58 protein-coding genes and 4 pseudogenes (1 of these 62 cut by a window edge) are annotated in these 55,786 nt (G+C 52.2%); 30 read left to right on the forward strand and 32 right to left on the reverse strand.

Annotation, left to right across the window (positions count from 1 at the left end):
- Nucleotides 1-339: 339 nt before the first annotated feature.
- The 3 genes from ACVLVH_RS22985 to ACVLVH_RS22995 form a co-directional block, all read right to left on the reverse strand.
- Nucleotides 340-1,514, reverse strand: a protein-coding gene (locus ACVLVH_RS22985; RefSeq protein ID WP_494583092.1) for an IS3 family transposase whose coding sequence is annotated in 2 segments (ribosomal slippage) — nt 340-1,256 and nt 1,256-1,514 — 1,176 coding nt in all. Because the reading frame shifts where the segments join, the coding sequence is not laid out codon by codon here.
- Nucleotides 1,515-1,653: 139 nt separating this feature from the next.
- Entirely contained in the window at nt 1,654-5,259 is a 3,606-nt protein-coding gene (locus ACVLVH_RS22990; RefSeq protein ID WP_498950181.1) for a hypothetical protein, read from the reverse strand.
- 56 nt (nt 5,260-5,315) lie between these two features.
- Nucleotides 5,316-5,699 (reverse strand): hypothetical protein, encoded by a 384-nt coding sequence (locus ACVLVH_RS22995; protein WP_498950182.1) that lies wholly within the window; start codon nt 5,697-5,699, stop codon nt 5,316-5,318.
- 66 nt (nt 5,700-5,765) lie between these two features.
- On the opposite strand from ACVLVH_RS22995, the gene ACVLVH_RS23000 reads away from it, so the two are divergent.
- Nucleotides 5,766-5,924 (forward strand): hypothetical protein, encoded by a 159-nt coding sequence (locus ACVLVH_RS23000; protein ID WP_498950184.1) that lies wholly within the window; start codon nt 5,766-5,768, stop codon nt 5,922-5,924.
- Here ACVLVH_RS23000 and sctC read toward each other — a convergent pair.
- Genes sctC through ACVLVH_RS23040 form a run of 8 tightly spaced genes read right to left on the reverse strand, consistent with a single transcriptional unit; the run spans nt 5,917 to nt 10,903 of the window.
- Complete coding sequence (gene sctC / locus ACVLVH_RS23005; RefSeq protein ID WP_498950186.1) at nt 5,917-7,905, reverse strand: type III secretion system outer membrane ring subunit SctC; 1,989 nt, start codon at nt 7,903-7,905, stop codon at nt 5,917-5,919. The two genes, ACVLVH_RS23000 and sctC, sit on opposite strands and share 8 nt — an antisense overlap.
- A 20-nt stretch (nt 7,906-7,925) precedes the next feature.
- Entirely contained in the window at nt 7,926-8,153 is a 228-nt protein-coding gene (locus ACVLVH_RS23010; RefSeq protein ID WP_498950187.1) for a hypothetical protein, read from the reverse strand.
- Nucleotides 8,154-8,192: 39 nt separating this feature from the next.
- Nucleotides 8,193-8,780: an HrpE/YscL family type III secretion apparatus protein gene (locus ACVLVH_RS23015; RefSeq protein WP_498950189.1), complete on the reverse strand. Its 588-nt coding sequence runs from the start codon at nt 8,778-8,780 to the stop codon at nt 8,193-8,195.
- Entirely contained in the window at nt 8,761-9,333 is a 573-nt protein-coding gene (locus ACVLVH_RS23020) for a hypothetical protein (protein ID WP_498950191.1), read from the reverse strand. The genes ACVLVH_RS23015 and ACVLVH_RS23020 overlap by 20 nt, the downstream gene beginning before the upstream one ends.
- Complete coding sequence (gene sctJ / locus ACVLVH_RS23025; protein ID WP_498950193.1) at nt 9,326-10,084, reverse strand: type III secretion system inner membrane ring lipoprotein SctJ; 759 nt, start codon at nt 10,082-10,084, stop codon at nt 9,326-9,328. Before sctJ ends, ACVLVH_RS23020 begins: the two co-directional genes overlap by 8 nt.
- Entirely contained in the window at nt 10,081-10,425 is a 345-nt protein-coding gene (locus tag ACVLVH_RS23030; RefSeq protein ID WP_498950195.1) for a hypothetical protein, read from the reverse strand. The genes sctJ and ACVLVH_RS23030 overlap by 4 nt, the downstream gene beginning before the upstream one ends.
- A 48-nt stretch (nt 10,426-10,473) precedes the next feature.
- A complete protein-coding gene (locus ACVLVH_RS23035) occupies nt 10,474-10,680 on the reverse strand; it encodes a hypothetical protein (protein WP_498950197.1) in 207 nt (68 codons plus the stop codon).
- A 19-nt stretch (nt 10,681-10,699) separates the two neighbouring features.
- A complete protein-coding gene (locus tag ACVLVH_RS23040; RefSeq protein WP_498950198.1) occupies nt 10,700-10,903 on the reverse strand; it encodes a hypothetical protein in 204 nt (67 codons plus the stop codon).
- Nucleotides 10,904-12,162: 1,259 nt separating this feature from the next.
- Between ACVLVH_RS23040 and ACVLVH_RS23045 the strand changes: the two genes are divergently transcribed.
- Nucleotides 12,163-13,035, forward strand: coding sequence for a tyrosine-type recombinase/integrase (locus ACVLVH_RS23045; RefSeq protein WP_498950199.1), 873 nt, complete (start codon nt 12,163-12,165; stop codon nt 13,033-13,035).
- Nucleotides 13,036-13,063: 28 nt separating this feature from the next.
- On the opposite strand, the gene ACVLVH_RS23050 is transcribed toward ACVLVH_RS23045, so the two are convergent.
- The 4 genes from ACVLVH_RS23050 to ACVLVH_RS23065 all read right to left on the reverse strand — a co-directional run bounded on the left by ACVLVH_RS23050 (nt 13,064) and on the right by ACVLVH_RS23065 (nt 16,744).
- Nucleotides 13,064-13,924 carry a DUF4435 domain-containing protein gene (locus tag ACVLVH_RS23050; RefSeq protein ID WP_498950201.1) on the reverse strand — a complete coding sequence of 287 codons (861 nt, stop codon included), beginning with the start codon at nt 13,922-13,924 and terminating at the stop codon, nt 13,064-13,066.
- Nucleotides 13,921-15,162, reverse strand: a complete 1,242-nt coding sequence (locus tag ACVLVH_RS23055) for an AAA family ATPase (RefSeq protein ID WP_498950203.1) — start codon at nt 15,160-15,162, stop codon at nt 13,921-13,923. Before ACVLVH_RS23055 ends, ACVLVH_RS23050 begins: the two co-directional genes overlap by 4 nt.
- Nucleotides 15,163-15,443: 281 nt before the next feature.
- Nucleotides 15,444-16,040, reverse strand: a complete 597-nt coding sequence (locus ACVLVH_RS23060) for a hypothetical protein (RefSeq protein WP_498950204.1) — start codon at nt 16,038-16,040, stop codon at nt 15,444-15,446.
- Nucleotides 16,037-16,744 (reverse strand): hypothetical protein, encoded by a 708-nt coding sequence (locus ACVLVH_RS23065; protein ID WP_498950206.1) that lies wholly within the window; start codon nt 16,742-16,744, stop codon nt 16,037-16,039. The genes ACVLVH_RS23060 and ACVLVH_RS23065 overlap by 4 nt, the downstream gene beginning before the upstream one ends.
- Nucleotides 16,745-17,175: 431 nt before the next feature.
- On the opposite strand from ACVLVH_RS23065, the gene ACVLVH_RS23070 reads away from it, so the two are divergent.
- From ACVLVH_RS23070 to ACVLVH_RS23085, 4 genes and pseudogenes are all read left to right on the forward strand, one after another.
- Nucleotides 17,176-18,069, forward strand: coding sequence for a type IV toxin-antitoxin system AbiEi family antitoxin domain-containing protein (locus ACVLVH_RS23070; RefSeq protein WP_498950207.1), 894 nt, complete (start codon nt 17,176-17,178; stop codon nt 18,067-18,069).
- A gap of 13 nt (nt 18,070-18,082) precedes the next feature.
- Nucleotides 18,083-18,970: pseudogene (locus ACVLVH_RS23075) on the forward strand (nucleotidyl transferase AbiEii/AbiGii toxin family protein).
- Complete coding sequence (locus ACVLVH_RS23080) at nt 18,957-19,631, forward strand: PP2C family protein-serine/threonine phosphatase (protein ID WP_498950209.1); 675 nt, start codon at nt 18,957-18,959, stop codon at nt 19,629-19,631. The pseudogene ACVLVH_RS23075 and the gene ACVLVH_RS23080 overlap by 14 nt, the downstream one beginning before the upstream one ends.
- A 386-nt stretch (nt 19,632-20,017) precedes the next feature.
- Nucleotides 20,018-22,155: pseudogene (locus tag ACVLVH_RS23085) on the forward strand (AAA family ATPase).
- A gap of 1,127 nt (nt 22,156-23,282) precedes the next feature.
- On the opposite strand, the gene ACVLVH_RS23090 reads toward ACVLVH_RS23085, so the two are convergent.
- A complete protein-coding gene (locus ACVLVH_RS23090; protein ID WP_285088965.1) occupies nt 23,283-24,005 on the reverse strand; it encodes a replication initiation protein in 723 nt (240 codons plus the stop codon).
- A gap of 573 nt (nt 24,006-24,578) precedes the next feature.
- Nucleotides 24,579-24,827: pseudogene (locus ACVLVH_RS23095) on the reverse strand (transposase); the annotation flags it as partial.
- A 70-nt stretch (nt 24,828-24,897) separates the two neighbouring features.
- Between ACVLVH_RS23095 and ACVLVH_RS23100 the strand changes: the two are divergent.
- A complete protein-coding gene (locus ACVLVH_RS23100; RefSeq protein WP_498950277.1) occupies nt 24,898-25,143 on the forward strand; it encodes a DNA polymerase III subunit theta in 246 nt (81 codons plus the stop codon).
- A gap of 55 nt (nt 25,144-25,198) precedes the next feature.
- On the opposite strand, the gene ACVLVH_RS23105 is transcribed toward ACVLVH_RS23100, so the two are convergent.
- Nucleotides 25,199-25,432: a hypothetical protein gene (locus ACVLVH_RS23105; protein ID WP_498950211.1), complete on the reverse strand. Its 234-nt coding sequence runs from the start codon at nt 25,430-25,432 to the stop codon at nt 25,199-25,201.
- A 22-nt stretch (nt 25,433-25,454) separates the two neighbouring features.
- Nucleotides 25,455-26,179, reverse strand: a pseudogene (locus tag ACVLVH_RS23110) (Rpn family recombination-promoting nuclease/putative transposase); the annotation flags it as partial.
- Nucleotides 26,180-26,569: 390 nt separating this feature from the next.
- Between ACVLVH_RS23110 and ACVLVH_RS23115 the strand changes: the two are divergent.
- Entirely contained in the window at nt 26,570-26,815 is a 246-nt protein-coding gene (locus ACVLVH_RS23115; protein WP_498950213.1) for a hypothetical protein, read from the forward strand.
- A 40-nt stretch (nt 26,816-26,855) separates the two neighbouring features.
- On the opposite strand, the gene ACVLVH_RS23120 is transcribed toward ACVLVH_RS23115, so the two are convergent.
- A complete protein-coding gene (locus ACVLVH_RS23120; RefSeq protein WP_498950214.1) occupies nt 26,856-27,536 on the reverse strand; it encodes an SOS response-associated peptidase family protein in 681 nt (226 codons plus the stop codon).
- 54 nt (nt 27,537-27,590) lie between these two features.
- Here ACVLVH_RS23120 and ACVLVH_RS23125 point away from each other — a divergent pair, with 54 nt between their 5' ends.
- Nucleotides 27,591-27,836: a DNA polymerase III subunit theta gene (locus ACVLVH_RS23125; protein WP_498950216.1), complete on the forward strand. Its 246-nt coding sequence runs from the start codon at nt 27,591-27,593 to the stop codon at nt 27,834-27,836.
- A gap of 44 nt (nt 27,837-27,880) precedes the next feature.
- On the opposite strand, the gene ACVLVH_RS23130 is transcribed toward ACVLVH_RS23125, so the two are convergent.
- Genes ACVLVH_RS23130 through ACVLVH_RS23140 form a run of 3 tightly spaced genes read right to left on the reverse strand, consistent with a single transcriptional unit; the run spans nt 27,881 to nt 30,009 of the window.
- Entirely contained in the window at nt 27,881-28,114 is a 234-nt protein-coding gene (locus ACVLVH_RS23130; RefSeq protein ID WP_498950218.1) for a hypothetical protein, read from the reverse strand.
- A gap of 22 nt (nt 28,115-28,136) precedes the next feature.
- Nucleotides 28,137-29,036, reverse strand: coding sequence for an Rpn family recombination-promoting nuclease/putative transposase (locus tag ACVLVH_RS23135; protein WP_498950219.1), 900 nt, complete (start codon nt 29,034-29,036; stop codon nt 28,137-28,139).
- 10 nt (nt 29,037-29,046) lie between these two features.
- The gene (locus tag ACVLVH_RS23140; RefSeq protein WP_498950220.1) at nt 29,047-30,009 is read right to left on the reverse strand and encodes a FitA-like ribbon-helix-helix domain-containing protein; all 963 of its coding nucleotides are present in this window, start codon (nt 30,007-30,009) and stop codon (nt 29,047-29,049) included.
- A gap of 286 nt (nt 30,010-30,295) precedes the next feature.
- Here ACVLVH_RS23140 and ACVLVH_RS23145 point away from each other — a divergent pair, with 286 nt between their 5' ends.
- From ACVLVH_RS23145 to ACVLVH_RS23170, 6 genes are all read left to right on the forward strand, one after another.
- Nucleotides 30,296-31,012 (forward strand): IclR family transcriptional regulator, encoded by a 717-nt coding sequence (locus ACVLVH_RS23145; protein WP_498950222.1) that lies wholly within the window; start codon nt 30,296-30,298, stop codon nt 31,010-31,012.
- A gap of 82 nt (nt 31,013-31,094) precedes the next feature.
- A complete protein-coding gene (locus tag ACVLVH_RS23150; RefSeq protein ID WP_498950224.1) occupies nt 31,095-31,505 on the forward strand; it encodes a GlcG/HbpS family heme-binding protein in 411 nt (136 codons plus the stop codon).
- Between the two features lie 4 nt (nt 31,506-31,509).
- Nucleotides 31,510-32,688: an MFS transporter gene (locus ACVLVH_RS23155; RefSeq protein ID WP_498950226.1), complete on the forward strand. Its 1,179-nt coding sequence runs from the start codon at nt 31,510-31,512 to the stop codon at nt 32,686-32,688.
- Between the two features lie 663 nt (nt 32,689-33,351).
- The gene (locus ACVLVH_RS23160) at nt 33,352-33,618 is read left to right on the forward strand and encodes a hypothetical protein (protein WP_498950227.1); all 267 of its coding nucleotides are present in this window, start codon (nt 33,352-33,354) and stop codon (nt 33,616-33,618) included.
- A gap of 237 nt (nt 33,619-33,855) precedes the next feature.
- Complete coding sequence (locus tag ACVLVH_RS23165) at nt 33,856-34,383, forward strand: hypothetical protein (RefSeq protein WP_498950228.1); 528 nt, start codon at nt 33,856-33,858, stop codon at nt 34,381-34,383.
- Nucleotides 34,384-34,479: 96 nt separating this feature from the next.
- Nucleotides 34,480-35,250, forward strand: a complete 771-nt coding sequence (locus ACVLVH_RS23170; RefSeq protein ID WP_498950230.1) for a site-specific integrase — start codon at nt 34,480-34,482, stop codon at nt 35,248-35,250.
- A 116-nt stretch (nt 35,251-35,366) separates the two neighbouring features.
- Here ACVLVH_RS23170 and ACVLVH_RS23175 read toward each other — a convergent pair whose 3' ends face one another.
- The 4 genes from ACVLVH_RS23175 to umuD all read right to left on the reverse strand — a co-directional run bounded on the left by ACVLVH_RS23175 (nt 35,367) and on the right by umuD (nt 38,312).
- Nucleotides 35,367-35,663 carry a hypothetical protein gene (locus tag ACVLVH_RS23175; RefSeq protein WP_498950232.1) on the reverse strand — a complete coding sequence of 99 codons (297 nt, stop codon included), beginning with the start codon at nt 35,661-35,663 and terminating at the stop codon, nt 35,367-35,369.
- A complete protein-coding gene (locus ACVLVH_RS23180) occupies nt 35,660-36,286 on the reverse strand; it encodes a division plane positioning ATPase MipZ (RefSeq protein ID WP_498950233.1) in 627 nt (208 codons plus the stop codon). The genes ACVLVH_RS23175 and ACVLVH_RS23180 overlap by 4 nt, the downstream gene beginning before the upstream one ends.
- A gap of 293 nt (nt 36,287-36,579) precedes the next feature.
- The gene (umuC, locus tag ACVLVH_RS23185) at nt 36,580-37,854 is read right to left on the reverse strand and encodes a translesion error-prone DNA polymerase V subunit UmuC (RefSeq protein WP_498950234.1); all 1,275 of its coding nucleotides are present in this window, start codon (nt 37,852-37,854) and stop codon (nt 36,580-36,582) included.
- An 8-nt stretch (nt 37,855-37,862) separates the two neighbouring features.
- Nucleotides 37,863-38,312, reverse strand: a complete 450-nt coding sequence (umuD, locus tag ACVLVH_RS23190; protein ID WP_498950236.1) for a translesion error-prone DNA polymerase V autoproteolytic subunit — start codon at nt 38,310-38,312, stop codon at nt 37,863-37,865.
- Nucleotides 38,313-38,832: 520 nt separating this feature from the next.
- Here umuD and ACVLVH_RS23195 point away from each other — a divergent pair.
- From ACVLVH_RS23195 to ACVLVH_RS23205, 3 genes are all read left to right on the forward strand, one after another.
- On the forward strand, nt 38,833-39,051 hold the full coding sequence (locus ACVLVH_RS23195) for an XRE family transcriptional regulator (RefSeq protein WP_498950237.1): 219 nt from the start codon (nt 38,833-38,835) through the stop codon (nt 39,049-39,051).
- Nucleotides 39,052-39,248: 197 nt separating this feature from the next.
- Complete coding sequence (locus ACVLVH_RS23200) at nt 39,249-39,521, forward strand: hypothetical protein (protein ID WP_498950239.1); 273 nt, start codon at nt 39,249-39,251, stop codon at nt 39,519-39,521.
- Between the two features lie 1,457 nt (nt 39,522-40,978).
- Nucleotides 40,979-41,467: a DinB family protein gene (locus ACVLVH_RS23205; RefSeq protein WP_271460964.1), complete on the forward strand. Its 489-nt coding sequence runs from the start codon at nt 40,979-40,981 to the stop codon at nt 41,465-41,467.
- A 118-nt stretch (nt 41,468-41,585) separates the two neighbouring features.
- Here ACVLVH_RS23205 and ACVLVH_RS23210 read toward each other — a convergent pair whose 3' ends face one another.
- The 5 genes from ACVLVH_RS23210 to ACVLVH_RS23230 all read right to left on the reverse strand — a co-directional run bounded on the left by ACVLVH_RS23210 (nt 41,586) and on the right by ACVLVH_RS23230 (nt 46,691).
- Nucleotides 41,586-42,038 carry an acyltransferase gene (locus tag ACVLVH_RS23210; RefSeq protein WP_271460965.1) on the reverse strand — a complete coding sequence of 151 codons (453 nt, stop codon included), beginning with the start codon at nt 42,036-42,038 and terminating at the stop codon, nt 41,586-41,588.
- A gap of 255 nt (nt 42,039-42,293) precedes the next feature.
- Complete coding sequence (locus ACVLVH_RS23215) at nt 42,294-42,671, reverse strand: RidA family protein (protein ID WP_061719065.1); 378 nt, start codon at nt 42,669-42,671, stop codon at nt 42,294-42,296.
- A gap of 341 nt (nt 42,672-43,012) precedes the next feature.
- Entirely contained in the window at nt 43,013-44,272 is a 1,260-nt protein-coding gene (locus ACVLVH_RS23220; RefSeq protein WP_498950241.1) for a glycerate kinase type-2 family protein, read from the reverse strand.
- A 2-nt stretch (nt 44,273-44,274) separates the two neighbouring features.
- The gene (locus tag ACVLVH_RS23225) at nt 44,275-45,363 is read right to left on the reverse strand and encodes a tartrate dehydrogenase (RefSeq protein ID WP_498950243.1); all 1,089 of its coding nucleotides are present in this window, start codon (nt 45,361-45,363) and stop codon (nt 44,275-44,277) included.
- 14 nt (nt 45,364-45,377) lie between these two features.
- Complete coding sequence (locus tag ACVLVH_RS23230) at nt 45,378-46,691, reverse strand: MFS transporter (RefSeq protein WP_061719068.1); 1,314 nt, start codon at nt 46,689-46,691, stop codon at nt 45,378-45,380.
- A 128-nt stretch (nt 46,692-46,819) separates the two neighbouring features.
- On the opposite strand from ACVLVH_RS23230, the gene ACVLVH_RS23235 reads away from it, so the two are divergent.
- The 12 genes from ACVLVH_RS23235 to ACVLVH_RS23290 form a co-directional block, all read left to right on the forward strand.
- Nucleotides 46,820-47,728, forward strand: a complete 909-nt coding sequence (locus tag ACVLVH_RS23235; RefSeq protein ID WP_498950245.1) for a LysR family transcriptional regulator — start codon at nt 46,820-46,822, stop codon at nt 47,726-47,728.
- Between the two features lie 731 nt (nt 47,729-48,459).
- On the forward strand, nt 48,460-48,708 hold the full coding sequence (locus ACVLVH_RS23240) for a hypothetical protein (protein WP_498950246.1): 249 nt from the start codon (nt 48,460-48,462) through the stop codon (nt 48,706-48,708).
- A gap of 323 nt (nt 48,709-49,031) precedes the next feature.
- A complete protein-coding gene (locus tag ACVLVH_RS23245; RefSeq protein ID WP_280173346.1) occupies nt 49,032-49,676 on the forward strand; it encodes a DNA methyltransferase in 645 nt (214 codons plus the stop codon).
- 13 nt (nt 49,677-49,689) lie between these two features.
- Nucleotides 49,690-49,923 carry a hypothetical protein gene (locus tag ACVLVH_RS23250; RefSeq protein WP_222235264.1) on the forward strand — a complete coding sequence of 78 codons (234 nt, stop codon included), beginning with the start codon at nt 49,690-49,692 and terminating at the stop codon, nt 49,921-49,923.
- 456 nt (nt 49,924-50,379) lie between these two features.
- The gene (locus ACVLVH_RS23255; protein WP_498950248.1) at nt 50,380-50,814 is read left to right on the forward strand and encodes an antirestriction protein; all 435 of its coding nucleotides are present in this window, start codon (nt 50,380-50,382) and stop codon (nt 50,812-50,814) included.
- A gap of 43 nt (nt 50,815-50,857) precedes the next feature.
- Nucleotides 50,858-51,235: a DUF1380 family protein gene (locus ACVLVH_RS23260; protein ID WP_498950250.1), complete on the forward strand. Its 378-nt coding sequence runs from the start codon at nt 50,858-50,860 to the stop codon at nt 51,233-51,235.
- A 212-nt stretch (nt 51,236-51,447) separates the two neighbouring features.
- The gene (locus ACVLVH_RS23265; protein ID WP_498950251.1) at nt 51,448-51,639 is read left to right on the forward strand and encodes a hypothetical protein; all 192 of its coding nucleotides are present in this window, start codon (nt 51,448-51,450) and stop codon (nt 51,637-51,639) included.
- Nucleotides 51,640-52,492: 853 nt separating this feature from the next.
- Nucleotides 52,493-53,041 (forward strand): JAB domain-containing protein, encoded by a 549-nt coding sequence (locus ACVLVH_RS23270; RefSeq protein ID WP_498950253.1) that lies wholly within the window; start codon nt 52,493-52,495, stop codon nt 53,039-53,041.
- A 51-nt stretch (nt 53,042-53,092) separates the two neighbouring features.
- Nucleotides 53,093-54,466: an IS4 family transposase gene (locus ACVLVH_RS23275; protein WP_498950254.1), complete on the forward strand. Its 1,374-nt coding sequence runs from the start codon at nt 53,093-53,095 to the stop codon at nt 54,464-54,466.
- Complete coding sequence (locus tag ACVLVH_RS23280) at nt 54,396-54,629, forward strand: JAB domain-containing protein (protein WP_498950255.1); 234 nt, start codon at nt 54,396-54,398, stop codon at nt 54,627-54,629. The genes ACVLVH_RS23275 and ACVLVH_RS23280 overlap by 71 nt, the downstream gene beginning before the upstream one ends.
- 96 nt (nt 54,630-54,725) lie before the next feature.
- The gene (locus ACVLVH_RS23285) at nt 54,726-55,172 is read left to right on the forward strand and encodes a conjugation system SOS inhibitor PsiB family protein (RefSeq protein WP_498950257.1); all 447 of its coding nucleotides are present in this window, start codon (nt 54,726-54,728) and stop codon (nt 55,170-55,172) included.
- Nucleotides 55,169-55,786, forward strand: partial view of a plasmid SOS inhibition protein A gene (locus ACVLVH_RS23290; protein WP_498950259.1) — the 5' portion only. 135 nt of this gene lie beyond the right edge of the window; 618 of the gene's 753 nt are visible here — the first part of the coding sequence; its start codon is at nt 55,169-55,171; its stop codon lies beyond the right edge, outside the window. The genes ACVLVH_RS23285 and ACVLVH_RS23290 overlap by 4 nt, the downstream gene beginning before the upstream one ends.

Here is a 55,786-nt window from a genome sequence, read left to right on the forward strand (position 1 = left end):
CGAGAGGAAGAGTGGAAATATTCATCTCACTTTTTTTATCCGGGACGCGCGACGGAGGGAGGGGAGGTAGCTTCATAATATGTATCCTGATAGTTGAAATAATAAAACTCTGTAACAAGATGAATCACTGACTCGTCACCTCAATATTCTGGAGTAAGCATTCATTTATCACGTTTTTGTGGAGTCAGCTTTTGATTGAATACGTCTTCAACAAAAATAAAGGTGACTCTATCGAGTACCCAAGAGTGCAAAAAAAGAAGAGCAATAATTATGTTGTTTAAAAGATGTGTTTTTAATGAGTGCTGCAACACATAAAAATTAAAAGATATAATGTAGCGGTCAACAAAAACTGGCCACAGCTTTAGAGTTTTTCCAGAACAATCGTTCTGATTCATTCGGCGTCAAACCACCATTATATTGATGAGGTCTGAGCTGGCTGTAATATCCTGTGATGTAATTCGTTATTGCCGTGCTGGCTTCGCTAAAATTCGCGTAGCCATTATCCGGTACCCACTCTGTTTTCAGGCTTCTGAAGAATCGTTCCATTGGGCTGTTATCCCAGCAATTTCCCCGGCGACTCAGGCTTTGCTTTATCTGATATCTCCACAGTAACTGCCTGAAATTCCTGCTGGTATAGTGGCTGCCTTGGTCCGAGTGATACAGTAAATTAGCCGGCTTTCCTCGCGCTTCCCAGGCCATGGACAGCGCTTTAGCTGTCAGTGCAGAATCCGGGAAAAATGACATCGCCCAGCCAACCGGTTTACGGGAAAACAAATCGAGTACAACAGCCAGATAAGCCCAGCGTTTTCCCGTCCAGATATAAGTCACATCACCGCACCAGGCCTGATTAGGCTCGGTAACAGCAAACTGGCGATCCAGATAATTAGGGATCTCAATGTGCTCCTTAGACGCCTTCTTATAACGATGGCCAGGTTGCTGACAGCTGATAATATTGAGCGCTTTCATTAGCTTTGTTGCCCGCCAGCGGCTCAGTTTTATACCTTTGGTGGTGACCATCGCGGCAATGCTTCGCGCTCCTGCTGAGCCGTTACTTTCGCGATAAACTTCACGCACAAGGCTCAGTAATGCCACTCTCGTGGCGTCAGGCTTCCTGGGCTGCCGCCAGTATTTATAACTGCTGCGATGAACCCCAAACACGTTGCACACAACGGCAACAGGAAACCGCGCCCTGAGTTTCTCAACTAATGAGAATTGTTCAGGGAGTCTGACATCAAGAGCGCGGTAGCCTTTTTTAATATATCCCTTTCCATTTCAACGCGTTGAAGTCTTTTCTTTAGCTCGCGTATTTCAATCTGCTCAGGTGTCATGGGTGAAGCAGTGGGTGATTTTCCCGCTCGCTCTTCTTTCAGTTGTCGAACCCATTTGTCCATTGTGGATTTGCCGACGTTCATTGCCGTAGCAGCGGCGGCAACGGTGTAATGCTGATCGAGTACAAGCTGGGCAGCTTCGAGGCGAAACTCGGGGCTAAAATTGCGTCTGTTACGTCCGGTCATAATGTCACCTGTTTTGACTATGAGGTGATGATATCACCTCTATTCAGGTGGCCAAATTCACTATGCCACTACATAATGGCATCTCAAGGATGTGAGAATGCCATCAGGAAATAGATTTATGTCAGCCTTTTGCATCCATCTATTTAGTACTGTAATAAAACTCATGAGAAGGGTAATAATCAAGTTCATAGATGGCTGGGTTATTCATAAACTCATCCAGATCATACGTAACTTCATCCTGTTTATCATCTGGATTGCCGCCCTTATAAGTTTCGGTGTAAGGGGCTAAGTTTTTTATCTCATATTCTTTAGCTTTAAGCGTATCTTCACTCCAGTGAAGTTTGATGAACTCTTCTTCAGGGATATTTGCACATGAAAGCGGTCCGCCAATGTAAGGATCAATTACCATCCGTTCGTTATCCAACATAACTGTGATATATACATGATAATGTCCCAACCACCTAGGTTCGTCTTCACCTTGTGGATGAAGGACAATTTTGCTATTCGGGGGAGCATCATCTTTCAACTTAATTACCCTCACTTCTACTTTATCTTTGAGGCTATCCCATAATGCTTTGTCCTTCTGCATAACTTTTAATACTTCTTGAGCCTTTGTATCACAGGCATCCACCTTATCTGCCGCCTTTTTAAAATCGCTTTTCATATTTTGCAGTCTATTCTGCATTTCCGCATCGCTCTCCCCCCCTCTTAGACCCAAGCTGTCCTTGACCCATTTGTTGCCATTCCACCTGACTTTGTCTGCAGGTACGTCCGGATGAGCTGGATTGACCACCCGCACAGCGCCGCCGTTTTCTGCCCTGACTTCATACACCATCGGCGTTTCGCCCGCGTAGCCCCTCTCACGGATGTACATCCTGTCGTTCAGCGCATAAAAGTCCCCTGTCGCATTGCCCGGCGGTGTGGCTCTCTGGGCACTGCTAAGGTCAACATTCACCGCCCAGTCTCTCTTAAGCCATCCCGTCTCAAACGCGCTGCTGTGCCTTTCTGCAGCACCAGCAGAACCCGCAGCATCTGCCATGTTACCAAACGCTTTCAGCCCCAGACGGTCCAGTCTGCCCTTTGCACCGCCAGCCACCCCTTTCAGAACTCTTGGGATCTTTTTACCTGCATAGCGCAGTCCACTTCCGATGGCTTTGACGCCGCCGGTGATGTCGACCACGTTGAGTAAGCCCAGCGCCCCTGTCACCAGTGCGCCGCCACGATCTCCCGTGGCCCCCTCATTCACCGCCTCATACCCGTCATTAATCAGTGAGACCACCCCCAGACCCGCACCCACGATCACGGCTGCAGGCCCCGACGCCATGGCCAGTGACAGTACCAGGCCATCTACCGCGTCCGCCGCCACTTCTCTTATCATTTCCCAGCGGCTGATCGTCTCCTCATCAGCGTCGGCAATTCTTGTTTCTACCATCTCGCTGTACAGGTCATAGTTATCGACTACGGCATAACCCGCCCGGGCACCCTGAGGTGAGCTGCCTCTCAACATAGCCTCAAATGACGCGTCCAGCTTGTTCGTATCGGCGAGGGCGACCTTTTGAGCCACGGTATCCCGCGCCGCCTGCGATTGCGATATCAGTGCATCAAAATCGCCAGCTGCGAACACATGCCTGCCGTTGATGGCCTCAGGGGTGTAAACATACTGCCGTGGAGGGAACTCTGCCCCGGTCCTTGCTGGCTGGCTGTCATTGAGCGTAAACATCACCATTCCCGGCACGCGGACATTGCCTACGGTCAGCGGCGCCATAAAGTCATAATCGGATGTTGCGCTCGCCGGAAAGCCCGCGAGCAGGCGTTCAATACGCTGTGCGTCACCGGCAGGCAGGGTTCCTTCTGCAGACTGCGCGCTGCTGTTCTGCGCCATCTTCAGCGCAAGCTGCATTTTCGACACCTCCAGCATGTTCCACGCGTTGCGCAGCTTGCGGCTTTCGGGCAGTGTGAGGTCGTTTTTTTTACTCAGCACCTGCTGATAATCGGTGCCGGGGTAGCCTGCTTTCAGGGCTTGGTCGATCCCGTTTTTCACCTCCGGCTGATTCAGCCTGACGTACATCTGCATGGCGGTGTGCAGCGCCTGCCGGCTCTCCTGTGTCAGGGTGGCAATGTAGCGTTCATCCGCGGTTGCCGGTTTTGCCCCGCTCGGGGTGTTGACAGCTCGGCTCAGCGTGTCGGCAAAAGTGGTTTTTTCCGTCCGGGTCAGCGCGCTGACGTAGTTATCGTCGGTTACGGCGGTTGGCAGAATCTCCATATTGGTGGCGAAATCTGCGCTGCCCGACTCCCTGCGGCGCAGATATGCCGCGAATTCAGTGAGTGTCCCGATATTTTTTCCGCTGGGCGGACGGATAACAAACGCATCCGGGTCAAAGTCTCTGGCGTTCCCGATCACCCCTCTTTCCTGAAGAAATTTTCCGTACTCATCCCGATTTTGCATCCACGTCCGCGTATACTCAAGCAGGGAGGGCATGCCGTACTGGTCTCTGGCGCGTTCCCAGTTTCCGTGCAGGTTGATAACGCGAACAGCGGCGTCCCGGCTGCTCGCGTCGTATCCTAGGATAGCGGTATTCCGTTCCTGCAGGCGGTCGGCTAAAGCGGACATGACCCCGTCAAAAGTGGCGTTCTCTTCCGGCATGAAACTCAGCGACGCATCGCGGCTGGACCAGATGAGGGGGGCTTTCGCCCCCTCCGCCATAACGGCTTTCTCCAGCCGCCCAGTGCTGACGGTCTGATGCAGGGCTTTTTCACTGACGAACTGCGTCATTGCCTGCTCGCTGCTGAAGTGATGGCTGCGTCCGCTGGCGTCGGCGTCGTACAGTACGTAGTTGTCATCACTGTCCCGCAGGACCAGCCAGCCGGAGATCGGGGTACTGATGGCGTTGCCGCTGGCGTCAAGTGCGTTGTACGTCAGCGTTCCAGCGGTCACGCCGACGTCACCGTTGCGGAATTTTCTGACAATGTCCAGGCCTCGGATGTTATCGTTGCTTCTCAGCTCGCCTTTCATATCTGCTTCCAGCGTACTGAGCTCAAAGCGACTCACGGTCAGATCGCGAAACGCCTGCCGGATGCGTTGGTCCTGATTCAGCGTTGCCACCTCTGGCGGTGTGCTGATGCCGCGCAGCCCGGTGCGAAAGTTTGCCAGCGCTTCGCCTTTCAGCAGGCGTCGCTGAGAACGGATGTCAACCTTAAGGTCAGCTGAGGCCAGCATTTTATCAAGCACGCCGGCCTGCCATGCCTCATCCAGCGTATGTGTGAAAGTGACAGAGGTGGACTGGGAACCGGCCTTCTCAGTCAGGGTAGCAGTAAGGTGAATGTCTCCGGGCTGGCCGGGCAGGTGCAGCAGGCGCAGCTTCTGTATCAGCTCTGCTGCTGCGGGCTGTTCCGCGAGCGCCCTCTGGGTGGCTGAGGCCAGCTCTGCCTCGCTGCTGGCCACCTGGTCAAGGCGTTTTTTATAGTCTGCCTGTTGAGATTCAGGCGCATTGCGCAGCCAGGCGAGCGCCTCGCCACGTGGCAAACTATTACGCCACGCGCTGAGATAGTATTTTTCACTTTGTGCGGGGTCATGTACTGCGTCCGGGTCTGGCGGCGGCGCCAGACCGTCAGAGGCTGACCGCCCGTGGCGGGAATGCACATTTTCTGCTTCCTGGGGCACGAGAGCCGGAGGCTGACTAGTGGCAGCATGAATGTGACGATTATTATCGGAAAGGCGCGGTGGGAGAGAGGAGGTCAGTTTCATAACATGTATCCTGATTGTTTAATGAGAGAGTACTCATTGTTTAAAATATAAATTAATTAATAATCACCACTCAATTTACCCAGAGGGTAGTAAAGTTTAGAGTCACCTAATTCAAAACTGAGCAATGATGAGAGCTTTTTAATTAAGCACAAGATGCATTCCTTATTAAGGGGTTTCTTTTGAATAAGAGTATAAACAGAAAGGCACCCCTCAAAGTTAGTTGAAATAAAAAAACCACTATAGTAATTTGGATCTTTATTTCTCCGCTCCAATATATTGAGGATTATTTCCCTGTTCCATTCACCCTTATCAATTGATACAGCCAGAAAGTAATATTTATTTTTTGAAAAGGAATAAATGACACCTCGTGTAATGGCTAATTTACATGGAATAGAATCACTTGCTTTGGCCACGAACATTTTCAATGAATCAACAATCATTAATTATGCCTTTAATATATTCATGCGATATTGAACGACGCATCAGTGATTGAAGGAGACCACAGTATGACTAATTCACGCTCATTTTTTTCAGAAAAGCATGAAAATTTAATGCACTCTTTATTATCACTGCTTTGGCAGCCTGATAAAAAAAAAGCAACACAAATAATTATTTTTTTCATAAATAAACCAATTATGTTTAGAAAAGTTATAATGCTTATTTAAGTAACGATTTTCTTGAGCGCGTATCCGCTTCATCTGATGTATACACAACAAATATTTCTGCGGATTCTCCAGAATTCAGTGTTGACTTTGGCCAGATTGCGGTGGCCAGAACACGCTCATGAGAGCATTGTAAACTATTTAAAGATTTGCTCGATGATGTCTCGTTGGTAACCGTTCCTACCGTCACCTGAAACTCTCGGCTGCTATACCACTGTTGTTTTTGACCACGGTCAAGAAACGGCTTAGGGATTTCACATAGCGTCCGAAGTGAAAGCGCATCGCCACCCGGGACCATAGTTAAAGGTATTTTATTTTTAGAGAGATCAGAGAAAATATTTTCTATTTTATTTTTCATTTTTTCTTTCATTGCAAATTCATATGCCGAATAATTAGAAGATGATGACAAATGATTAGAGAGATACTTCTGAGGATCTAGTTGGTCTCCGAGAATACGCGGGGTGATAATAAACAACCTTTCACGCTGAGAACGGTTTTTATTATTACTTGAAAATAATGAGCCAACAATCGGCAAGTCACCTAAAAGAGGCACCTTACTTTTTTGTAATTTAGTTTCATTTTTACCTATTCCCCCTAGTACTAAACTGGAACCTTCATAAACAATAGCTTGTGTACTAATTACGCTATCATCCATTCCTTTAAGTTGATCAGATGAGCCATGCTTCAGACTGCCATCTGAAATATCTAAAATAAGTTGGATTGTAAATTCATCGTTTTTTTCAACTGACCGTGGTGTGACACGTAAGGTTGTGCCTGCAGTCAATGGTGATGACGTTGAACTATTTTCTGAAATTGAATGAATAAAACCAACATCTTGAAAATCAACGATAGCAGGGTGGTTTTCTAAAGTAACAACGCTTGGACTGGCAATTAAAGTGGCAGCTCCTTTCGTTTCCAGAGATTTTATGTGAGCTAAGAGTTGACTGTGGTTTCCGAGAAACATTGACCTTCCACCGAATGAAGCCCCCAGTTGAAGGACATCGTTTTTAAAAAATGCCTTCCATTTTGATTCCATTTCACGTAGTTCTTGATGATCAATGTCTACAATCAATGCCTGGATGTCGATTAATTTTTGGGGAACATCTAATTTGGATATGAGGTTTTGATATTCCTCTTTATGATTACTGTCCCCGCTGATTAATATTGAGTTAGTTCTCGCATCAGATGATATTTGTACGCTACTATCCCCGGCTAATTTCCCATAAATTCCCACCACATCCCCAGTAATGTATTCTGCCAGATTGCTAGTCTCATCATCTAAAAGTTCATTCATAGGTTCAGTTTTACTGGCTTTGGCCCCCCCACCTCCGCCATTTTTATTTAATAATTCCTTTAGTAAACCTGAAACCCCTGAGACTACAATTTTCTGATCACGATAATTTATAACTCTGTCTTCTGAATCTGCATATTTTAGGGGGAAGTACATAATTGTTTTTTTACTTTTAGTAGGTTTATTTTTTTGGGAGGTAACAAAACTTGATATTAAGTTAATGTATTCCTGTGGGCCCGTAACTAAAAGTTCTTCAGGTTTTTTTAACTCACCCCATCCAAAACGTGGCTCAAATAACTTCACACCAATTAATGCCTGTTTGAGCGATGGAATTCGTCCTTTAACGTCTGAAAAACGTTTTGACGCTTGTGACTCCAGAGAACTTACATACAAAGTATCATTATAAACAAACCATTGAAGACTGTATTCGAGTGCAATACGCTGCATAAAAGCCTCAGCACTACTGGAACGTATAACAGTCGAGACTAGGGTTTCTGGGATGTTTTGGAATTTTGCTTTGACTCCATGACTTTGTGCAAAATGCTCCAGTAGCACACTGAGCTTAGTATTATCTGCATGGTATGAATACGCCCCTTTTTTCCATTCAGCCGGCGTAGCAGCTAATATCGTACCTGAAAATAAAAGTAGTATCACTGAGAGAATATTGATAATGAATTTTTTTGGATTCGCCATGATATTTCACTTGAGTCTCATTAATTGATTGCGTCAAGAATGTATTTTAAAGTTTGATGCCTGTTTTGCGTGTATGAGGTGTTTAAATGTATTGCATTTGACTCCTGAAGTTGCCCAAACGTAAACGCATAAATATCTGAAGGCGAAACATTACCATTAAAACTTTTTCTTGCGAAGTTCATTAGGTTATTGTGTTTTTCAATCATATTATTGTGTAAAATGCTTTTTAAGTTATTACTTGTATCCATTAAAGATCTCTCTGTTATTTTAGCTTTGATAAGATATTTTTATTTGCTTGAGTAATGAGAAATAACGCTATCCCAAGATAAATTTAGATCGTAAAATTTATTCCTGATAATAATCAAATCCTGAGTCATGCCATCAATACCTTCCAACTTGAAAGGTAAATGCATGTGTTTTGAGAGGGAATTTAAAACAAGCTCTCTCATTTCGCTCGAACAAATTATTGTCGACTCACTCTCAATGGGTTTTTTTATTAACATCCTCAGCATTGTTTCAATTTTAATCTCTTTGGGTATATGACTTAAAATCTCCTTCAAGGTTAAGCTTACGATTTCACTTGCATTTTTTAGCAGGGTATCTTCCCAGGATTTTTTTTGTTCATGCCACTCTAAAAAAAAAACCTCCATCTTTCTTAAGAAAATCTCATCATGCTCCTCTTTAAGGGATGTTAAATGCATTTCTTCCTTCTTGAAATATTCAGACTCCATTTTAGATATTTTATTTATGGTTTCCTGCATCATCTCATTGGATATTCTCTCCATTTCTTTTAAATAATTGAGCGTTGAAATTTTTATCTTACCATTGTGAGCAATGATCTTTCCGGATCCTACTTCAACTTTTCTCAACCACAATTTCAATTTCCTTATGTATCGTTTTCCAAAGCGCTGATTGAATAACAATAGATGAGTTTATTGATTTCAACGCATTCATATTTTTTTGTGAAAATGCTTTCTCGGAAGAAACAACCTCATCTTTAACAAAAAAATAACGAATTATTAACCACATCATTTCTGAATTAACAGATACGAATCTGAGCGCGTGCGTTTTATTACTTATCCCCTCTTCTCTTTTATCAATTGTAATCGTGTGTTGAATGGCTCTTGATATTCTTCTGCACCATATGAGATCATGACTTTGTAAACTTCCGGGATTTTCATCTTCGGCATAAATAATAAAACCTATTAAACTTAAAAAATAGTCCCTGTGTTTATCCGAAATATCAGATAACTTATTTATAAATGCATGCCCTTCAATATTTATGATTGCGTTTATGTTGAAATATCTTATCAATGAAAATGCATAAAATTTCATGAATTTTTTTTCAGGTTTAACTCCTCTCGGAAACCAACTACTGTGAAAGTTGGGAATGAGCCTGTCTCTTATCCATATAATGTTATCATTCATTGCCACTTCCCTTTTTATTTTTTATTAAATGTCCTATGCCACCACGCCTGGATATGATTACGAAAAAGAAGATTAAAATTAAAAGTGCAATTATTAATATATCCAATGGAATAAAAATTCGGTTTTTTTTAGTCGTTTTGTTTATATTTAATAGCTCATATTCATTTCCTTTAGAAAAAACCACCGAAATCCTTTCCTTATTTTTAATTGACAGGCCGGGTATACTCGTTGATATGATTTTTCTTATACCCTCCTCGACCAAATCAGGATCTAATGTTCTGTTATGCTTGATAAATACAGATGCGGATGCTGGTATGGCAGGCTCTCCTGGAAATATTCGCTCAGGTAAGACCACATGTACTTTAGCAATAATTACCCCATCAATTTTTTCAAGTGTTGATTCTACTTCCTGAGATAATGCGTAGACATATCTGGCTTTTTCTTCTATTGGACTAGAAAGAAGACCGTCTTTTTTGAATATTCCACCCAAGCTATCTTTATTCTTCCTGGGTAAATTATTGTCTCGTAAAATTTTTATGGCATTTTCTGAATCTGTTTTTCTTACGTAAAGTAGCACTCCTGTTTTATCAACGTCTTTACTCGTTTCTATATTGTTTTTTGAGAGTACATAAGACATATCATTATAATCTTTTTCTGATAACGCGCTGTATAGCAATTCATTATCGCTACAGCCAGTCATTATCAAAGAGAAAAAACACAATAAAATAATTCGAATGGAATTAGTAATCATTGCATATTTGTCAATCTTTCTACTGCATGAACGAGCTTACCAGTTACCTTTGATATCATCATATTATTTAGAATTTGCTCGCTTAACAGTGTATTAAGGTTGCTAAAATTTTCAGGCGTGGGCGCTTTCCTAGCCTTATCAAATTCAATAGGTATTTTAGAGTGTAGTGCTGTATGTTCAGAGATGAAGTCCACTTCCTGTGTAATCTCGTTATCGATTAAATGTCTTTGAAACCATTGACTGTCAGCGGTTGAAATTAACTCACCTGAGTTCTCATTTTTCAAATAAGAATGATTGCTTGCTGGAATAAGACCATTGTTAAAGTTATTACTCGTAATCATTTTATTTCTCCTATGAAAACATGAGGCCGAAGCCCCATGTTTATTTATTTAAAAGTTAAGGGCTTTTTGTTCTTGAGACTCCTCTTTGGGCTTGGGTTCTTTTTTAAATTTATCTTCAATGAATTGGTAAATTGTCACGCCATTTGTTGCTGCTTCCAATCCCTTCATAATTGTCTTTGCTTTAGGTGCTTTAGGTGCTTTAGGTGCTTTAGGTGCTTTAGGTGCTTTAAATTTAGGAAGTTTAGAAAGTTTCATTTTTTTGATTATCCTGACATTACTGGTAGTTGATTTTAATATGGGTTGCTGCCGATGCGGCTTTAGATTGACTCTCAGCCGCTTTTTGGATTTTTGCATTTTCTGCATCCCGTTTTGCCGCATTTACAGTGTCTTGCTGCATCTGAACGCGAACTGCTGCCATTTGAGCTTCAAATGCAGTGCCTGCAATTAAATTTGTCCCCATTCCGATTAGTCCACCCATTTAATTCCTCCTTTTATAGAACATGATGTTCATATAATGAGTGGAGGTTTATCTCAACAAGTTCCCTTGTTATGCATTATTTCGTACTAAAAAAATTTTATCATGTTGTGCTAAGAGATAGAGTGGATTTAATAACGTCCAGTAGCAGTGGTGGCTTGCAGTAAACGCTTTAATGGCGCTGGCTGTACCCAATTCGCTTACCAATAACTGAACGTCGTCAGCCAGTTTTTAGCAGTAATATTTTTTACAGCACGATGCCAAAACCATGGGCGCCCTGTTGGAAAGGGTGCATCTCTACCTTCAAGGGATTTATGCGCCGCACATCAAACATCTTTAGCGTGCTGTTTGGAAAATCCGTGTCAAAATCAGTCATATTGATGATTATAAATTGTCAGCCTACGTCCATTACATTTTGGAACTATGTGCATTTCAGGATTCAGTTTAAAACTTACCGCCCCAGCCTTTGCTTTATTTAGGCTCGCCGCAATTGTTTCACCGCCCTCAGGGAACTAACGACGTAGAACGATTCTCTTCCTGACGATTATCTGTGTATCGGCTTTAATAGGACGCTTACCTGATTATTAACCCGAAATGTATAGTTATTTTATAACTGTTTGTCTGGGCGGAGTGCCCTTTCCGCTTTCTGCTATTTCCAGAAAGCGCGGTCGCATGACCGCAATGCGCTCCCTTTACAACATGATTTGCCCTTATCTATGAAGAAATTTGGCCGTGAGGATGACTCCTCAAGGGCTGGCGTGCAACAAACGAATTTCCGTTTTGAGGTAATATTACAGAGACGGGGAAATTATCGATCAATTGTTATTTGAATTGTTCCGGTGCTGCCGGCGTCTGCCGCAGGCGAAAATAGCCGCAATAACAGCCGCATCCTCGCTGTATGAATTCTTAAGAAACTGCTGGGGTAATTCCCGTCACACTTTTATGCAGGCCACCGATGCCCTTCTCTCTGTAATGCTTATCTTGTCCAGGCATTCAGCCTGGAGTGCCTGGTATGCCCCCCGCTCCGCCTTTTTTCCACTCTTTCCTTTTGCATCAGCGGGTTACGCAGAGACCATGGCCTTAAACGCGCGCGGGCACCCCGCTGTTTAATTCGCGCCGTCCAGGTTATTCTCCGTATACGGAAGAAAAGCCGGAAAACCGATCCGGAACGGATCCTTCCCGGATCGATTTATTCCCGTGGTTTTCGCTGGACAGACAGGGGAAAATACGTTCCACACCGCCAGACAACGGAGATTAAAAGTTTGGGCACTTTACCCCGCGAACTGACGCAGATTTCACGCAGCGGCGTCACAGTACAAAATGTGACCGAAACGGGCGCCGCGCGCTACTTTGACTACGAAAGCGCCGTGGCGCTGCGCAACCTGGCCGCCGCCTACGGCACCGACATGCCCCGCTACCTGCTGGCGCCCGAGGTGGCCGTGCTGCTGGCAAAGGTGACCGATCTCCGCAAACGCCTGTTCATCGACGCGCTGTGGAACACCGGCGGGCGGCTCAACGAAATTCTTCCCCTGACCCGGGAGGACTTCGTGCTTGACGACCCTGCCACCGGCGCCCCGCTCGCCTCGCCGTTCGTGGTGCTGCGCACCCTCAAGCAGCGCGGGCTGGAAGAGGCCGCCCGCAACCGCAGCCGCCGGCGCGGCCGGCCGACGAAGGAGGAGCAGCAGGCGGAGCGCGAGACCGGGGCCGCCATCCGCGACAACCCGCCGCGCGCGGTGCCGCTCACCGATCCGGGGTTCGTGCAGCGGTTAAGAGAATGGTTTGCGACGGCGCAGCTCCCCGCGGGCAGCCGGCTGTGGGACATCAGAAGCGAGGACACGGCGCGTAGCTGGATTTCGCAGGCGGTCGCGGCGGCGGCGCGTGACGGCGTCACCTTCTCCATCCGGCCGGTGACGCCGAAGACGTTTCGGGACTCGTTTGCGATGCACCTGGTGCAGCATCAGGTGCCGCAGAAGGTGATCCAGACGCTGATGGGCCACAAGGACGCGAAGTCCACGGAGTGGTACACGCGGGTGTTCGCGCTGGACGTGACCCGCCAGCTCGGCGTGCGGTTCTCCATGGACGCCGGGGAAGCCCGGGCGCTCCTGTTACCCTCCGGGCATGATGCGGGCAGCTGAACGCCGCAACGCTGCGGCGTTCAGGAGCTTAGTGCCGTATCAGCAGGCTGGTCAGTGAGGAGTGCAGTTGGGTGGCGCTGAAAATCTGACGGTCATAGCTCATGCGCATGTAGCTGTCGATTTCATCGAGCCGCATGCTGTTTTTTACAGACAGCGGCGTGTCAAAAAGCATTTTGAGCAGGTAAACAAAATCGTGCCCGTTGCAGATGGTGTAACAGTCAGGCGTCGTCAGATCCAGCCTGCGCATTTCATTCAGCAAATCCGCACAGCCCAGCGGCGTCTGTCTTCCGCGGCTTCTGGCTATGACGTGACTGATGTAGGCTATTTCATCAACAGCGACATCGGTTCCGTTAACGGATATAAAGTCCTGATACCGCATCCCTTTGAAGTTCAGACCTGAACGATTCAGGTAGTTGAACCACTTCAGCAGGCCCAGCCGGTAGCTTGCCAGCAGGACACTCTGCTTGATATTTTGACAGAAAGGGACAGCGAGCGCTCCGTTTGTCAGACGGCGCTGCGCAAAGTGCATAATAAATTTGTCCACTACGCCGCCCTCAACCAGCATCATCTCCAGATCGTGTGCGTCCGTGAAATAGATGCCTTCATGGCTGACGTCGCTCAGCCTGTCGAAATCTGCGTCACATACGCCATAAACCGCATCATTACCTGCGCTTCTCAGCGTGCTGACTGCACGTATTACCTCACTTTTGCCACTCTCCGGTGAGTCATAGAGGATCCGGTCATCGAGGCGATGCGAGTTAAAAAAGCTGATGTCGGTAATGCCTTCAACAACGACCAGGATCCGGTCACGGTTCATCCCGTTACGCATGGCCATTAGCATGGTGCTCATCCAGTCCTCTTCACCGATGGCGTCGCGAAGCGAACTCATTCCGGTTCTCCTGCGGCTTCAGGCGCGGCTCTGTCGCGATGGGCAATATCGTACAGATCGAACGTCAGCGGCCAGTTTTTACTGATCACGGCCGGGGAGTGCGTGGCAATGATCACCTTCTCGTAGCCGTTAATCTTCTGAATTTTCTTCAGTGAGTCCAGGAACGTCTGCTGCCACGCCACGTGCAGGGAAATCTCAGGTTCATCTATCAGGATGACCTTATGCGTGCGCAGGTTAAAGATCAGGCAGAATAGCAGCACTATCTGATTCTGCTCGCCCGAGGAAAGCATGTTGCGCCCGACTGGGTCGCCGTTCTCACTGATAAAGCTGAATCCCTGTTCCCGGCTGATATGAACATGTTTAAAGGCCAGGACTTTTTCCCGCAGGATCGATTCAAATAAATCAATTTTCTGGTGCAGCGTTTCAAACGGCGACAGCTTCTCCATCGCATCGTTGATATACAGATCCAGCACGTTCAGGTATTCACGGCTACCTTCCATGGCGTCCCCTTCATCCGGAAGCAATTCCTCCTGCGTCTGGATCAATCCGAACTGCATATAATCGCGGCGTTTACCCTGGATACCGATAAGTCGCTGCTGGATATTCGTGTAGTACAGACTTTTTTGCTTCTGCAGACGCTGAAACAGCCGGATCGGGAAAGTGGCGTCGAGCTTCTGGCTGAGCGAAGCAGACTCATCTTCGGCGGCACCCATGAGATTTCGCAGTTGATCGGCGCAGCGGTCAATCACCGTTGAGCCATCGGTTGCTTTTTCCAGCCGGTCGGCGCGTATAAACGAGATGAATCCTGCAGGGAAAAGCGTGCCGAGCACATCTGATTTCAGACGGGCATATTCAGGTTTTCTGTTAGGTGCATTCTTATCTTCACCAACAAAAACAATCTGGGTCCAGGAGTGAACCTGATGCTTATCTTCTTTCAGCGTCAATGTTTCAGCCACAGGTTCTGAGCCCGAAGCGCCCTCGGATAAAAGGGTCAGGCAGCCAGATTCATCGCCGGTGATGAAGATAGTCCCTTTCTGATGGTAAAGCGTGATTTGTTCAAATTTCAGGGTACAGAGCACGTTCAGGTGATTGGCCAGGATACTGTGGAGAATATTGAGGATCATGGTCTTACCGTATCCATTCGGACCGGTGAGCATGGTTATCTCGTTCTCATCAAGCGGAATGCTGTAATCGAGCAAGCCAAACAGCTTCCTGATTTCAAGTCGGATCAATTTCAAATCAATATCCTTATTTTATCCGGGCCAGAAACAGGCCCCGGGAAAGTATTCTTTTTTTGATAATTTTTGACTATGTGTGGCGTAATTATACTGAAGCTGCACATGCAAAAAAGTCGCTTAGCGGCCATTAATGCACTTTTTTCATGGGCTTATAGATGAAAATTTTTAATGACCGCCTTTACCGGAGGTGTCCTGCACGGTTGAATCTGACCAATTTTGTCCGACCTGTCTGCATTTTCTGACCGGTATCCGGCGCGTTTATCCCTGAAAACCCGCAGCGGCTACTGTTTACGCCATGGAACGTGCCAGGTACTGCCATCTTCAGACGTAAAATTTCCTGCCTTATCGTCCGTGCGGAAACACCGCATGTCTTTACCGTCAGCGGTGGTGCAGTTTGTCCAGGACAGTGGTAAGCCTTCCGTCTGCTCCTGCAGCTGTGCGAGCGTTGAGCGTCGCGCCTGTATCTCATCCAGCGGGGGAACAAGCGTCAGGATAAGCACGATGGCCACGGTACACAGCACCCCCTGTGCAGCCAGAAACCAGAGCCAACTTCGCCAGCCAAGCGACCGGCTGGCCCGCTCATAGCGGTCAGCCGCCGCATCAGCGGCCCGATCGGCTTCGCGGAAATGGTCTGCCAGAAGCCGTGCTGACTCCTGAGCCGTTGAGCCGGCCATGGACGTGACGGCACCGATGACATCATCCCTGACCGCCCTCATCTGTCGTTCATGGGTGGCGGCGGACTGAAGCAGCCCTGAGGTTGCCCGCTCGGCCGTTTTTCCCTGCTGCTTTGCGGCCTGAAGCAGCCTGTCTGCGGCGTCAAAGAACAGGCGTATGTCGTGTTCGCTGATTGTGTTCGTGTTCGTGTTCGTGTTTTTCACAGGCTCAGATCCATTCCTCTGTCGTAATCCATTGATTTTTCCCTCTCCAGCTCTTTGCCGCGTTCCATATTGAGTCTGTATTCGAGCCATTTCTCATGCGTCATCGACAGCTCCATTATGTTTTTCAGCCCGGCATAGTGCAGATTGCCGCGGCCGTCACACACGACGATAAGCGCCCCCGCGCTGCTCTCTTCATCCACCCCCTGGCACCACCTGACCAGTTTCAGGTAGTTACTGATGGCCATCGGGTCTTCTGCATCCGTATGAGGCGAAAAAATATTGCGCGTTGTCTGTGCAATAAAACGCTCGAGGTTCATAGGCTCAGCCTGTCGGGCAGGCTGAGAGAGTGCGCTGAGATAACTCGAAAAGTAGGTTTTTACGCCCGACTGAACGTCAGGGCTGGTTTCGACATACCAGTGGATCCGGTGAGAAAGTGGCGTCAGGCTTTCATCAATTTTTAGCGCGTGAGAGAGCTTTCGGAAGCGGGCCGCCTCTTTATCTGACCGGTTAGCCGCGCTTTTGAACTCAATCAGCCGCAGCGTGCCGGGGAAGGAAAGCAGCACGTCACCCAGCGCCTTGTCTTCCGGCGTCTGCTGAAGAAGGTTGACGGATGCCGGCAGTACATCTCCACGAAGCTGCGCACCGACAGAGACGCCCAGCCCATACAGGAAATTACCAATGACCACGTTCTCATAGAGCTTCACTGTCTGCTTCGCCTCCTGAAAGTTTCGCTAACTGAGCGGTAGAGATGTCATCGCGCCGTCTGCGGCCAATGGCTGACAGCAGAGTACCGCGTCAGGCGAATCCTGGTTAACGACTGTGAAGCCTGAACACGTCATTTCTGGCAGCACGGCCATCACGAAAAGACGCTCACCTCGTTCGGTGCCTCCGTGACAACTGCGCACTGAAAAAACGAACAGGCGGACTAATCTGTACGTGTTAATATTTTTGGCCAATGACTATGTGCATCAAAATGTCCTAAGGACATTTTGATGCACATAGCTGCATGTTGTCAAGATAAATAAAAAAACGCGGTATTTCAGGTGCTCAGACTCAGGTCTTGAAACTGAAAAAGTTGACATTATCCACTATGCAGTGTATAAGTCCTAAGGACTTATACACTGCAAGGTTTAGTATGAAAAAAACCATTCCGCTTCGTGAAGCTGTTCGCCTGATGTTGCTTAACCGTCACCCTAAACCGGTTATCGCGCTTCATGAATTCAACGAACATCTGTATCAGCTTTATCTGGACAAATCGTATGATGGCGTCCCCATCGGAAAGATCCAGACTGCCGAGCCCGATGGTCGTATCCTCAGCGATATCCTGAGTGACATGCTGCACCAGGGAATATTGCTGCCCGCGATCGATGGCTACGTCTGGCAGATAAGCAACCGGGATACCCCGACTGCTCAGCAGCAGGTATGCAGCCTCACGCCTTACTCGCACCTGTCCTGTCTTTCAGCGATGGAATGGCATGGCCTGACCGACAGGATCCCACACGTGCTCCACGTTACTCAGGCTAAGCTCTCTGCCGCCCGAAAACTGCATGAGGAATATCTGCGAACGCGATTCCCGGACCTGAAAACCTTGCTTCCTCTGCTGCCGCGGGGATTTGTCCCTCACGAAAAAATCGACGGAAAAACGCTGATTCAGCATGCCACCACTAAATATAAGTCCCGGCCTGAGCTCCATGGATCCGGCGGGGTCCGGGTGACCACTCTGGGGGAAACCTTCCTGGATATGCTCCGAAATCCGGACCTCTGCGGCGGCTATTCTCACGTAGAGGATGTTTTTCGTGAAAGAGCCGCTGAACATCTGCCGGTGATAGTCAAAACCGTCGATAAGGAAGGCTCGGGGATCGACAAAGCACGTACCGGTTACATGCTGGAAGAAGTCTGTGGCCTGTCACACCGCACCATTGAAAAGTGGAAGGACACCGTACAGCGCGGCGGGAGCCGCAGGCTGGTATCCTCGAACCCTTACAAAAATGTGTTCTCGGAAGTATGGTGTATCTCCATTAATAACTGATCGTGGAAAGACCATGGAATACGGTATTGAGGAATGGGTCGCAGAGGCCCCCGCGGACAGGGTGGCCTTCCGTCAGGCGGTACACATTGTTTTGCAGGCCATTGCGGAGAGCGAGTACCTTCAGCCGCGCATGATCATGAAGGGCGGGATCCTGCTGGGGCTGCGATACAAAAGTTCACGGTTCACGGAGGACATTGATTTTTCTACCAGTATGCGCCTGGCTGACATCGATAAGGATACTCTGCGGGGTGAGCTTACCGAAGCGCTGCAGATTGCGTCGGCAGAACTTCCCTACCAGATCAGCTGCGCGGTGCAGAGCCTGAACATTTAGCCGCGCGATGCGGAAAACGCCACCTTTCCGGCCTTTCTCCTTAAAATTGGCTATGCCCGAATCGGAAACGAGGGCGAAATGCGCCGCCTGCGCGCCGGTCAGTCCCCGCATACCGTTCAGATTGACTACAGCCTGAATGAATACAGCCTTTCGGTGGACCACATTACGCTCACCGATGATAACGATCTGCTGGCCTACAGCTTTACCGATCTGGTGGCCGAAAAACTCCGTTCCGTCATGCAGCAGGTCGTCAGGAACCGCTCGCGCCGGCAGGACATTTACGACCTCAACCTGCTACTGGACGCCGTTGACATTGATGACCATGATCGCCTGCACATCCTGAACAGCCTGCTGGAAAAGTCCGCCGGGCGGCTGGATGCGGGGTTTGTCAATCCGGAGACGCTCGACCGGCAGGATATCCGTGAGCGATCTCTGCAGGATTACGGGCTGCTGGAAAGCGAGGTGGCAGGTGCACTGCCCGATTTTGATGGCGCTTACGATGCGATTAAGGCGTTTTACCGCGCGCTACCGTGGGACCTGGCGACAGGATGGCAGCGTGCTGACGGCTGAGTTGCATCTCACACATCAGGGGAGCCGGACGGAACAGCTGGACCGGTTTCTGTCGGTGGAGACAGGCCTGTGTAGGATGTTCATGATGGCTGACGGTTTTTCGCATTGTGACGCCTGTCCGCACTACGTCGACTGGCTCTCTGAACGACTGTACCGGCTGGCAGCATCAGGGATGGACGTGAGCCTGGCCTGCAGGGAAATCAGCAACATTCTGCAGGTCAGGGACTGTTTTCCGGGTAAAGCCAGCGTGGCGTTTGTGATTGCAGACGACCGGGAATATCGCTATGCCTCACTGGGCGACACGCGGATTTACTGGCTGAACAGCGGTGACAGAACGCGCGATCATTCACTCGCCGAGCGCTGCGTATCTCTGGGGCAGTGCCCGCCAGACGCGATACGGTTTCACCCTCTGAGAAACCGCCTCTTCGCATGGGCAGGAAACGGTCGGGGGCTCATGCATGAGGTGAAATGGCACCAGAGAACCTGTAAGCAGGAGCAGTCCCTTCTTCTCTGTACTGACGGATTCTGGAGCCAGCTCAGTGATGCAGATATCTACACCATCCGCTCTGCCGCCGGGCTGAAGGAACGGTGCACATGTCTTTCTGCAGACAGCAGCAGCCCGGATAACCTTACCGTTGCCCTGCTCCGGCCGGGTTGTTAGACCGCTTCCCCCGCGTTCAACCTGTCCCGGGGGGCCGGGGACTTTATTATATTACTACAGTTCATCACTCCCCCGGTGAAGGGTGCAGAGCGGGGACTGTATTTGCATACCTGCTGGTCCCGCCTGCATCCGTCCCTCACACCTGATCCCGCTCACTTTGCACGCCTCCAGCCCGGTCATGGGCGCGACCACGTTATATTCATCGGCAGCGTCAGAAATCCGGGCTTCCCACATCGTCCCGCATAACAGATTAAACATCAGTTAAATTAATAAATACCCTGTTTACGCATAAACAGAACGGTGATTATATGAGCGTGAAACAGCAAGAATTTTTCAATAATTACGACGCAGCTTTTACTTAACTCAGCCATTAGAAGGAATTTTCGATGGATGTTGAAATCTGCCACTGCAATAACATTGATCGTGCCCGCATTACGCTTTCAGAAAATAAGCTAAACATAAAGTTTGCGCCTAACGGTACCGGAAAAAGTACGATTTCCCGCGCTATTCTGCACGGTGTTACCGGTGATATCGCAGGCCTCAGCAGCCTTCTTCCCTTTAAGCTCCGGGCGACCAACCCTTCAGATCTGCGACCCGGCGTGTCAGGTGTGGAACATCTTCAGGATGTCCTGTGCTTTGATGAAAAGTACGTCTCTCAGTTCACGTTCCAGCCTGACGAACTGGTCAGCAACAGCTTTGATATCTTCATTAAAACGGAAGCTTACAGCCAGACCGAGCGTGAGATCGACGCGATGGTAATAGCCATCCGGCAGGAGTTCAGCGGAAATGATGAGCTCGAGCAGTTCATCACGCACCTGCAGGAGCTCAGCGGTGCGTTCAAACTGACCAGCAAAGGCCTGTCCAGGTCGTCTACGGGGATGAAAGGACTGGCGGGCGGGAATAAGCTGCAGCATATTCCTGCAGGCCTGGAGCCTTATCAGCCGTTTATTCAGAGCGCCCGTAATGTTGAGTGGATAGAGTGGCAGACAAAAGGGTATGAAAATTTCTCCACACTGTCTGCGGGATGCTGCCCCTTCTGTACCGGTGATTCTCATGATAAAACTGAACAGATAAGCAAAGTCAGCGCCGAATATGACAAGACGGTAATCAGGAATCTTGTCGGCATTATTGCGGTAGTCGACAAGCTGGGCGCTTATTTTTCAGAAGCGGCCAGAACGCGCCTGAAGGAAATCACCACACTGCAGGGCGGCCTGGAAAAAAAGCATGAAGACTACCCGATCACCGTCAAACAGCAGACAGAAAACCTGCTCTCGATGCTCCTGACCCTGAAAACGCTGAACGGTTTTACCTTTAATGATGCCGGCAATATTCGCGCCTCACTCGCGGCCTTCCACCTGGACGTCACCTATTTTCCCGATCTGCAGTCGGCAAAAACCCGTGAAGTGACGGAACGTCTCAACGCTTCTCTGGACGGGCTGATCGCCCAGTCCGGTCAGCTGCAGGGGCAGATCAGCAGGCAGCGTGCGGGCATGCAGCGCCTGATTGAAAAGCATAAAAAAGATATAAAACCTTTCTGGCGTATGCCGGCTATCGCTATCAGGTCGATATATCCGGCGACGGTGAACAGTGCCGCCTGAAACTCCGTCACGTCGATTATGACGATTACCTCAGCGGGGGGAGTCAGCACCTGAGCTACGGCGAGCGTAATGCCTTTGCCATCGTCCTGTTCATGTATGAATGCCTGGCCCGTAAGCCCGGTCTGATAGTGCTCGACGATCCCATTTCTTCGTTTGATAAAAACAAAAAATTTGCCATTCTGGAGATGCTGTTCCGCCGTAACTCGGGCGAATGCCTTAAAAACCTGACGGTCATGATGCTGACGCACGACGTCGAGCCCATTATCGATACCCTGAGATCGGTGAAGCGTTTGTTCAGTAACCAGGTCACCGCCTCCTATCTGCGGTACAGCGCCGGTACGATCACTGAGCTGCCTATCCGCGAAAGCGACATCATGACCTTCACCCAAATCTGCACGCGCGTGACGGCCTCCGGCTGTGATGATCTGATAAAACTGATTTATCTGCGCCGGCATTATGAAATTATGGACGATCGCGGCGATGCCTATCAGGTGCTCTCGAATCTCTTTCATCACCGTGAGGTCCCCACCGACACGCGCGAATCCGTGGCGGAGGGCGCCGGTTTTCCTCCGATGGAGCCGGTCCGGCTGAACAGAGGCTGCAGCGAGGTGGCCGGGCGTATCCCGGGTTTTGACTACGCCCGAATACTGGGCCAGCTGAACAGCCATGCGCATATACTGGCGCTTTATCAGCGCTGCGTGAACGGCTATGAAAAGCTCCAGGTCTTCAGGCTACTCGAGCCGGAGGCCGATAACCGCGTTATCCGCAAATTTGTGAACGAGACTTACCATATCGAGAATGAGTTCATCTGTCAGCTCGACCCCACCCGTTTCGACCTGATCCCTGAGTACGTTATTGCTGAGTGTGACAGGCTGTTGCTTACCGGTGAGGCTGCGAACGAGGAAGCCGGACAGGAAACCGCCTGAATCTTTTAGTCCCTGCCTTTCCTGATGAACAAAGAAGTAGTCGCGTCAGGGAAAATCTCCATACGGCAGAGTCTGCGGTTTATTCTTACAGTTGTCGGGGCCATGAAGCCCGGCAGCCACGGGTTCAAAACCGCTTAGCGGTAAAACCCCAGCGGCTCAGGGGCTAAGAGAAGAGTGATCACGATGTGATACGGATCCGTAATACAGATATCTGAGCCATGGAGAGAATGAATCCGGCACGACAGTATTGTGTGTGCTGACGGGAATACCCCGGAGCAGTATGGCGGCATTATTCAGGGATGTAACATGTGCGCTGGCGGGATCAGGACATCGGAAAGTGTGCGCGAGGAAGGATTCAGGGCTCTGAATATGTGTGGTGGCAGGAATATTCGGTTTTTCCCGCCACCGCACACCGTGTTCGCGTCTCTGAGTTCGTAAAACCATAAAGTTCAAGCTTGCCCGCCAGCACACACTCCATCTGCCCAGAAACGCCCCCGCCGGCTACGTACCGTGATGATAACGCGGAGTAGTACGCGGTGAATTCGGGCTGCCGCTCCTTAAACTGTACCACCGGGGATAAGATGCTACCCAACCGGCCACATGCATAATGCCACAATAACTCTGCCGGCAGTGCTGGACATCACGGCGCAGCTTCACAGAAGACGCGGCGGAACACACGGCTGCCGGCAGGATGTTCTGACAGCCAGTATGGGAAACAGGTCACGTTTCAGTGAGGGTGTTATGGGAAATACATCAGGTTGCCGGCGATCAACCGTGACCTTAAACCCCGCCCGGTAAGCATGTGGGAAAGGCATTACGTTAGTTCCGGGCGTGCTGTGCGGGTAACTGACTGTGGGAAATACATCAACTTTGCCGCGCTGCAGGCGCGAAGACGCGGATTGGTGCTTTTACGGGGCAGCCGGTGTGGGAAACAGGTAAAGTTTACGCGTGCGTCCGCGGGAAATCCTGTCCGGAGTCAGCAATCTGTTGGAAAAGGTCATGTTATCAGGGAGGAGCGGCAGGCCCGTATGGGAAACACATCAAGTTCAGAGCAGAGTTACTGTGGGAAACGCATCAACTTTGGAACCGTATGGGAAAAAGGTCAACTTTTGCGATGCCTCAGCCCGTCAGCTGATGGCCAGTGGCTTATCCATTACGCTGAACAGCAGCCGGCCGTCATCCTGAGTGCGGTAGCTGACCCGTAACGGCGTTTTCTCGTTGATTTTCTTGATAGCCGGCTCGAGGAAGGTTCGCTTCATCTCCGCCTTATTCGACCGCTGCGAGTCCGGGAGCATAAACCGCTCACAGAGCCATTCATGATCCGTTACCCACGTGCCGGTGCTGCGGAACTGGCACAGGCTCTCATAAAGGCGGATGACCTTCACGCTGTTGAGCTGGCCACAGTCATAGAGGGAATAAGTGGTGAACTGAGAGGACAGGCCTACCAGGAAAGGCATCACCTTGTAGTTAAACTCGATCTGCCATGAGCCCCTGCCACGCTTCATTCCCGCCTCAGAAAGCCACGGACGCGTAACCTGCTCAAACTCGCCGTCCCTTGGATAAAAGGTCACGGTGGACTCACCCAGCGCCTTCACCCCGGCCTTCACATCCCGGCTGGCCACCGCGGTAGCAACGTTAAAATACTTTACGTAGTCTGAGACGCTTACGCTGAAGAGGGGCAATACATCAGACTCAAGGTCTTCGGAGGCCTCGCTGAAATAGGCCTGCATCAGGCACAGCCACAGTACGCGTTTTGCCTGAAGAGGAAGGTAATAGGCGGCTTCCGTAAGCTCATTGGATTGCTTGATGCTTACCTTTTTTTTAAAACTTTTCAGCGAGATAGTGCTCATCCAAAGCCTTTGTGGGTAAAAAAATAATTACCCATATTCGCATCAGGCGAGAAAATTGCAACTCCTGATCCCGCACTTATTAACATGTGAATAAACAGTTTTATAACTTGATGTCTTTCCCACAGCTTGTTGATGCATTTCCCATCTGAAGGTGCTTCAGATCCCACAGAAAGTTGCGCCGCCCCCCATGCGGAGTTGTGGAGGATCCCATTACGGATCCGGTCCAAACCACGTACACCATGGCCTGGCAGCGCGCTAAAAAGCCTAAAAATCATAAAATACTGAAAAGTCCTTTAAAACTTAGTCCTGTGGACAGTATGCATAACCCCTTCCTGCGGGTAAGAACCGGGCGTAAGCAGAAAATGCAGATGCGGGTGACGTGTCGCTTCCTCGGTCATTCGCGAGCGGGCTCGGTCATGACCTGCGGCGAGCGTTAATGGATATGCAGTAAATCCCCAAACAGCAGTACTTCATTTTTTTCCAGTTTGGTCTGTCATCTATCTGTCTTTCCTTGATTACACCGGTTCCGGCAGAACTGGATCCAAACTTTCATTGACCAATTGAATCTACAGCGGCTTTTTTTAATATGTCCCATTCGTCGGTAACCCGCTTCAGCTCTTTCTGAAGACGGCGGATCTCGGCCTGAGCATCTGTCTGTTCATTATTACTGGAAGAATCAGGACCGTACTTTTTTACCCAGGCATAGAGACTGTGTGTGGTGATATCAAGCCGGGTGGCGACGCTTGCGATGGAATGACCACGATCAACGACCTGTTTAACCGCTTCAATTTTGAACTCTTCGGGATAACGTTTACCGCTCATGGGCACCTCTCTTTAAGCCATCTTAAATGACTCTGAGGTGTCTGTTAAACCTGTGGCGATTCAATTTAACATGAAACACAATTTAGCCGCACGAAGCACGGAAGAACGCGCAAAGGTCAACGTGGATCTGGCCGCATCAGGCGTGGCGTACAAAGAGCGCCTTAACCTTCCCGTTATCCCGGCCGAAGCTGAAAGGCAGCAGCCAGAGGAATTGCGCGAATACTTCAGGGAACGGCTGCAGTATTACCGGAATCTGGCCCTGCAGTTCCCCCGGGGGACCGATCCGGTTTATCAAAAGGAACCTAAGGCAGAATGAAAGGCGATAACGTCCGGGGCAGGTATGGACATAAGCCCCCAGGCAGGGGCCCGGCTTACTTCTGATGCGATGAGGCCGGCGATCCCAGCATAATGCCGATCATCGAGAGCCCGGCAATAAACAGCCCCGCAATCACGATCACGCCGGTCAGCTCTGTCACCTGATTTTTGTCCATCCATGAGGTCATCAGATGAGCGCCGTCATCCAGCAGCGTGCGTAACCCTGCCGGCAACCAGGACGCCAGTGCATGGGCGCCGCCGTCAATTAATTTCGTCAGTTCATTGGACATGGTTTCGTTATCCCTGGACAAATCAGTGGCGAATTTTTGCGAGATCGTCGTCCGACAGCCCGGTCAGTTCCCTTACCGACTCCAGCGGAATGCCTTTTGCCAGCAGGTTGCGGGCAACCTCCATTTTACCTTCCTGACGCCCTTCCATGCGCCCTTTCTCCAGTCCCTTCTGCTCAAGCTGCTGTGCAATCGTCATCAGTTCGTCCTCATGCTGCGGCACTCTCTGCGCCAGGTTGCGTACGAAGGCTTCGGCATCGTCGGTTTCGCCCGCCTGTACGAGGTAGTTTATCAGCGAAACCAGCTGCTGTCCCGTCAGGTGACCGGCCATCAGGGTGGCGGCCAGCCGGTCCAGCAGGTCGGCAAGGTCGCGCCGGTGAATGTGCTTTTGCAGCAGAGTTAGCGCCGCCATGCTGCGGTGGTTCATGATCTCCTCGTCCGGGATAACCGTGACGTCGACCAGCGGGAACGGTGCGCCGTAGAGGCGACCGGCCAGCGCCGGATCGTCAAACTCCTGCAGCCAGTCGGTGGAGTACGGGTACGGGCTGCGCCGTCCGGTGTAGAACAGGACGGGGATGACCAGCGGCAGCTTTTATGCCCGGCGTCGAGGTGGCGCTGCATGGCGGCCACGGCGTAACGCATCAGGCGGAACGCCATGTGGCGGTCGGGCGTCGACTGGTGCTCGATGAACACGTGAATATAGCCGTCGCCGGCGGCGGTTTTCAGGCTGTAAAGCACGTCGCTGTAGTAGGGGTCCGCTTGGAATTCGGAAATTATCCTACGTTAAGCGTTTCGAGCATAAGGGGTGATTTCTTTCCAGTGAGCGCTAGCCCCTGACCGTAAGGGATGTACGTAATCGTTCGGTTTCGGACACAGAAACGCCGTAGCCCCGCCATTCGGACAACAACCAAGAGTGCTTTGGTTAAAAAGTAGTCTTAGCGTGGTTTATTTTCCGTTTTCCAAGCGGACCCCATTACTGACCTGCGATCATCACTATCTGTCCGAAATTTGTACTCATTCCGCTCGCGGCGATGGTAACCTGAGATTAAGACTTCTCAGGCGGCGGGCTGTTCGTCCTGATACGCCTGTTTCACTGAAAGCATGCATTCATTATCGTATACGGCGTCAGCAGGAGTCATGATGAGCACTGATGAAGATGAAACCGACGAGGAAATTTATCACGATGCCTGCTTTGCGGCCGGCATGTGCTGTCTGAAGCTCGCCAGCGAGGGCGGAGAAATTAACCGTGAGCGACTGGCCATCGAGCTGATGCGGTTGCTGGGTGCCGTGATCGAGAAAAGAGAAGAATGTCCCTCCTCGCTGCTGTTCGCTATCGAGCAGATGCGCGGGGAGCCGGACAAAGAGATGGATGAGGAGTCAGACTGAAACCACTGTCACAGCTGATGCCTCCGGTGGCGCCAGGAGTTCAGCCATTATCGTCCGTGACAGGCTCTACCAGCTCCCAGCCCTGATTGTGAATGTTGCCCACCTTTTTGCTGACCGGATGCCATGTAAAAGTTTTTTCCGGTAAGGCTGCATCATGCGCGATTTCTTCCGCCCTTTCGGGCGTCGTATCCTGACTCAGCCACTCGCGAACGGCGTCAGGGTAAATCACCAGAGGGCGTCTGTCGTGAATGTCGACCATACCCTGATTGGTCGATGACGTCACAATGACAAACCCTTCTTTGCCGTGATCCTGACCGTAAGGCTGTTTACCGATAGCGGCAAAAAAGAGTGGCTGATTGTCCTTGTGATGGATGAAAAACGGCTGTTTGCTGTTTCCCTTTTTTTGCCATTCAAACCAGCCATTTGCGGGCACGACTGCGCGTCCGTGGTGCCACAGCGGCTTAAACATACGGCCGCTTGCAGCCGTTTCGCCGCGTGCGTTAATCAGCGGCTGCCTGTCCCAGCACTCCGGGCCATAGCCCCAGAAAACCGGGTCAAGATGCAGCTCATCCCCGCGATCGTTCAGCAGCAGTACCTTCGTGCCGGGCGCGACGTTATACCGCCCGATGGCTTCAGGGTCATACGTAATTTCATCCGGTTTCAGGCCGAGCGCGTCAAAATACTCATACCGGCTGCTGTACTGCGCAAATCGTCCGCACATAGTCACCTCCTGCAGTAAGGATAGCGGGGTATACTGACGTCAGGAGGATTCAACATGACACAGAATTTAGCTGCACGAAGCCCGGAAGAACGTGCGAAGGTCAACGTGGATCTGGCCGCCTCAGGCGTGGCGTACAGAGAGCGCCTGAATCTGCCCGTTATCCCGTCTGAGGCTGAAAGGCAGCAGCCGGAGGAACTGCGCGAATACTTCAGGGAACGGCTGCAGTATTACCGTAATCAGGCCCTGCAGTACCCGCGCGGGACCGATCCGGTTTATCAGAAAGAACCAAAGGGGGAATGACGTCCGTGGCAGGTACGGGCAGAGACCCTGAGCCGGGGCTCTTTTTACTTCTGAGGCGCTGAGATAAACGAGCCCAGCATAATGCCGATCATCGCGAGTCCGGTAATATAGAGCCCCGCTATCACGATCACGCCGGACAGCTCCGTCAGCTGGTTTGTTTCAAACCACGATGTCATCAGATGAGCGCCGTCATCGAGCACCGTGCGTAATCCGTCCGGCAGCCAGGACGTCAGCGTCTCGGCGCCACCGTCAAGTAATCCTGTCAGCTCATTAGCCATGGTTTCTTTATCCGGTTTTCAGTCAATGGAGGATCTGTTCCAGGTCTTTTTCAGTCAGCCCGGTCAGGTTCATCACTGTCGGATTATCCAGCCCCTTCTCCAGCATGGCACGCGCAATTTTAAGGGTCGCTTCACGCTCACCTTCTGCACGCCCCTGCTCCCGGCCTTTCTGCTCCAGCTGCTGTGCAATCGTCATCAGTTCATCCTCATGCTGCGGCACTCTCTGCGCCAGGTTGCGTACGAAGGCTTCGGCGTCGTCGGTTTCGCCCGCCTGTACGAGGTAGTTTATCAGCGAAACCAGCTGCTGTCCCGTGAGGTGACCGGCCAGCAGGGTGGTGGCCAGACGGTCCAGCAGGTCGGCCAGGTCGCGCCGGTGGATGTGCTTCTGCAGCAGGGTCAGCGCGGCCATGCTGCGGTGGTGCATGATCTCCTCGTCCGGGATCACCGTAACGTCGACCAGCGGGAAAGGACTGCCGTAGAGGCGCACGGCCAGCGCCGGATCGTCAAACTCCTGCAGCCAGTCGGTGGAGTACGGGTACGGGCTGCGCTTTCCGGTATAGAACAGCACCGGGATGACCAGCGGCAGCTTTTTGTGTCCGGCGTCGAGGTGGCGCTGCATGGCGGCTACGGCGTAGCGCATCAGGCGGAATGCCATGTGGCGGTCGGGCGTCGACTGATGCTCGATGAGGACGTGAATATAGCCCTCACCGGCGGCGGTCTTCAGGCTGTACAGCACGTCGCTGTAGTAGGCGCGAAGGCTTTCCTCCACAAAGCTGCCGGATTCCAGCTTCAGGGTGCTGAGATCGCAGGCGGCGCGCAGATCTGCCGGCAGGTGCAGCTCGATAAAGTCACGGGCCGTTTCCGGGTGCGTCAGAAAGGCCTTGAAGGCGGCGTCGTGGGGTACCGGCGTGGTTTTTTTCATGTTCAGGTCCTCAGGCCGCGGCGCCGTCCGGCGCGTCGCGGACTTCACTAAGCATATAAGTCAGCTCAGAAGCATCTGACGTCCAGCGGTCGGGCAGGTTGCCCTGCAGGAGTTCCGGCAGCCAGTCGGTCTGCGCGAGCGCCGAGTTGCGGGCATAGTAGCAGGGGTGGTGCAGGCCGGTGTCGTCGCTGTTTTCAGCGCGGTCAAAACTGTCCGCTTTGAGGTGAATGCGTCGGGCCTTGAGGAACTGCAGAAACCGCTTCAGGTTACCCATGCCGCCGCTGCCCATGCCGTCCTGCAGGCAGAATCGTCCACCCATGTAGCCCGCTCCCCACGCACCCGTGTTTCTGTCGTTGCGGATGGAGAAAAGCTGGCCGTCCGCAAACCGGATGAGGTAAAAGCGCCAGTCTCCGCGTTCTTCCGGACAGAAAAATTGCTCGTAGTCAGCGGGATTACCGATGTCGGCGGCCGGGAACGGATCCGACCTCCCTTCTATCAGCCAGTCGCGGCAGCAGCCGGTAAAATCCGCGATGCGGGCGGCGGCGTCAAAGGAAAGCGGCTCCAGGCCGTCCATCCAGTCAAGAATGCGGGCCGGCGAGCTTTCACCGACCTGGCGGGCCAGCTGCACCACGGTGCCGGCCCCGCGGAACTGCCAGAAATCGTCAGCCTGCAGTTGTGCGCTGAGCTGACGCAGGCGGCGGGCGGTATCCTGCTGCCACTGCTGGCGCAGCGACAGCACTTCACTGCCCGCGGGGGGGTAAGCGGCTGCCAGGGTGTGGCGAAGCTCACCCTCCAGCGATCGCTCATTGCGCGCGGCGGCGGCGGCCACCCGCTCGTATAAATCGTCAGGAATGTTTCGCGCCTGCAGTTTTTGCATGATATTAATCTCGATATGGTTACTGTTTTTTAATGTGATTTCAATATGACTCATATTGAGTTCGTAATCAATTAAGTGATTATATTTAGTTTTCATTATGAGTTTTTGTCTGTTCGTCTGTCTGTCATGATCCGGAAAAAGGTAAAATCGGAAGTTTGTAGGGGACGGATTTTAAGCTTAGGTGGTGCGCCTTTGGTTGCCTTGCCGACGGAGACCAGAATATGCAGGGAAGAGGATCGTTTCCGCCGTAATGTCGGTTGCTGCATAGCCCCGGTATGCCGGCTGAGAGACGAGCACCGGTCGTCTCTCAGCCGGCATATGCCCGAATGGCTCCGGACCTGTTACTCTCTTTTCATCATTATTCTGCTCAGGATTTCAGGCCGTGAATCAGCGTAAATACATACAGTCCGTAGAGAGGGCCATGTTGCTTCTTGAAACACTGGTCACCCGCAACGAAGGATTCCGTCTGGCCGAACTGTCAGAACATTTTTCACTGAATAAAACCACGTTACACGGGTTGCTCGCCACGCTTACTTCGCTTGGATACGTTTCACGTCGTGGGCAGTATTATATTGCAGGGCTGCGGTTACGGGATGTTGCCCGGCCGCTCACGGATACGGACCAGCAACTCCGGGAACTCTTTACTCCCGCACTCCGCAGGCTCGCTGTTCTCAGTAGCGAAACCTGCTGGCTGGCTGTGCCATGTGGTACACGTGAGTATCTCTATATTGACGCGATTGAAGGCGGAGGTTCGCTGCGTGTCGCCAGTCCCAGGGGGATACGGGAGGGACTGACCACTTCAGCAATCGGACGTGTCTTTCTTGCTTTTGATGATGACCTGACGAGAACCCTCAGAAAGGAAGGGTTTATCAATGACAAACTCAATAGTGAGCTGCTCTGTATTGCTAAATCTGGGTATGCTCTTGATTTAGAGGAGGCGGAGGAAGGACTTAACTGCCTCGCGCTCCCTCTGCGACAGCATGGTTATGTGGTCGCCGCGCTGGGAATGGCAGGCCCTTCTCATCGCCTGCATCCTGACTATCTCAGACGGCTGGCTGTCAGGGTAATGCGGGAGATGTTTGACATTATCAAACTTTAACAGCTGATAGCTGGCATTGCTTGGGCAATATAATCCCGGTCGGCTATAAAAAATACTCTTTCATTAACCGGAGTGTTTTTATATGTTCGAGAAAATTTCACGTGATGCCATTCGTACAATTACCTCACTGGCTCAGGAAAAGCACCTGTCGGTATGTATCAGTATTGTGGACGACGCCGGCCTGCTGAGAAGCTTCCTGCGAATGGACGGTGCTGTAGCTGGCGCAATTGATGTTTCCATAAAAAAAGCTCGCACCGCAGCCTTGTTTGGTTCTGATTCAGCCTCCCTTGGGCAGGAAGCCCGTCCGGGCGGGAAAGTTTATTCACTGGAGTCGACTAACGGAGGCTTAATCAGTTTTGGGGGGGGGGTTGTTCTGCGGGATGATCGCGGCGCTATCCTTGGCGCGGTTGGCGTGGCCGGGGCTACGGTAGATTCAGACCAGCAGCTCGCTCTGTCAGGAGCAGCGGCAACGTCAGCTGCAGGCAGAGTGTAACGTTATGCAGCGTATTCATCCCGGTTTGCTGGCATTGTCCGTGACAGCGTTTGCTATTGGTATGGCCGAATTTATCGTTGTAGGGATTCTGCCTGAAATCGCGACAGCACTGACCATTGATCTACCCCGTGCCGGCAACCTTGTGGGTTTGTATGCGCTGGCCCTGGCCGTCGGTACACCGTTACTGGTGATGGTGATCTCTGGCTACCCGCCAAAACCTGTGCTGACAGTCCTGATCATTATGTTTCTGGCAGGAAGCCTGCTTTCGGCACTGGCGGACAGTTACCCTCTTTTTCTTACCGGGCGACTGATAACCGCCGTAGCGCATGGCAGTTTTTTCGCCATCGGTGCGACGGTCGCCGCCCGGATAGCCCCTGCGGGGAAAGAAGGTAAGGCCATAGCCGTTATGTTTGCCGGACTGACTCTGGCCATGGTTATTGGGGTACCGCTCGGCAGCTTTATTGGTCAGATAATGGGCTGGCGGGTGCCATTAATCATGGTGAGTTTACTGGCTCTTCTTGCATTACTGTCAACCATGTTCTGGCTGCCAGGCATCAGAAAGAGCGAATCCGGTAACGTAAGGGAACAGTTGCAGGCTCTGTCACATCCGGCAATCCTGACCATGATGAGCATTACTGTACTTGCCTTCGGGGCCAGTTTTGCAGCCTTTACGTTTGTGATCCCCATTCTGACGACACTCAGCGGATTTTCTTCTGAAGTTGCAAGTTTTCTGTTGATGGTTTTCGGGGTGGCCACACTGACCGGTAACCTGGCTGGCGGTCATTTTTCATCGACCCGTGGCTGGTCCGTAACGCTGGGTACACAGATTGTGTTGCTGGCCGTGTCATTAATAGCTCTGGCTGTTTTTCTTCAGTGGAAACCAGCGGTCATTGGGTTACTTTTCCTGTGGGGAGTTCTGGCATTTGGGATATCTCCTGCGGTGCAGCAGGGCATGTTGTCAGTGGCAGAACGCTACACTCCGCGAGCCGTCGGATTTGCTTCTGCCCTGAATATATCTGCTTTTAATCTGGGGATTTTCTGCGGGGAAAATATCGGCAGTGTATTCGTGCACCATAATAAGCTCGCATACACTCCCTTTGCCGGGGCGGGAATGTGCCTGCTAGCTCTGCTTCCCCTCCGGTTACTGGTCAGATATATCCGCTGTCAGACGACACAGGAATAATTGTTGCTGATGAAACAATAATGATTGTGTCCTGTATTCTGCTTTTCCCGTGCTTAAATTCAGGGAAAGTGAAACACCTGTAATGACCGCAAGCAATCACCTGCGGGTAAGCATTGTTCCGCAGAGTTAACCATCATGTTCCAGTGTCACTATGAGAGGCGACCGCGCAATCCCGGAATACCGGGATTGTGCTCATTAAATGCACTTAATCCACATATTATTGCACCTGAATCAATAATTCCCCATTAACAATAATCCATTGTTTTTTGTGCTTATACGTCAATAATCCGTGTTACCCTCTCAAGAGATCCGAAAAATACCAGAACCGGATCTTTACCTAGTCAGGGGCGGTTTTCCGCGCCAAAAACCACATGTAGTGTTCTGTTGCTGCTACAGGCACTACATACGGGATTTGTCAGAGAAAGACAGGGAGGGAAGCGGCGCTTGACCCGCCGGCCCGGGCGTGCCACGCTTCCGGGAAAGTGGTGAATCTGGAAGAAATAGGATCCAGCGCGCAGGGTGATGCGTTAATTGCTATGAGTTACTGTATCCTTGCTTATAGATTTATGGGTTATTATAAGATTGGTGATTATTTCTTTTGTTATCAGAATGATGATGGCAGCTACTTTTTTGTTATTTCATATCTGAACAGACTGAGGCGCTATGGCCAGACCTAACCTGCTTGATGTCTATATTGCCCTTTCTCACCCGGGTCAAAATCATCTTTGGCTGGAAGAGTTCAGGGAAGATGAGTACCCGCTGTACCTTGAAGTGATGGACTTCCAAGGATTCATACTTGCCTACTGGACCGAGGGTGATGCTGGTTGGTCTTACACTGCTGACCCTTTACGTTCTAGAATCCCCTGCCTGGAAGCAGTGCCGCTTACCAAAAACGAAGCGAATTTCAGAATAATGATGGATCGGTGTTGACTGATAGAAAATCGGCACGAATACAATTCATAAAGGAGAATCTATGCAAGCTGACGATCTGGCAAACGGGGCTATCGCCGTCGCGTCACATCCAATCACGGTACAGGTAACTAACCAGGGTCCAGGGATCTGGGGGAACGTGGCCACCGGTCTGATCACTGCTTGTGCCGCTATTGCGGCTGTAATGCTGACGCACCGTTATACCCTACACAGGGAAAAGCAGGCGTCACAAGAAAGTTGACACAGGAACAGTATTTTATTTCAACGGAGCTGGTCTTTCTGCTGGAACGATTTGCAGAAGAATGCATCCCCGTTGCATGTGATACGGGTACTTTCGATGACGAAGATGGTCGACTTACCTCCGGGACTGTCTTCCCTAAGTTTGATTATTCTGGCGTTACCGGCGACTGGCGATCGCTGCCTCCCCGGCTTGTTTACCGGCTACGCGAGCTGACTGTAATGCAGGAAGAATCTCAACGGCTGATTCATCTTTCGTTTGAGTGGGATGACCTGATGGAGCCAACAGAAAGTTTTTCTATAAGGCAGTATCAGGCTGTCCGTTTGGGAATGAAGGCCAAAATTCAGGCGGAGCATCTTCGTCGGCTGTGCAGTATGCCTGCCGGTGCTCGCCTGCACGATCAGAAAACTGCAGGAGCTGCACTCTGGCGTTTATGGCGTAAGCATCGCAAAGCAGAAGTCGGGCGCCTTGTGAATGCCAAACTGTTTCGTGAGTTCGCCCGTGAGCATCAGCCAGAAGCCCCATAAATTTTCCGTCACGAATCTTTATTTCTGGCGGCCTTATACACAATCACGCTTTTTTAAGTTGCTCTAGCGAGTAACCATTATGGAGAGCACGAAACAATGACTGGACTTGTCTCGTATGGGGACGGTAGGCTTTCCACGTCACTACCGGTAGCTATTGATTACCCTGCAGCTCTTGCACTGCGCCAGATGGCATCACTGGTTGACGACCTGCCAAAGTACCTGCTGGCGCCGGAGGTCAGCGCCCTGCTCCACTTCATGCCCGACCTGCGCCGCAAGATGCTGTTCACCACGCTGTGGAATACCGGTGCGCGCATCAGCGAGGCGCTGGCGCTGACGAGAGGGGACTTTCTGCTGCGCCAGCAGTACCCGTTCGTGCAGTTGGCCACGCTGAAGCAGCGTGAGGAAAAGGCCGAGCACCGCGCCGGACGTCGGGCGGTGAGCGTTGTGCCCCACCGCCTGGTTCCGCTGTCCGACGCGCAGTACGTGACGCAGCTGGAGATGATGATTGCCACCCTGCGCATTCCGCTGGAGCGCCGCAGTGAAAAGACGGGCCGGATGGAGCGGGTACGCCTGTGGGAGGTCACTGACCGCACTGCGCGCACCTGGCTGAATGAGGCCGTCGAAGCAGCGGCGTCAGAGGGAGTTAGTTTCTCAATACCGGTCACCCTGCACACCTTTCGGCACAGCTACGCCATGCACATGCTCTACGCCGGCACGCCACTCAAAGCGCTGCAGAGCCTGCTCGGGCACAAGAGCGCCAAGTCGACGGAGATTTACACGCGGGTGTTTGCGCTGGACGTGACGGCCAGAAACAGGGTGCAGTTTCAGATGTCAGGAACTGATGCTGTGGCAATGCTTAAAAAATAAGAATTGTTATATAATTAATAGGTTATCATCTTGTTATCCTGGTATCTAATTAAGATAACAAGATAACAAGATAACAAGATAACAAGATAACAAGATGACAAGATAACAAGTTGCACTTATTGTAACTTTGCTGAGTTAATCAGCTTTGACCGCTCGTTCTCACTCAATTTTTCGAAAGCCATAACTGCAGCTCGCACAACATCCGAACGGTTTACACGCAGTCCGGAGTTGTTCATCTCATCACGAATGCAGTTATCTATTGATTGAAGATTGGAATCTGCAAACGAGATGCTCACGGGCTTAGCTTTACTTTTCGATGAATTTTTCTTCTCAGTGATCACACCGAGTCCTGCAGTGCCACCGTTAATGAATGCGCTCTCGTCTTTAGGTGGAGTGTTTGCTCTGTTCCTCACAATACCAACTCCTTAACCAAGGCTGAGATCTCTTCCTGAGCTTTTTCATTCTGTGTTTCATAGATAGTTAATGACTCTGCCCAGGCATCTCTATGGGCTTTCCGATCGCATATGCGGGATGTGGCTAACTGCATCTGGGGATAATCAGCCAGTACTTCAGCTGCTTGATGCGCCTCATTAACAAACATATTCGTAGGGGCCATGTTGAGGACTAAAAAACCTCTAACATTCTCATTAAAGTCTTTAGCTGCGGTAAATACTTCGCAAGTGTGTGGGACGACATCTAAATCCATTTGTGATGGTCTAAGCGGCGAAATAAAAACATCCGCTGACATCAACCCACTTCGCATTTCTGCACTATCACGACCTGCACAATCAGCGATGACATAGTCATAAGACTTTGCATGTTCTTTAAGCATAGCCTTTATATTACCTGTGGCACCGGTAACTGGAATGTGTGGAAGAGATTCAGAACGGTTGTTATACCAGGTCAATACAGATTTTTGGTCATCTGCATCTACGATTATGACCGACTTACCCTGCGACTTAAGGCATGACGCAATCGATACTGCAAGAGTACTTTTACCCACGCCACCCTTCTGACTTCCTAGTACGATAATCATAACAACCTCGATTAATAACAAGATATGATCTTATCATAATCATATCTTGTTATCTTAACAAGATAATTTTAATGGCATAGGTTTATGATTAATAAGATATTATTATCTTATTATCTTATTATCTTATTATCTTATTATCTTATTAACTTGTTATGGGCGGCAGTTGTGGGTATGTAACGGCTCAGTTAAGCGGTTAGCAACTCCTGCCAAACTAATCCTGACTGCTGATGCGCTGCTCATCACGTGCAGCGCTGATAACGATCGGCTTCTTATCCGGATTTGTTCGACAGACCTTATCTGACAAATGCCACAGGGATATCTTTCCAGTTTGTCGTCCATGCAGGTGATAGCAGCTCCCGTTTCATTTTCCACTCGTTGTTCACTCCCTGACGCGCAAACCACAGGTTTCCCAGCCCGGACTGGTTAATACCGTCCAGCACCTTCATCAGCTGCGCACTGTTTTTTCTCGGCTGATCTTCATCGAACAGGTTCAGCTGGCTGACGCCATGCGGCGTGAAGTCATCAAGCATGATGCCTGCCGTCATATAACGGCGACCTTCCACCCAGATGCGGTCCAGCGATCGCATGGCCACCTCAATGACGTCACGCGTATCCTGCGTCGGACGCGGGAGCTTCTCGCCGGCGCTGTTGCCGTAGAACACCTCATCTTTCGCGTGCGGCGAGGTGCGGATAAATACGCCAACGTGCCGGCAGAACTGGCGCTCTTTCCTTAGCTTCTCGGCAGCGCGCGTGGCGTACTGGCAGAGCGCCTCCTGCATGGCCACCTTTGTAGTAATGCGTTCGCCAAAAGAGCGGCTGGAGACGATCTGCTGCTTTGCCGGCGGCATCTCCTCAAGCGGTATGCAGGATTCGCCGTTGAGTTCGCGCACGGTTCGCTCAAGCACAACGCCGAAATTTTTGCGGATCAGGGCAGGGTGCGCTCGCGCCAGCTGCAGGGCGTTTTCAATACCCATCAGGGTAAGGCGCTTGCCGATGCGACGTCCCACACCCCAGATTTCCTCTACGGGCTGATTGGCCAGCAGCGTTTCAGTGCGCCTGGGATTACCGGGCGTCAGCGCCAGCACGCCGCGGAACTGCTTCCATTCCTTGCTTGCCCATTGTGCTGATTTCGCGAGGGTTTTTGACGGGCCCATGCCCACGCCGACGGTCAGGCCAATGGTGGACAGTACGTGCGCGCGCAGGCGCCGGCCAAAGTGCTCAAAGTCCTCGCAGCCATCGATGCCGCTTAAATCGAGGAACATTTCATCAATGGAGTACTGTTCTACCCGGGGCGTCATTTCTTCCAGTGCTGTCATAAGGCGCTGTGATATCGAGTGGTACAAAGCGTAATTGCTTGAAAATACGTGAACTTTTTCAGGGTATTCCTGTGCTTTAAGCTGAAACCAGGGCATACCCATTTTTATATTCAGAGCGATGGCTTCGACGGATCTCGCGATAACACAGCCATCGTTATTGCTTAACACCACCACGGGTTTGCCGCGCAGGTCAGGGCGGAACAAGGTCTCGCATCGGGCATAAAACTTGTTCGCGTCGGCTAATCCAAACATAGGCATGGTTACCTCCGGCGCGCGCGCGTACTGTTAAAAAACCATGTGACCACGCCAAGCAGCTGCAGCTCTTCCGGATAGATAACGGGGTAGGCCGGATTCATGGGCAGCAGCGCAAGGCACGGCTGCAGCTGCAGGCGCTTGACCGTGAACTCGCCGTCTACTTCCGCGATGACGATGTCGTGGTGCGCGGCTTCTTCTGCCCGATCAACCACCATGACGTCGCCGTCAAACAGGCCGAGATCCTGCATGCTGTTGCCGCTGGCGCGCACGAAGAACGTCGACGCGCGCCGGCGAATGCAGAGTTCGTTGAGGTCGAGCTCTTTTTCGACGTAATCCTGCGCCGGTGAAGGAAAGCCGGCCGCGCAGGGGTCAGCAAACATTGGCACGCGCACACGCGGCGTGAATATGGGTGGCCAGAGCAGCATTAGGCCGGAAGCGTACGCCGCGGGTTTCATGTTGCTGCCCCCGGGATGTACACAGGGTGACGGGTGAGTGCTGTAGGTAAGTCGCGCATAAAATCCTCCTCATAATAATACTGTCTATGCATACAGTATTAAGGGGCGGGATTTAGATGGCAAGAGGAGACAGGCAGTTACGTGCCGTAAACGGTTTTATGTGGCTGAGAGGCATGCGAAAATTTTTTTGAACCTGACCTATGATGAGGCCGGGCAAGAGATGCGTACGGATGCGTTCTCTGGCTGTACTCCAGCAGCCCGGCCTTCCGCGGCCGGGCTTCTTAAACTGCTTTATCTGATTTCGGGTCGGGTGCGTAAGCAGTCTCTGCCGGTTCCGGTGAAATGACGCTTCCTCGCACAGCTGTTCGTTCCTCGCGCTGCTGCGGTACGCCTCAGCCGTGACTGCGGCGAGCGTTGCGGGCTGACAGTTGACGGCAGGTACTTCTTTCCGGACCCGTTGTGCAGGGCAGGCGAATCGCCTGAATCTGGAAAACCCTCCCTTAATTGTCCGGGGCAACCTATGGATGGTCACACCTCTCCCGCACGCTTTCTCGCTTATCTTCTGGCTGAGCACTACGTCTCCGTTTCGCAGCGGTGTGACCGCAGCGGGCTGGACAGCGATATCGTCTGGGATTTTCTGGCGGGGCACCTGCCGGTGAAGCAGACGCTGGCCGACCAGCTGGGCGTCGTTTTTCACTCCCCGGATTCTGGATCACCCGGCAGGCACTATGGGGCATGACGGATGCAGGGCCCGGCCAGATGGTGACGGTGTGCAGCTGTGCTAAATTAAGGCTCGCCGGTACGGGTTATAGGCTCCGTATTTCACCAGGGGTTAAATAGACTGTCCCCGTACCGGCATCCTTCCCCGTCATGCTTCTGAACTACGGACCTCCGCATGGCACTCTCAGACAGGCATACTTTACTCCGGAGGTAGCTATGAGTTCTGATGATATGAAAGCATTCATAAGGGAAAACCGCAGGCGGGCGCAGGAAATGCAGGAGTACGTTATCCGCTATGCTGACGCGCGGGATGCGGTTGGTAATGTGGCCATCCGCATCTGGCAGGCGGGTCATGAGATAAATCACGATACCCTCATGGAATGCCTGCGCGACCGGCTGGCGCTGGCGCGCACAACCGGCGATGAAAACAGTCAGGCATACCTGCAGCTGGCCATCAGTTCGCTGGAGTTTAATAAGGGCAGGCTGTAAGGAAAAAACGTCCCCTGCGGCGGACCCCGCTGGGGAAAAGGAGTCGTCTGGTGAGCCAGCTTATCGTGCCAGTATACTGAGTTTAGCAGCGGACGGGCGTCTGTCCCGACGGCAATTCAGGTTCGTCAGCTAAGTGCCAAACGCGGACACTGGCGATTGTAATTTGCTTCGGGACCAGTACGAGGCGATTTTCTTTTGCTACTCACATGGACTCGGTAAAACGCCCAATCTGCCGAACTGCTTTGCAGGAACGAAAAAAGGCGGGGTGGAAAACCCCCGCCTTTGTTCAAGTTCCTTCAGCCATTAGCGGCGTCCGGTCAGTTGCTGAATCGCAACGATAAGCTTTACTCCGGTTAGCATTATCTGCATCACCAGGAGGACAGTTCCTAAAGTTATCACTTCGGCATCTCCGTATTCAGGAGAGCGCCACACGCCGCTTATGCCCTTGGACTTCCCTCACGGCGCGTATCAATCACTAGTCGATACATGCAGCACCCTATAAGTGGGGGCAGACCGGACGGCTCCACCCGTTTCCGGTCGGGAGAATTCGTTACCTTCACCCGTTAGTGCTGCACTCAAACCGACAAGCCCGAACATTATAAGCCAACAATGGGGTTGACGTATATTGACGGGGCCGTCAATAGTGCTAAAATTGCATCACTAGTCGATACATGCAGCACCCTGTTCCTGAGCACGGCTTCCAACCGTACCCGGAACTGAAAATAAACCTGGTCTTCCAAACCGGGTTTTTTTTCGCCCTCAGTAAGCATTTCTCTCGCATTGCATTACTTATGCTCATCATACACAAATAGCACGAATTGCTAAAGCTTTTTAAAAAAGTTGTGATTGTGTTTTTCGCATGTCTACTTTTTTCTACTGTTTGGTAAAACGCCTATAGCACCGAAGTTATGCAATACAGATGTATTACATGGCACCCACGCCAGCTGGCGGCGTTTCGGTAAAACGCCCATAAGACCGAATCGCCCCGCTGCGGCGCGTAATACTATATGTAGTGCCTCTCTCAGCTGAGAACCATACCAGATATCGTGGTCAGGCGGTCAGCGCCGGGTCAGGCCGCGCCGGTTGCCCCGCTGCGCCATTCGGTAAAACTCCGGTAAGAGAGGGTTTCCCCGAATCAGAATCTGCGCCAGCGAAGTTTTATTCTTGCTTTTTACAGAGTTCACAATCGCGAGTTATAAGGTGTCATTCTGACATCAAGCCTATGTCCGCTGGGTATTTACATTCACTTGACTACCCATTTGCGTCTTGCTTGACCGCGTTTTTGCATTTCACTTGGTCATCTCCAACAAAAAAAGCAGTCAAAATCCTGCCAGATTGACTGGCAGCTAAGAGCGAAGAGCGGACCTTGTTTATGCTTATACTTTTTGAATTAGAACCCCTGCTTCATAAACTACTTATTGATATGCTATCGGAACTGGCAAATCAGGAAGAAATTCATGGACAAGAACACACTGGTTACACTCTTGAAATTTAAGCGCTGGATTGATGCTGAAACGCTAAAAGCAGTTAAAGGTATCAGTGAATCTGCTTATGCAGAAAAGCGTCATCTGATGTTAAGACTGATGAACCATATACATGTGGTAGACATGATTTTTAGAGCAAATATTTCGGGTCAGCAGCATGGTTACACTGCCCTGAACACCCCTGAAACACCCTCAGTAGATGAGCTTGAGATCAAAATGGACGACGTTACAAACTGGTATATCCGTCGCGTAAGCTCAATGTCTCCTGCTGATTTAAGAGAAACTATTAAGTTCAGCTTTGTCGATGGTGGTGAGGGAGAAATGACTGCTACAGATATGCTAAATCACATGCTTTTTCACGGAACTTACCATCGTGGGGCTGTAGGCTGGTTAATTTCTGAGTGCGAAGGTATTCCGCCGAAAGATGTGCTGACAGTTTTTCTGAGAGATCATAATCACTGACAGGTAAATTCTTCAGCCCTTCACCTATTAAGCGGCTTTAAGGGCCGCTTTGGCGAAAAGCCTACCTTAACGACCTGCGATGGCGATAAATTTGGGCTAAAATTTTCAGAGATAATGCTTAGAGTTCTCTCAACAGTCTGGCTGGATTGCCAGCATACACCCCTTTAATTAACACAGGCTTTGTAACCACGCTACCTGCACCAATCACCGCACCACTGCAAATGTCCGTTGTTAAGATAGTTGCTCCGCTCCCCACGGTTACTGCGTTACCTAATACGATATGTATCCAGCTTTCTGAAGCAGCATCAGGACCGCCATTCTTGAACAGGTCGTTAACAAAGGTTACGCCATGGCCGATAAAACAGTCCTTACCCAAGGTAACGTTCTCACAGATAAAAGTATGAGACTGTACTCGGGTTCTGTCGCCTATAACGCATCCCTTTTGTATCTCTACAAATGGTCCTACAAAAACATCATCGCCCAGTTCACACTCATAGATGTTTACCGGCGTGATTACTTTCACATTTTCACCTTGTTTTACGTTACGAATGCCACTTTCAATAACCTTCATATGAGCTGAGTCCTTACTCGAGATGATTCGGCTAAAAGCTTGAACAGTTTTTATCTTCACCAAGTGCCCAAATTAACCTGCTTTCACTCATTCGCGCACTATGATGCTCGCATTGTCCGCTTCTGGCACGAAGCGGACCAAGTAACTGAGCTAAAGGTCTGCTCTGAGCGAGAAACGGAAGTTATTTCTTAGAGAAGGTTTGATAAAACGGCGTTAGAGCCGAACAGTTGTCACTATCCGGCTATGAGCAATGAATCAAAGGCCGAATATAGCCTCAATTTCTATCGAGAGGTCAGGTGAGAAAAGGCGGCTGACTTCTACGAGCGAGCTGGCGGGCAAGTGATCGCCGTAATTTCGGTACAGCACTTTGCGTAGCCCGTTTATCTCCTCAAAGGAGGTGATAAATATAGTCACCTTGATTAGTGCTGAAAAATCTATCTCTTCTTCGCTGGCAATTTTCCTGATTTGGCTGAATATTTCTTCGGCCTGCTCAACAATGCCTTCATGTTGTGCCGCTGTGCCAAACGCGGTCAGGCCGGAAATATAGAGCGTGTTGCCATGCTTTACTGAATGGACGTAAGGAGCCTTTACTTCACCTAACGCACGGTAATTCTTTCTTAACAGATTGCTCATGCAGATGGCCTTTTTGAAAGGGAACAAACCACAACCTTACCATTCCACTGTGAATGCTCAACATTGATTGGCGTATCGTAAAGTATGCAATGTCCGCCTTTTGGCACAAAGCAGACAGACGCTGGCCTGCGTCCACTGTGAGTGAGAAACGGACTAAATCCAGGGGCTTGACTGGCTTTGATAGGGAGAAGGGATTTTCAACCGCGCAAACTGGACACGACAGGCTGTAGCTTTCCAGGAAAGAGGATCAGGGGAAGCAGGCAGAAACGTTACAAACTGGCTAAGGCTGAACAACGCTAAGCATAAATATTGCTCTCCCGTGCCGCAGGAGAGCAACAGGCTCAGGCAATTAATATTGCCCGGATGTCATTTACGTTGGTTAAAGTCGGGCCGGTTATCAGCAAATCATCAAGCGCGTGAAAATAACTGTAACTGTCATGTCCATCGAGATAATTAACCGCATTAAGGCCACTCATTTTGCCGCGGGTCAGCGTGTCCGGAAAGACCATCGCGCCTGCTGCATCTTCGGTGCCGTCAATACCATCACTGTCGCCAGCTACTGCCCAGATACCGTTTTCACCCTGCAATGCGCAAGCAAGGCTGAGCAAAAACTCGGTGTTGCGCCCGCCTTTTCCGGGCTGACCGTTGTTGACCGTCACGGTGGTTTCACCACCCGACAACAGCACAGCAGGACCGGAAACCGGATGCCCATACTGCTTCACCGACCTGGCGATACCGGCCATGACCACGGCCACTTCACGGCTTTCACCTTCAATCGCATCGCCCAGAATAAGCGGCGTGAGTCCGTGATTGCGGGCAGCGACTGCCGCCTGGTGTAATGCCAGCGCAGGTGTGGCGATCAGCCTGACTTCACCGTTCGCTACGTTTTTCACTGGGTTGGCCGGCTGGTTTAACAGGTTGCGAACAGCTTCGGGGATAGCGATGTCGTAGCGCTGCAGTACCTGGAGCGCATCATTCGGCATACTGTGGTCGGCAACGGTGGGGCCAGACGCTACGTCTGCCGGATTATCGCCCGGCACGTCACTGATAATCAGTGACACGATACGGGCCGGTTGCGCCAGCGCCGCCAGCTTGCCACCTTTCACCGCGGAGAGGTGACGACGTACCAGATTCATCTCTTTGATGTTGGCGCCACAGTGTAGCAGAGACCGGGTGATTTTCTGCTTATCGGACAGCGTTAATCCCGGCGCGGGAAGCGCCATCAGCGCAGAACCCCCACCGGAAATCAGTGCCAGAACCAGATCATCCGGTGTTAATCCGCGTAATGTCTCCACAATCAGCATTGCGGCCGTTTCACTCATCGCATCCGATACGGGATGCGCCGCCTCGATAATGCGGATGCGGCCCGCGGGCACCGTGTGACCGTAACGCGTCACTACCACGCCTGACACATCCACATCCGGCCAGGCCGCATCCACCGCTGCTGCCATCGCTGCTGAAGCTTTACCGGCACCGATCACCACGCAACGGCCGCGTGGCTTTTCCGGCAGGTTCGGAGGGATCACCGGCCCGGCGCGGGCGCTGTCGACAGCCTGCTGAAAGATATCATGCAGGATCGCTGCGGCCTGTTCATTTTTCATGGTTATGCGATCTCGGCAACGTCAGCTTTGGCTTCGATAAATTGCACCACGGCGCGGGTGACGTCAGCGGTACTGGCGGTGCCGCCGACATCTGGCGTCAGAATGCCTTTCTTACACACGTATTCGATGCCTTCCATGATCAGCGCAGCGGCGTCGCGTTCGCCCAGATGTTCAAGCATTTGCACGGCGGTCCAGAAGGTCGCAACCGGATTAGCGATGCCTTTGCCGGTGATATCAAATGCTGAACCATGGATCGGTTCGAACATGGAAGGGAACCGGCGTTCCGGATCGATATTTGCAGTAGGCGCCACGCCCAGACTGCCTGCCAGCGCCCCGGCCAGATCAGAAAGAATATCGGCATGCAGGTTGGTGGCAACAATGGTATCCAGCGTCTGCGGATGCAGTGTCATACGGTGCGTCATGGCATCGACCAGCATTTTGTCCCACTGCACATCCGGGAACTCCAGCGCTACCTCAGCGGCAATTTCATCCCACATCACCATACCGTGACGCTGGGCATTGGATTTGGTCACTACGGTAAGCAGCTTGCGCGGACGTGACTGCGCCAGTTTGAAGGCATAACGCATGATGCGGGTGACCCCAACGCGGGTGAATATTGCCACTTCGGTACCCACCTCTTCCGGTAAGCCCCGATGCGCACGACCGCCGTTACCGGAGTATTCGCCCTCAGAGTTTTCACGCACGATGACCCAGTCAAGATCGCCCGGACCACGGTTCCGTAATGGTGAAGTCACGCCAGGCAGGATTTTGGTTGGCCGTACATTGGCGTACTGGTCAAAGCCCTGGCAAATCGGTAGACGCAGACCCCAAAGGGTGATGTGGTCAGGCACATCGGGTGCTCCCACCGCGCCGAAGTAAATAGCGTCGAACTTCTTCAGCGTGTTCAGTCCCTCTTCCGGCATCATCACGCCATGATTTTTGTAGTAATCCGAACCCCAGTCAAAGGTCTCTACATCAAACTTCAGCTGCGGATCGCGACGTGTCAGCGCATGCAGTACTTCAACACCTGCTGAAATGACTTCCGGACCGATACCGTCGGCAGGTATGGCTGCAATTTTGTAATTACGCATAGTTACTTCTCCAGTCAATGATGGGTATGAGGATGAGGAATCTCTGCCGTTTGCGGTTTATTTGCTTTGGCAGAAAGAATGAGGACAATCAGAGCTGATAATCCCAGCAGCCCCGCGACAAAGTAGAGGCCCCAGCTGTAGCTGCCGGTTTGCTGACGGATCACGCCAATCATCATCGGACCGACAAAACCGCCGAGATTGCCGATGGAGTTGATAGTAGCGATACCCGCTGCCGCTGCCGGTCCGCTGAGAAACACGGTTGGCATGCTCCACAGTGGGGGTTTCGATGCGCTGATCCCTACGGTGACCAGCGTTAAGGCGATAATAACGGCGAACAGCGTGCTGACGTTACCGGCATAAATCAGTCCGGCTGCTGCCAGCAGACAGGCGCCAATTACATGCCAGCTGCGCTCTTTAGTACGGTCGGAATGACGTGCCCACAGGATCATGGCGATAACGCCTATGACAGCCGGGAAGGCGTTAAGGAAACCAATTTCAAGCGATGATGCACCGAAGCTGCGGATGATTTGCGGCGACCATATGCCAAGCGTGTACAAGCCAGCGGACGTACCGAAATAAACCAGTGCCAGTGCCAGCACGCGCTTATCCGCCAGTCCTTGCCATGCGCTACTGTGGCTCTGTTTTGCCGCACGTGCCAGCTCCTCGGCCTGCATGGTGTTTTCCAGCCAGGTACGTTCTTCGTCAGTCAGCCATTTGGCTTTGGCCGGGCGGTCAGTAAGGTAGAACAACACGATAACGCCGAGCATCAGCGCGGGGACGGCTTCCAGTAAAAACATCCACTGCCAGCCGGCGTAGCCGAGAAAACCATGCATCTCCAGCAGGGCAGCTGAAATAGGCGATCCCAGTGCTGTTGAGAGCGGGGCAGCGGCCATGAAGATAGCCGTGACCTGCGCGCGTTTTGCTGCCGGGAACCAGTAGCTGAGATAGAGGATGATACCCGGGAAGAAACCGGCCTCAGCCACGCCGAGCAGGAAGCGCAGAATATAGAAGCTGGTAGTGCCCTGCACAAAAGCCATACAGCCAGAGACTAAGCCCCAGGTAATCATCACGCGGGCGATCCAGATACGGGCGCCCACTTTATGGAGGATTAAGTTTGATGGGACTTCAAAAAGGAAATATCCGAGGAAGAAAATGCCGGCACCCAGCCCAAAGACTGTTGGCGAAAAGCCCAGATCCTGGTTCATGGTCAGGGCAGCAAAACCAATGTTCACCCGGTCGAGAAACGCAATGAAATACAGCAGCATAATAAAAGGAATGATGCGCAGGGTCACCTTTCGCATAACCTTTTTTTCGAGGTCGTTATTCATTTCAGGATGCTCCACAGTCATGTAGGGTTGTTATCGTTTTGTAATAATCCCAGTATGAAGTTTTGCGCGGCTTTATCATCGGCACTGCTTTATATAAATAATTTGCATAATCAGGTTTTGGTGAAAAAATGGATATAAATCAGTTGCGTTGCTTTGCAGTGTTGGGTGATGAGCTTCACTTTGGCCGGGCAGCCCGAAAACTTGAAATGATGCCTGCGTCACTCAGCCGTTTCATAAAATTGCTGGAGGAGGAGCTGGGGATAAGGTTACTGAATCGATCGACCAGAAATGTTTCGCTGACGCCTGAAGGGGCAGCGTTTTTGAATGAGGCCAAAGCCGTGATTGCTGATTTCGATGCGCTGCGGCTGCGGTTCCGTAAAACGGCATTATTGCAGAAAAGGACGCTGCGGATAGGTGCTATTGACAGCGCTGCCAGAGGGTTACTGCCGGAATTAATTCATCTTTTCGTCAGGCAGTTTCCTGATGCGGATATCCATATTACTGAAGATAAGACGCACAGCCTTATCCCCCGACTCCTCTCCGGATGGCTGGATGTGATCTTTGTACGTCCGCCTGAACATGTTGACGTTACGCTGACAACGCGATTTATCACTAATGAAACCTGCGTGCTCGCCGTTCATGCCCATCACCGGCTGGTGAGTCATAGTGAAGTCAGTATCGATGATTTTCGTAATGAGCCGGTAATCGTGCCCGAAAGGCGCACCCGGCCTCACAGTCACGATCTGACGATGAACGTTTTCAAAGCAGGCGGCTGCGTTCCCGTTATCGCGCAGTATGCCGAAGAGAAACAGACCATCCTGAGTTTTGTAGCCGCCGGTCTGGGTATCGCTCTGGTCCCTTCATCCTATAAGAATATGAATGCTGACGGCGTGAAATACCTCGCTCTCTCGCCGATGAAGAATGTGGACGGGCTTCCGCTGAGTGCGATGTGGCATCAGGGAAATAATAATATTTATGTTAACGCTCTGCTGGATATGCTTTCTGACAACATTGAAAAGCTTACTTATAATCTGTGACTGATTAAAGAACGGTGGAGACTGACTATCCATTTTCCCTGTGCATCCGTGCTGAAAAAAGCGCCAGGTCGGGGTGGGATTTCATGCGGCTTTTTGATTAGCGAAAGAAGGGAAAGCATTAAAAAGAATCAGGGCGCATAAATTTATGAAATATAAAATACCACGAAACTCTCACCGCTCTGCCACCGGTTTATTAGCACCCCAAAATCTCAATAAAGTCCGATCATGCATTTAATGGACAAGTTCGAAGTTTCCCAGAGCCATCCTAAACTTCCGCTTTTGGCACACTGCTGCCGTTCAGATCGGGCTTCGTCATGAGATGTGAGCTATAAGCCAATTTTAGTTGGCGATGGCCAAGTAATTTGCAAACGGTCGCCAAGTAAAATGCAAATGGGTAGTCAAGTCAGATGCAATCACGCATCCGCTTCACGCCCTGAGACATTCGACAAGCTGTTTATGGCTTCAGTAAGGGCACCTGATTGCTCCCTTAAAAAGTGCATGCAACCTCCCTCCCTGCCGTCGGGCGGCGCCGTGACTTCACCTTAGCCGGACCGCTTCGCCCGCAAGGCAGGCTTCGCCTCGTAACTCACCCGTTCCCCGCCGGCCGCGGGACATTCAGTCCGCTTCGGCGGCGCGTGCGGCTTCGTCCCTCGACCCTGCGTACTGCGCACTGGCCCGGCTGTCGTGACGTCACGGCGCTGATGCCGTGCAACCTGTAAACCGGAGTGACCATGAATCAACCTCTTACCACTGGCCATCTGGCCGAACAGCTGCAGCGCTTTGCGCCAGATACGCCCTGCGTGGTGCACCTGTGGGTGGCCGATGACTTCGACGATGTGGCGCCGGAACTTACGCCCGGGGAGGTGCTGGCCACGATCGCGCTGGCCGACGCCACGCTCGATGCCGACGTCAGTCTCAGTTGGTATTTCCTGCGACACTGCGCCGACACCATTCTTGCCGCAAGGGAGGAACGCTGCTGAAGGGAGCCGCCCCCGGGCGGCCTTTCCCGTGCTGACGCACTTAATAAGGCTGTCGCTGCGCTCCGCATTATGGCCGTCTCCTCTGCTGCGCGCCGGCAACGGCGGGCATAAAGTCCCGTGCCCTCACGGTAGCCGGGCGGCCTCGCAAACAAGGGAAGCTGCGCCGACATCCTCACCCGTTCCCCGCCGTGCGCGGGACATTCAGTCCGCTCCGGCGGCGCGTGCGGCTTCCGGTGTCGCCCTTGTTTGCTCTGCTGTTCGCCCGTCTGTGTGGAGGTCACGGCACCACTACCGGTGCCCCCTTCATACACAGGAGCATCACTATGTCTCGATTCATGCACGGCGACAGCGTACAGGTTATGGGTGGCTTTCCGGACAAGAGCATTGATTTCATCCTCACCGATCCGCCGTACCTGGTCGGCTTTAAGGATCGTTCCGGCCGCTCGATAGCGAACGATGTAAACAGCGAGTGGGTGCTGCCGGCAAGCCAGCAGATGTACCGGGTGCTCAAAGACGACAGCCTGGCGGTGAGCTTCTACGGCTGGAACCGCGTGGACATTTTTATGCAGGCGTGGAAGGCCGCGGGTTTTCGCGTCGTCGGCCACCTGGTCTTTACCAAACCCTACGCCTCTAAGTCGGCGTTCGTCGGCTACCAGCACGAGAGCGCGTACCTTCTGGCCAAAGGCCGCCCGCGGCTGCCGGCAAAGCCGCTTCCTGACGTCATGCCCTGGCAGTACACCGGCAACCGCCATCATCCGACTGAAAAACCGGTCAGCGTGCTGCGGCCGCTGATTGAAACCTTCACCCAGCCCGGCGCGATCGTACTGGACCCGTTTGCAGGCAGCGGTTCAACCTGCGTTGCCGCTCAGGAGTGCGGCCGCCGCTGGATTGGCATCGAGCTCCTGGAGGAGTACCACGCCGCCGGCCTGCGCCGCCTTTACGCACATCGCGCCGCGCGCGCGGCATAACGGAGACCGATAAATGCTTAATCTGACAGAACAACACGCGGCCGATCGTCTGGCTGACGACGTGGCCGATATCGACGAGACCCTGACCGAGCTGTTCCTGCGGATCCACGCGATGCGCCAGCGCTGGCCGCGGGACAGCGACGCCCCCGCGGTGCGGCTGACGCTGCTGGCAATTGACGATATCTGCGATTCCCTGAGGGATGCAGGCCGCCGCGCAGAGCAGCTGCGGGGTTGTCTGCGCAGGTGACGGGATTCTGCGGGGCGGTTAAAAAACAACCGCCCCCGGATATTCCCCCCGTTGCCTGGCCTGCACAAATGTATCCACAGGGTTCCGGGGCGGATATGCACCCCGGATGTGGACAAGACAAAAAGGATGTCGCGAGCTCCGCCGTTTATGCACGCCGGCGGCGTGCGGGAATAAACGTCCGTGCGGTCTGCGGCCAGTGCCGTGCCTTCACTTTAGCCCGACGGCGGCGTGTTCAAGAGCCGCAGGCTCTCCTCCTCCCCCGTTCGCACTCACTCCTGCGCGCTTACTCCCGTCGCGTCTCCGCTCATGCTTCGCGTCGCCGCCGTGCGTAATCACGCCTCCGTTCGCTTGCGCTGCGGCCTCGTCGTCGCTCTTGATCACGCCGCTGTCCGTCGGGCTGTCATTCAGGCACGGCACAGGCCGGGACTGTATCCCCTTTACCTGCGGAGGTTTCTGATGAACACAGCACTGCACGCGCCCCTGGCGGCGCGTTTTCTGGACGGCTTCGTAAAGCTGCGCTTTCTGCCTTCTCTGTTTGGCGATGATTTTATGCGCGCCGAAAACAACGTCTATCTGTACGCCGCGCGCTATCTGACGAACTACAACGGCGGTGAGTGGACTTTTGTTCACCTGGAACAGGGCGGTGGATACATGATCCCGCCGGATGGCACCTGGCGGTTTGAGAATCCCGAAAACTGGTCTGTGGCAGAGGTCTCCGCTGACGCGGCGGGGATCATCATCACCGCGCTGGTTCTCAACCACCGCAGCTGGATGTATGACCGCCACGACGAGGAGGAGCTGTGTGCGCTGTTTTGCCGCCGCCACCGCCAGCTGATGGTCTGGGCAGAAACTCATCCCGAAGCTGCCGCCATTTTTCGCGCGCTTGACTGAACGCTAACAGGGGCGGCAGAGCCGCCCACAAGGAGATAACACGATGCACGGTAACGTAAATGAAATCTGCGCCTGGCTGCTGGAGACCTTTCAGCCGGGCACTCCGTTCACCATCCTGGTATGGACGGAGGAGGACGTTCAGGATTCTACGGATTCAATGGCACTGACGGAGGAGGAGGCGCACGCGGTGCTGGGTGAGATCGGCGAGCTTGATGATCACCGGCGCTACGGGATAGGCCGGGACACCGTGCGTGAGCTGGCGTGCCAGGTTCGCCGCGACCGGAAGGCAGCGCGGAACGTCACCCTGCCGGCCGCAAGCCTGAAGGTACTGCTGGAGCTGGCCGGAAAGGCTGGCGAAACGGGCGAAGGTACGGACGCTGAAGAGGCTATCCATCAGGCACAGGAGGCCATGCGCGGGTAACATGCCGGGCTGTCAGATGAAGGCCGTTTTTTCATCTGACAGCATACCCGTCTGAACGCACCTGAAACCCATTGCCGCCTTCGGCGGCAGGCAGCTGAGATGGCGCCTTCGGCGCCCGCCCGCATGCCGGCAAAACAGAAATAAATAAGCTGCTTGATTTTAATAATTCTGTCCGGCAGGATGCGCACCTGAAATTAATCAGGAGATGCGTAATGCAAAATGCGAAATTATCTATGGTGAAGAAAGAAAAGCCATATATTGAATTTAAAGGTATGACATTTAGTATCGATGATTTTATGAAGATGTATGAGGAAGGACGCCCTGTAAAGCAGGAGCTTTTATCCGGAGATACACTGGTAACCTGGATGGATGGAGAGGAAATTTTTTACGATATTCTGAAGTAAAGAGTATTTTGGTCTTGGCTTGTTTTTAAATTGCTGATATTGATTGTTTTTTTGATTCCTGAGGTTTTTTTCTCACATGTACAGCCCTTGCAGGGCTCTATATGACTTAATTTTTCGGACGTATTATTAATGGCCATTTTCGTGTTCAAGATAATTAATAATAAATGCATCGTGTACAGTCGAGGGTTTAGGGGTTTTTTCTGAGTATCATCAAGTTTTTCCCTTTTTCTTTCCCTTTCCCTTTCCTTTTCGCCTCCCCCTTTTAAGACTCATTTTAATTAGCAGAGTTTGTAAGGTCATCTGAGTTTATTTCTTTATTTATTGCCCTTCTTGAGGAAATAGAACGACTTCAGTGGGCCCCCTTCGGCTCCCCGGCAAGCCGGGTCGTCGAGCCCTATGTCGCTAAGCGGCGAGCCGCTAAGCGCCACCGAACCCCTGCGGGTTTCGGCCGCAGGCGGTTTCGGTCTGATGTCCAGGTTCAACAGCTGCTGCCGGCTTCGCCGTCGCTTTCACCGTCCCGGCAAACCCCGCCGGGCCTTTAAGGCCAGCCCGCATGGCGGCCTGAAACGTCCCTTCTGACGCTTCCCTGCATTCCGTCCTGGTCTTTCGCAGAGGGCTTTTCGTAGCACCGCCGGTTCGTTCAAAAAGGGGTGAAATGCACTCCGTCAAAAACTTTTTGCGGAAGGGCCACAAAAACTTTTTGCCTCCGCCCCTTTATGCCCTCTCTTCGTCGTTGCTACTCGGCCCTCGCCGCGAAAGGCCAGACCGGGAAGAAGAAACCCGCGTCAGAGAAGGTCTTTTCGGGTTCGCAGCGCGAGCTGCACCTACTCAGCCGGATTTAAGGAGCCATGCCATGCAAAACACACTCGCCAGCGTTACCCCTGATTCAACCGCCGACCGTGCGCCGGTTGAAATGATGCCCTGCCATAACGCGCAAAACCCTGAAGACACCTCACCTCAAGCCCCCGGCCCTCGTCTGGAAAGCGTCAGTGATAACGTCCGGTTTTTCACCCGCCTTCAGATTCGTGATGCCCAGGGAAATTACGTGATGGCCACGGAGAGCCAGATCCTGGAGGAAGCCGCGCGCGCTATCGATCATCGCTACCCTACCGGGACCTTTTTTGCTTCACCAGAGGTCTCTGAAGCGTTTTTCAGAGCAAAACTTGCCGGTCGCGAGCGTGAAATTTTTGCAGTCGCTTTTCTGAATAACCAGCATCAGCTGCTTGCCTATGAAGAGATGTTTCAGGGGTCTGTTTCAAGCGTAGAGGTTCATCCCCGGGAGGTGGTGTACAGGGCGCTGCAGCTGAACGCGGCGGCAGTTGTGGTGAGCCACAATCACCCCTCGTTTAACAACTGTCTCTTATACACAAATCCCTGGCATACCTGCCGGGGATTTTTTTGAACTTTCCCGGCCTCTGACGATCTTCCTTGCTATTACTTTTCGGGTTTTAGTATGGTGCTTTCCGATTGCTATTCATGGGCTGACGGCGTTTTCGGCCGTGCCGAACTGGGCGATATCCGCCGCACCCGCCGTCTCGTCACCCTGGCCACTTCGCTGGCTCAACATGCCGGACTTTCTATCGTGAAATCTTCCCATTCTGCAGCCGAAGTTGAGGGCGCTTACCGCCTGATGCGGAACCCCGAAGTCCTGCCCGAGGCCATTGCGCAAGCCGGATTCACTGCGACGGCTAAGGCCGCTCAGGCCTGCCCGCTGCTTCTCGCGCTGGAGGACACCACCACCATTACCTTCACCCATTCCACCGCGCGCGAGGAGCTCGGCAACACCTCGACCAGCCCGCATTCCCGCGGCCTGCTGGCCCATTCGGTGCTGCTTTTTGCGCCCGATACCGCCCGCATCATCGGCCTGATTGACCAGCAGCGCTGGAGCCGGGACGCTTCCGGTTATGGAAAAAAACATCAGCGCAGGCAGCGGCCGTATGAAGAAAAAGAGAGCTTCAAATGGCAGCAGGCCTCGCAGCTGATGGCACAGCGTCTCGGGGACGTTCAGTCCCGCGTTATCTCGGTCTGCGACCGGGAAGCCGACATCGGGCAGTACCTGGATTACAAAATCAGCCACGGACAGCGCTTTGTGGTCCGGGCGGCACAAAATCGCCGTATTGAAGGCAGCACCGACCGGCTGTTCGAACTCCCCGAAACGCTGACGCAGGCGGGAAGCCACGTGCTTAACGTGGTTCAGAAAGGCGGTCGCGCCGCGCGGGAGGTGCAGATGTTCGTCAGCTACAGTCCGGTGCAGATTAAGCACTCCGACGGGTCAGGCAGGCTGCTGCCGGTGACCTATATCTGCTGTCGCGAAGAGGCGGAAAACGGTGCGTGCTGGCACCTTCTGACGTCAGAGAAGGTGGAAAATACGGCGCAGGCACGTCAGATAATCAGCTATTACGAGCGTCGCTGGCTGATAGAGGAATATCACAAGGCATGGAAAAGCGGCGGCACGCGGGTGGAAGAATCGCGTATGCAGACGCGTGATAACCTGGAGCGAATGGTGGTGGTGCTGGCGTTCATCACGGTACGAGTGATGGCGCTACGTCAGGGCGGCCTTACTGAGAAAACGCTGAATGCGTCGTGTGAACAGGTTCTGAGCCCGGTGGAATGGAAGCTACTGTGGGTAAAACAGGAGGGCAAAGCGCTGCCTGACAGGCCGCCGAATCTGAAATGGGCCTACCTTGCGCTGGCGAAAATGGGACGATGGCACGACAGCAAACGTACGGGGCGCGCGGGCTGGGTGGTAATGTGGGATGGCTGGTTCAGACTACAGAATATCGTTGAAGGCTACCAACTGGCGAAGTCTCTTGATCAGGAGATCTGATCAAGAGACAGCGTTTAACAAAGAGCCATCCCGGGCAGACATTGCGATAACCGGACGCTTGCAAAAGGTCCTTGAGCTGGTCGCTGTGCGGTTCATTGACCATATCATTGTGGCAGGAAACGAGACTGTTTCACTGGCTGAGCGGGGACAACTCAACGGGTAAACCGTTGCAACCAGGCTGGCAGGGTTGCCCCTGCCAGCCCCTCTTCCGGCCCGATACCCGGGCCGGATCCATGCCCCTGAGACAGAGCTGAATCCCATGACTCAAGAAGAAAAATTTACGCTTAACACCCTGCAGGCTTTCACCGCCTGCGATTTTGAAGCCTACCGCGATCGGGGCGAAACATTCCGCCAGCGCCTGACCGGGGCCGTTCTTAATGCGCTACAGCTGCCGGACTGCTGGCGCACTGACTGCGAGATGCGCGGCGAGTGGGGCGGGGCGTACCCGGTTCACCTGCGGCTGACCCACGCCGATGCGGCTGGACTCGCCGTCGAGCTTGTGAGTCCGTCTGCGAATTCGCCGCTGTGGAGTGTGGTGCTTAACGACCTCCGCGCCCCTTCCAGTGTACGGCTGTGCGTCAGCTACCGGTTTGAACCTGCGATGATGTCCGCCACGCTCAAAAAAATCACAGAGTACACGCGGGCGGGCTTCACCGGTGCCGGTGAGCTGGTCGCCGCGCTTCGGATGGGAGGGCACGCCGCATGATCCCGAGATCACACGCACTGGTCACCCTGCTGCCTGAACGTCAGGCAGCGCTGCAGGCAATTGCGGCGGTTGAGCACGCGCAGCAGCGGGGGACGCGGCTGGCCCGCCATCCCTGGGCCGCCGCGTTTATGAAGCAGCTGAGCGGCAGGAGCCGCGTCAGTGTCCAGACACTGAACCGCATACGGGGCATTTATCTGCGCCCGCGCGAAAAACGTGCGCCGCTGCCGGAGTGGGAAGGTGCGCTGGATATTTTCCTCAGCACGGCGGGCGAGATTTGCCCGCTGCCGCTGCCGGGCGAGCTGGCAGCGGTCCTGTTTCCGGAGGCCGCTTTTCGCCGCGCGGAGCGCGCAAAACACGCCGCTATGAAGACCGTAAGCCATGCGGGGCGGCGCGAGAGGCAGGCAGAGGACTACCGGGAGCGCCAGCTGGAGAACCGCATCAGGCAGGCTGAAACAGAGCTCGCCTTCCGTACGCCGGAAACGCTGCGCGGCTGGTTTTCCGCCTGGTGTGACGACGTCCCGGAAAACGACCTGAAGAACATGATCGCCGCGTGGGCGAGGCGCTTTCCGTCACTGAACGGGCTGGAAACCCTGCAGCCATATGCCGGAGACGTT

Source organism: Kluyvera sp. 1366, assembly GCF_054823405.1.

Excerpts from the sequence above, each read along its gene's own strand:
- umuD (WP_498950236.1), bottom strand. The coding sequence starts at position 38,312 with ATGAAACCCGCGGCGTACGCTTCCGGCCTAATGCTGCTCTGGCCACCC.
- ACVLVH_RS23230 (WP_061719068.1), bottom strand. The coding sequence starts at position 46,691 with ATGAATAACGACCTCGAAAAAAAGGTTATGCGAAAGGTGACCCTGCGC.
- ACVLVH_RS23275 (WP_498950254.1), top strand. The coding sequence starts at position 53,093 with ATGGTGCTTTCCGATTGCTATTCATGGGCTGACGGCGTTTTCGGCCGT.
- ACVLVH_RS23030 (WP_498950195.1), bottom strand. The coding sequence starts at position 10,425 with ATGATTACGAGTAATAACTTTAACAATGGTCTTATTCCAGCAAGCAAT.
- ACVLVH_RS23270 (WP_498950253.1), top strand. The coding sequence starts at position 52,493 with ATGCAAAACACACTCGCCAGCGTTACCCCTGATTCAACCGCCGACCGT.
- ACVLVH_RS23070 (WP_498950207.1), top strand. The coding sequence starts at position 17,176 with ATGAAAAAAACCATTCCGCTTCGTGAAGCTGTTCGCCTGATGTTGCTT.
- ACVLVH_RS23260 (WP_498950250.1), top strand. The coding sequence starts at position 50,858 with ATGCACGGTAACGTAAATGAAATCTGCGCCTGGCTGCTGGAGACCTTT.
- ACVLVH_RS23225 (WP_498950243.1), bottom strand. The coding sequence starts at position 45,363 with ATGCGTAATTACAAAATTGCAGCCATACCTGCCGACGGTATCGGTCCG.
- ACVLVH_RS23255 (WP_498950248.1), top strand. The coding sequence starts at position 50,380 with ATGAACACAGCACTGCACGCGCCCCTGGCGGCGCGTTTTCTGGACGGC.
- ACVLVH_RS23200 (WP_498950239.1), top strand. The coding sequence starts at position 39,249 with ATGAGTTCTGATGATATGAAAGCATTCATAAGGGAAAACCGCAGGCGG.
- sctC (WP_498950186.1), bottom strand. The coding sequence starts at position 7,905 with ATGGCGAATCCAAAAAAATTCATTATCAATATTCTCTCAGTGATACTA.
- ACVLVH_RS23235 (WP_498950245.1), top strand. The coding sequence starts at position 46,820 with ATGGATATAAATCAGTTGCGTTGCTTTGCAGTGTTGGGTGATGAGCTT.
- ACVLVH_RS22990 (WP_498950181.1), bottom strand. The coding sequence starts at position 5,259 with ATGAAACTGACCTCCTCTCTCCCACCGCGCCTTTCCGATAATAATCGT.
- ACVLVH_RS23090 (WP_285088965.1), bottom strand. The coding sequence starts at position 24,005 with ATGAGCACTATCTCGCTGAAAAGTTTTAAAAAAAAGGTAAGCATCAAG.
- ACVLVH_RS23150 (WP_498950224.1), top strand. The coding sequence starts at position 31,095 with ATGTTCGAGAAAATTTCACGTGATGCCATTCGTACAATTACCTCACTG.
- ACVLVH_RS23125 (WP_498950216.1), top strand. The coding sequence starts at position 27,591 with ATGACACAGAATTTAGCTGCACGAAGCCCGGAAGAACGTGCGAAGGTC.
- ACVLVH_RS23105 (WP_498950211.1), bottom strand. The coding sequence starts at position 25,432 with ATGTCCAATGAACTGACGAAATTAATTGACGGCGGCGCCCATGCACTG.
- ACVLVH_RS23205 (WP_271460964.1), top strand. The coding sequence starts at position 40,979 with ATGGACAAGAACACACTGGTTACACTCTTGAAATTTAAGCGCTGGATT.
- ACVLVH_RS23120 (WP_498950214.1), bottom strand. The coding sequence starts at position 27,536 with ATGTGCGGACGATTTGCGCAGTACAGCAGCCGGTATGAGTATTTTGAC.
- ACVLVH_RS23135 (WP_498950219.1), bottom strand. The coding sequence starts at position 29,036 with ATGAAAAAAACCACGCCGGTACCCCACGACGCCGCCTTCAAGGCCTTT.
- ACVLVH_RS23195 (WP_498950237.1), top strand. The coding sequence starts at position 38,833 with ATGGATGGTCACACCTCTCCCGCACGCTTTCTCGCTTATCTTCTGGCT.
- ACVLVH_RS23100 (WP_498950277.1), top strand. The coding sequence starts at position 24,898 with ATGAAACACAATTTAGCCGCACGAAGCACGGAAGAACGCGCAAAGGTC.
- ACVLVH_RS23240 (WP_498950246.1), top strand. The coding sequence starts at position 48,460 with ATGAATCAACCTCTTACCACTGGCCATCTGGCCGAACAGCTGCAGCGC.
- ACVLVH_RS22995 (WP_498950182.1), bottom strand. The coding sequence starts at position 5,699 with ATGATTGTTGATTCATTGAAAATGTTCGTGGCCAAAGCAAGTGATTCT.
- ACVLVH_RS23210 (WP_271460965.1), bottom strand. The coding sequence starts at position 42,038 with ATGAAGGTTATTGAAAGTGGCATTCGTAACGTAAAACAAGGTGAAAAT.
- ACVLVH_RS23220 (WP_498950241.1), bottom strand. The coding sequence starts at position 44,272 with ATGAAAAATGAACAGGCCGCAGCGATCCTGCATGATATCTTTCAGCAG.
- ACVLVH_RS23050 (WP_498950201.1), bottom strand. The coding sequence starts at position 13,924 with ATGAGTTCGCTTCGCGACGCCATCGGTGAAGAGGACTGGATGAGCACC.
- ACVLVH_RS23040 (WP_498950198.1), bottom strand. The coding sequence starts at position 10,903 with ATGGGTGGACTAATCGGAATGGGGACAAATTTAATTGCAGGCACTGCA.
- ACVLVH_RS23010 (WP_498950187.1), bottom strand. The coding sequence starts at position 8,153 with ATGGATACAAGTAATAACTTAAAAAGCATTTTACACAATAATATGATT.
- ACVLVH_RS23035 (WP_498950197.1), bottom strand. The coding sequence starts at position 10,680 with ATGAAACTTTCTAAACTTCCTAAATTTAAAGCACCTAAAGCACCTAAA.
- ACVLVH_RS23020 (WP_498950191.1), bottom strand. The coding sequence starts at position 9,333 with ATGAATGATAACATTATATGGATAAGAGACAGGCTCATTCCCAACTTT.
- ACVLVH_RS23140 (WP_498950220.1), bottom strand. The coding sequence starts at position 30,009 with ATGAAAACTAAATATAATCACTTAATTGATTACGAACTCAATATGAGT.
- ACVLVH_RS23250 (WP_222235264.1), top strand. The coding sequence starts at position 49,690 with ATGCTTAATCTGACAGAACAACACGCGGCCGATCGTCTGGCTGACGAC.
- sctJ (WP_498950193.1), bottom strand. The coding sequence starts at position 10,084 with ATGATTACTAATTCCATTCGAATTATTTTATTGTGTTTTTTCTCTTTG.
- ACVLVH_RS23155 (WP_498950226.1), top strand. The coding sequence starts at position 31,510 with ATGCAGCGTATTCATCCCGGTTTGCTGGCATTGTCCGTGACAGCGTTT.
- ACVLVH_RS23160 (WP_498950227.1), top strand. The coding sequence starts at position 33,352 with ATGGCCAGACCTAACCTGCTTGATGTCTATATTGCCCTTTCTCACCCG.
- ACVLVH_RS23280 (WP_498950255.1), top strand. The coding sequence starts at position 54,396 with ATGGCTGGTTCAGACTACAGAATATCGTTGAAGGCTACCAACTGGCGA.
- ACVLVH_RS23115 (WP_498950213.1), top strand. The coding sequence starts at position 26,570 with ATGAGCACTGATGAAGATGAAACCGACGAGGAAATTTATCACGATGCC.
- ACVLVH_RS23130 (WP_498950218.1), bottom strand. The coding sequence starts at position 28,114 with ATGGCTAATGAGCTGACAGGATTACTTGACGGTGGCGCCGAGACGCTG.
- ACVLVH_RS23215 (WP_061719065.1), bottom strand. The coding sequence starts at position 42,671 with ATGAGCAATCTGTTAAGAAAGAATTACCGTGCGTTAGGTGAAGTAAAG.
- umuC (WP_498950234.1), bottom strand. The coding sequence starts at position 37,854 with ATGTTTGGATTAGCCGACGCGAACAAGTTTTATGCCCGATGCGAGACC.
- ACVLVH_RS23000 (WP_498950184.1), top strand. The coding sequence starts at position 5,766 with ATGACTAATTCACGCTCATTTTTTTCAGAAAAGCATGAAAATTTAATG.
- ACVLVH_RS23180 (WP_498950233.1), bottom strand. The coding sequence starts at position 36,286 with ATGATTATCGTACTAGGAAGTCAGAAGGGTGGCGTGGGTAAAAGTACT.
- ACVLVH_RS23170 (WP_498950230.1), top strand. The coding sequence starts at position 34,480 with ATGACTGGACTTGTCTCGTATGGGGACGGTAGGCTTTCCACGTCACTA.
- ACVLVH_RS23245 (WP_280173346.1), top strand. The coding sequence starts at position 49,032 with ATGTCTCGATTCATGCACGGCGACAGCGTACAGGTTATGGGTGGCTTT.
- ACVLVH_RS23265 (WP_498950251.1), top strand. The coding sequence starts at position 51,448 with ATGCAAAATGCGAAATTATCTATGGTGAAGAAAGAAAAGCCATATATT.
- ACVLVH_RS23285 (WP_498950257.1), top strand. The coding sequence starts at position 54,726 with ATGACTCAAGAAGAAAAATTTACGCTTAACACCCTGCAGGCTTTCACC.